At 66.6% G+C, this 53,650-nt stretch carries 62 protein-coding genes and 3 pseudogenes (1 of these 65 cut by a window edge); 31 read left to right on the forward strand and 34 right to left on the reverse strand.

Features of this window, described 5'->3' with window-relative positions; translation table 11 throughout:
* The 5 genes and pseudogenes from HBE63_RS02880 to HBE63_RS02900 all read right to left on the reverse strand — a co-directional run.
* Window positions 1–548 (reverse strand): annotated as a pseudogene (locus HBE63_RS02880) (glycoside hydrolase); the annotation flags it as partial.
* 2 nt (window positions 549–550) lie between these two features.
* Window positions 551–856 carry a hypothetical protein gene (locus HBE63_RS02885; protein ID WP_243858469.1) on the reverse strand — a complete coding sequence of 102 codons (306 nt, stop codon included), beginning with the start codon at window positions 854–856 and terminating at the stop codon, window positions 551–553.
* A gap of 103 nt (window positions 857–959) precedes the next feature.
* A complete protein-coding gene (locus HBE63_RS02890) occupies window positions 960–1,697 on the reverse strand; it encodes an SDR family NAD(P)-dependent oxidoreductase (protein WP_166903101.1) in 738 nt (245 codons plus the stop codon).
* Between the two features lie 19 nt (window positions 1,698–1,716).
* Entirely contained in the window at window positions 1,717–2,343 is a 627-nt protein-coding gene (locus HBE63_RS02895; RefSeq protein WP_166903103.1) for a sigma-70 family RNA polymerase sigma factor, read from the reverse strand.
* On the reverse strand, window positions 2,340–2,558 hold the full coding sequence (locus tag HBE63_RS02900) for an NAD-dependent epimerase/dehydratase family protein (RefSeq protein WP_166903105.1): 219 nt from the start codon (window positions 2,556–2,558) through the stop codon (window positions 2,340–2,342). Before HBE63_RS02900 ends, HBE63_RS02895 begins: the two co-directional genes overlap by 4 nt.
* Before the next feature lie 157 nt (window positions 2,559–2,715).
* On the opposite strand from HBE63_RS02900, the gene upp reads away from it, so the two are divergent.
* On the forward strand, window positions 2,716–3,339 hold the full coding sequence (gene upp / locus HBE63_RS02905) for a uracil phosphoribosyltransferase (RefSeq protein WP_166903107.1): 624 nt from the start codon (window positions 2,716–2,718) through the stop codon (window positions 3,337–3,339).
* Here the strand turns inward: upp and HBE63_RS02910 are convergent.
* Genes HBE63_RS02910 through HBE63_RS02920 form a run of 3 tightly spaced genes read right to left on the reverse strand, consistent with a single transcriptional unit; the run spans window position 3,336 to window position 6,903 of the window.
* Complete coding sequence (locus tag HBE63_RS02910; protein ID WP_166903109.1) at window positions 3,336–4,832, reverse strand: hypothetical protein; 1,497 nt, start codon at window positions 4,830–4,832, stop codon at window positions 3,336–3,338. The two genes, upp and HBE63_RS02910, sit on opposite strands and share 4 nt — an antisense overlap.
* An 11-nt stretch (window positions 4,833–4,843) precedes the next feature.
* Window positions 4,844–6,460 carry a phospho-sugar mutase gene (locus tag HBE63_RS02915; protein WP_166903111.1) on the reverse strand — a complete coding sequence of 539 codons (1,617 nt, stop codon included), beginning with the start codon at window positions 6,458–6,460 and terminating at the stop codon, window positions 4,844–4,846.
* Window positions 6,457–6,903, reverse strand: coding sequence for a MarR family winged helix-turn-helix transcriptional regulator (locus HBE63_RS02920; RefSeq protein WP_166903113.1), 447 nt, complete (start codon window positions 6,901–6,903; stop codon window positions 6,457–6,459). The genes HBE63_RS02915 and HBE63_RS02920 overlap by 4 nt, the downstream gene beginning before the upstream one ends.
* Before the next feature lie 109 nt (window positions 6,904–7,012).
* Here HBE63_RS02920 and HBE63_RS02925 point away from each other — a divergent pair, with 109 nt between their 5' ends.
* Window positions 7,013–8,113, forward strand: a complete 1,101-nt coding sequence (locus HBE63_RS02925) for an AbrB family transcriptional regulator (protein ID WP_166903115.1) — start codon at window positions 7,013–7,015, stop codon at window positions 8,111–8,113.
* On the opposite strand, the gene HBE63_RS02930 is transcribed toward HBE63_RS02925, so the two are convergent.
* Window positions 8,059–8,853 carry a purine-nucleoside phosphorylase gene (locus HBE63_RS02930; protein ID WP_371815004.1) on the reverse strand — a complete coding sequence of 265 codons (795 nt, stop codon included), beginning with the start codon at window positions 8,851–8,853 and terminating at the stop codon, window positions 8,059–8,061. The genes HBE63_RS02925 and HBE63_RS02930 overlap by 55 nt on opposite strands.
* A 78-nt stretch (window positions 8,854–8,931) precedes the next feature.
* Between HBE63_RS02930 and HBE63_RS02935 the strand changes: the two genes are divergently transcribed.
* From HBE63_RS02935 to HBE63_RS02950, 4 genes are all read left to right on the forward strand, one after another.
* Entirely contained in the window at window positions 8,932–10,116 is a 1,185-nt protein-coding gene (locus HBE63_RS02935; RefSeq protein WP_166903120.1) for a M20 family metallopeptidase, read from the forward strand.
* Complete coding sequence (locus tag HBE63_RS02940; protein ID WP_166903121.1) at window positions 10,113–11,279, forward strand: M20 family metallopeptidase; 1,167 nt, start codon at window positions 10,113–10,115, stop codon at window positions 11,277–11,279. The genes HBE63_RS02935 and HBE63_RS02940 overlap by 4 nt, the downstream gene beginning before the upstream one ends.
* A 101-nt stretch (window positions 11,280–11,380) precedes the next feature.
* On the forward strand, window positions 11,381–12,250 hold the full coding sequence (locus tag HBE63_RS02945) for a hypothetical protein (protein ID WP_166903123.1): 870 nt from the start codon (window positions 11,381–11,383) through the stop codon (window positions 12,248–12,250).
* Between the two features lie 159 nt (window positions 12,251–12,409).
* A complete protein-coding gene (locus HBE63_RS02950; RefSeq protein ID WP_166903125.1) occupies window positions 12,410–13,297 on the forward strand; it encodes a hypothetical protein in 888 nt (295 codons plus the stop codon).
* 65 nt (window positions 13,298–13,362) lie between these two features.
* Here HBE63_RS02950 and HBE63_RS02955 read toward each other — a convergent pair whose 3' ends face one another.
* Window positions 13,363–13,830, reverse strand: coding sequence for a gamma-glutamylcyclotransferase (locus HBE63_RS02955; protein ID WP_166903127.1), 468 nt, complete (start codon window positions 13,828–13,830; stop codon window positions 13,363–13,365).
* 41 nt (window positions 13,831–13,871) lie between these two features.
* On the opposite strand from HBE63_RS02955, the gene HBE63_RS02960 reads away from it, so the two are divergent.
* The 4 genes from HBE63_RS02960 to HBE63_RS02975 are packed head-to-tail and all read left to right on the forward strand — an operon-like array spanning window position 13,872 to window position 18,761.
* Window positions 13,872–15,287 (forward strand): NAD(P)H-quinone dehydrogenase, encoded by a 1,416-nt coding sequence (locus HBE63_RS02960; protein ID WP_166903129.1) that lies wholly within the window; start codon window positions 13,872–13,874, stop codon window positions 15,285–15,287.
* 42 nt (window positions 15,288–15,329) lie between these two features.
* Window positions 15,330–17,075 carry a glycerol-3-phosphate dehydrogenase/oxidase gene (locus HBE63_RS02965; RefSeq protein ID WP_166903131.1) on the forward strand — a complete coding sequence of 582 codons (1,746 nt, stop codon included), beginning with the start codon at window positions 15,330–15,332 and terminating at the stop codon, window positions 17,073–17,075.
* Between the two features lie 7 nt (window positions 17,076–17,082).
* Complete coding sequence (locus tag HBE63_RS02970) at window positions 17,083–17,949, forward strand: pseudouridine synthase (protein ID WP_166903133.1); 867 nt, start codon at window positions 17,083–17,085, stop codon at window positions 17,947–17,949.
* Between the two features lie 41 nt (window positions 17,950–17,990).
* Window positions 17,991–18,761: an SDR family NAD(P)-dependent oxidoreductase gene (locus HBE63_RS02975; RefSeq protein ID WP_166903135.1), complete on the forward strand. Its 771-nt coding sequence runs from the start codon at window positions 17,991–17,993 to the stop codon at window positions 18,759–18,761.
* 207 nt (window positions 18,762–18,968) lie between these two features.
* On the opposite strand, the gene HBE63_RS02980 is transcribed toward HBE63_RS02975, so the two are convergent.
* Window positions 18,969–19,748: an enoyl-CoA hydratase/isomerase family protein gene (locus HBE63_RS02980; protein WP_166903137.1), complete on the reverse strand. Its 780-nt coding sequence runs from the start codon at window positions 19,746–19,748 to the stop codon at window positions 18,969–18,971.
* Between the two features lie 10 nt (window positions 19,749–19,758).
* A complete protein-coding gene (locus tag HBE63_RS02985; protein WP_166903139.1) occupies window positions 19,759–20,451 on the reverse strand; it encodes a TetR family transcriptional regulator in 693 nt (230 codons plus the stop codon).
* A 71-nt stretch (window positions 20,452–20,522) separates the two neighbouring features.
* Here HBE63_RS02985 and HBE63_RS02990 point away from each other — a divergent pair, with 71 nt between their 5' ends.
* The 3 genes from HBE63_RS02990 (at window position 20,523) to HBE63_RS03000 (ending at window position 23,240) form a co-directional block, all read left to right on the forward strand.
* The gene (locus HBE63_RS02990) at window positions 20,523–21,620 is read left to right on the forward strand and encodes a ferredoxin reductase (protein WP_166903141.1); all 1,098 of its coding nucleotides are present in this window, start codon (window positions 20,523–20,525) and stop codon (window positions 21,618–21,620) included.
* A 23-nt stretch (window positions 21,621–21,643) separates the two neighbouring features.
* A complete protein-coding gene (locus tag HBE63_RS02995; protein WP_166903143.1) occupies window positions 21,644–22,804 on the forward strand; it encodes an acyl-CoA desaturase in 1,161 nt (386 codons plus the stop codon).
* Between the two features lie 211 nt (window positions 22,805–23,015).
* Window positions 23,016–23,240 carry an FAD-dependent oxidoreductase gene (locus HBE63_RS03000; protein ID WP_243858471.1) on the forward strand — a complete coding sequence of 75 codons (225 nt, stop codon included), beginning with the start codon at window positions 23,016–23,018 and terminating at the stop codon, window positions 23,238–23,240.
* 198 nt (window positions 23,241–23,438) lie between these two features.
* Here HBE63_RS03000 and nei2 read toward each other — a convergent pair whose 3' ends face one another.
* Genes nei2 through HBE63_RS03020 form a run of 4 tightly spaced genes read right to left on the reverse strand, consistent with a single transcriptional unit; the run spans window position 23,439 to window position 30,395 of the window.
* Window positions 23,439–24,191: an endonuclease VIII Nei2 gene (nei2, locus tag HBE63_RS03005; protein WP_166903145.1), complete on the reverse strand. Its 753-nt coding sequence runs from the start codon at window positions 24,189–24,191 to the stop codon at window positions 23,439–23,441.
* A gap of 3 nt (window positions 24,192–24,194) precedes the next feature.
* A complete protein-coding gene (locus HBE63_RS03010) occupies window positions 24,195–25,142 on the reverse strand; it encodes an SDR family NAD(P)-dependent oxidoreductase (protein WP_166903147.1) in 948 nt (315 codons plus the stop codon).
* A gap of 42 nt (window positions 25,143–25,184) precedes the next feature.
* The gene (locus HBE63_RS03015; RefSeq protein ID WP_166903149.1) at window positions 25,185–29,705 is read right to left on the reverse strand and encodes an ATP-dependent helicase; all 4,521 of its coding nucleotides are present in this window, start codon (window positions 29,703–29,705) and stop codon (window positions 25,185–25,187) included.
* A 36-nt stretch (window positions 29,706–29,741) separates the two neighbouring features.
* Window positions 29,742–30,395 carry a TetR/AcrR family transcriptional regulator gene (locus HBE63_RS03020; RefSeq protein ID WP_166903151.1) on the reverse strand — a complete coding sequence of 218 codons (654 nt, stop codon included), beginning with the start codon at window positions 30,393–30,395 and terminating at the stop codon, window positions 29,742–29,744.
* 64 nt (window positions 30,396–30,459) lie between these two features.
* Between HBE63_RS03020 and HBE63_RS03025 the strand changes: the two genes are divergently transcribed.
* Together HBE63_RS03025 and HBE63_RS03030 are read left to right on the forward strand one after the other, a co-directional pair.
* Window positions 30,460–31,851, forward strand: a complete 1,392-nt coding sequence (locus tag HBE63_RS03025; protein WP_166903153.1) for a cytochrome P450 — start codon at window positions 30,460–30,462, stop codon at window positions 31,849–31,851.
* Window positions 31,852–31,930: 79 nt separating this feature from the next.
* Entirely contained in the window at window positions 31,931–33,382 is a 1,452-nt protein-coding gene (locus tag HBE63_RS03030) for a lipase maturation factor family protein (RefSeq protein ID WP_166909304.1), read from the forward strand.
* Here the strand turns inward: HBE63_RS03030 and HBE63_RS03035 are convergent.
* Both HBE63_RS03035 and HBE63_RS03040 read right to left on the reverse strand, forming a co-directional pair.
* On the reverse strand, window positions 33,362–34,165 hold the full coding sequence (locus HBE63_RS03035; protein WP_166903155.1) for an SDR family NAD(P)-dependent oxidoreductase: 804 nt from the start codon (window positions 34,163–34,165) through the stop codon (window positions 33,362–33,364). The two genes, HBE63_RS03030 and HBE63_RS03035, sit on opposite strands and share 21 nt — an antisense overlap.
* Before the next feature lie 40 nt (window positions 34,166–34,205).
* Window positions 34,206–35,756: an aldehyde dehydrogenase family protein gene (locus tag HBE63_RS03040; protein ID WP_166903157.1), complete on the reverse strand. Its 1,551-nt coding sequence runs from the start codon at window positions 35,754–35,756 to the stop codon at window positions 34,206–34,208.
* A 59-nt stretch (window positions 35,757–35,815) separates the two neighbouring features.
* Here HBE63_RS03040 and HBE63_RS03045 point away from each other — a divergent pair, with 59 nt between their 5' ends.
* A complete protein-coding gene (locus HBE63_RS03045; RefSeq protein ID WP_166903159.1) occupies window positions 35,816–36,280 on the forward strand; it encodes an Lrp/AsnC family transcriptional regulator in 465 nt (154 codons plus the stop codon).
* Between the two features lie 52 nt (window positions 36,281–36,332).
* Window positions 36,333–37,664 (forward strand): L-lysine 6-transaminase, encoded by a 1,332-nt coding sequence (gene lat / locus HBE63_RS03050; RefSeq protein WP_166903161.1) that lies wholly within the window; start codon window positions 36,333–36,335, stop codon window positions 37,662–37,664.
* Here lat and HBE63_RS03055 read toward each other — a convergent pair.
* Window positions 37,661–38,248 (reverse strand): restriction endonuclease, encoded by a 588-nt coding sequence (locus HBE63_RS03055; RefSeq protein ID WP_166903163.1) that lies wholly within the window; start codon window positions 38,246–38,248, stop codon window positions 37,661–37,663. The two genes, lat and HBE63_RS03055, sit on opposite strands and share 4 nt — an antisense overlap.
* A gap of 71 nt (window positions 38,249–38,319) precedes the next feature.
* Between HBE63_RS03055 and HBE63_RS03060 the strand changes: the two genes are divergently transcribed.
* The 3 genes and pseudogenes from HBE63_RS03060 (at window position 38,320) to usfY (HBE63_RS03070) (ending at window position 39,627) form a co-directional block, all read left to right on the forward strand.
* Window positions 38,320–39,006 carry a PAS and ANTAR domain-containing protein gene (locus HBE63_RS03060; RefSeq protein WP_166903165.1) on the forward strand — a complete coding sequence of 229 codons (687 nt, stop codon included), beginning with the start codon at window positions 38,320–38,322 and terminating at the stop codon, window positions 39,004–39,006.
* 123 nt (window positions 39,007–39,129) lie between these two features.
* Window positions 39,130–39,306, forward strand: a pseudogene (locus tag HBE63_RS03065) (flavodoxin); the annotation flags it as partial.
* 12 nt (window positions 39,307–39,318) lie between these two features.
* Window positions 39,319–39,627 (forward strand): protein UsfY, encoded by a 309-nt coding sequence (gene usfY / locus HBE63_RS03070; protein WP_166903167.1) that lies wholly within the window; start codon window positions 39,319–39,321, stop codon window positions 39,625–39,627.
* A gap of 61 nt (window positions 39,628–39,688) precedes the next feature.
* Here usfY (HBE63_RS03070) and HBE63_RS03075 read toward each other — a convergent pair whose 3' ends face one another.
* Complete coding sequence (locus HBE63_RS03075; protein ID WP_166903169.1) at window positions 39,689–39,931, reverse strand: CsbD family protein; 243 nt, start codon at window positions 39,929–39,931, stop codon at window positions 39,689–39,691.
* Window positions 39,932–40,109: 178 nt separating this feature from the next.
* Here HBE63_RS03075 and HBE63_RS03080 point away from each other — a divergent pair, with 178 nt between their 5' ends.
* Together HBE63_RS03080 and HBE63_RS03085 are read left to right on the forward strand one after the other, a co-directional pair.
* A complete protein-coding gene (locus HBE63_RS03080) occupies window positions 40,110–40,799 on the forward strand; it encodes a HemK2/MTQ2 family protein methyltransferase (protein ID WP_243858472.1) in 690 nt (229 codons plus the stop codon).
* Window positions 40,796–40,999: a CDGSH iron-sulfur domain-containing protein gene (locus HBE63_RS03085; protein WP_166903171.1), complete on the forward strand. Its 204-nt coding sequence runs from the start codon at window positions 40,796–40,798 to the stop codon at window positions 40,997–40,999. Before HBE63_RS03080 ends, HBE63_RS03085 begins: the two co-directional genes overlap by 4 nt.
* On the opposite strand, the gene HBE63_RS03090 is transcribed toward HBE63_RS03085, so the two are convergent.
* The 4 genes from HBE63_RS03090 to HBE63_RS03105 form a co-directional block, all read right to left on the reverse strand.
* Entirely contained in the window at window positions 40,979–41,998 is a 1,020-nt protein-coding gene (locus HBE63_RS03090) for an iron-containing redox enzyme family protein (protein WP_166903173.1), read from the reverse strand. The two genes, HBE63_RS03085 and HBE63_RS03090, sit on opposite strands and share 21 nt — an antisense overlap.
* Window positions 41,999–42,144: 146 nt before the next feature.
* On the reverse strand, window positions 42,145–42,591 hold the full coding sequence (locus tag HBE63_RS03095; RefSeq protein ID WP_243858473.1) for a hypothetical protein: 447 nt from the start codon (window positions 42,589–42,591) through the stop codon (window positions 42,145–42,147).
* On the reverse strand, window positions 42,578–42,904 hold the full coding sequence (locus HBE63_RS31250) for a hypothetical protein (protein ID WP_243858474.1): 327 nt from the start codon (window positions 42,902–42,904) through the stop codon (window positions 42,578–42,580). Before HBE63_RS31250 ends, HBE63_RS03095 begins: the two co-directional genes overlap by 14 nt.
* A 12-nt stretch (window positions 42,905–42,916) precedes the next feature.
* Window positions 42,917–43,126 carry a hypothetical protein gene (locus HBE63_RS03105; RefSeq protein ID WP_166903174.1) on the reverse strand — a complete coding sequence of 70 codons (210 nt, stop codon included), beginning with the start codon at window positions 43,124–43,126 and terminating at the stop codon, window positions 42,917–42,919.
* 407 nt (window positions 43,127–43,533) lie between these two features.
* Between HBE63_RS03105 and HBE63_RS03110 the strand changes: the two genes are divergently transcribed.
* Window positions 43,534–43,896 carry an anti-sigma factor gene (locus HBE63_RS03110; protein ID WP_166903176.1) on the forward strand — a complete coding sequence of 121 codons (363 nt, stop codon included), beginning with the start codon at window positions 43,534–43,536 and terminating at the stop codon, window positions 43,894–43,896.
* Here HBE63_RS03110 and HBE63_RS03115 read toward each other — a convergent pair.
* The 3 genes and pseudogenes from HBE63_RS03115 to HBE63_RS03125 form a co-directional block, all read right to left on the reverse strand.
* Entirely contained in the window at window positions 43,893–44,321 is a 429-nt protein-coding gene (locus HBE63_RS03115; RefSeq protein ID WP_166903178.1) for an STAS domain-containing protein, read from the reverse strand. The two genes, HBE63_RS03110 and HBE63_RS03115, sit on opposite strands and share 4 nt — an antisense overlap.
* A 351-nt stretch (window positions 44,322–44,672) precedes the next feature.
* A pseudogene (locus HBE63_RS03120) lies at window positions 44,673–45,112 on the reverse strand (maleylpyruvate isomerase family mycothiol-dependent enzyme); the annotation flags it as partial.
* Between the two features lie 24 nt (window positions 45,113–45,136).
* Window positions 45,137–45,454, reverse strand: a complete 318-nt coding sequence (locus HBE63_RS03125; RefSeq protein WP_166903180.1) for a helix-turn-helix transcriptional regulator — start codon at window positions 45,452–45,454, stop codon at window positions 45,137–45,139.
* Between the two features lie 90 nt (window positions 45,455–45,544).
* On the opposite strand from HBE63_RS03125, the gene HBE63_RS03130 reads away from it, so the two are divergent.
* From HBE63_RS03130 to usfY (HBE63_RS03145), 4 genes are all read left to right on the forward strand, one after another.
* Complete coding sequence (locus tag HBE63_RS03130) at window positions 45,545–45,778, forward strand: hypothetical protein (protein ID WP_166903182.1); 234 nt, start codon at window positions 45,545–45,547, stop codon at window positions 45,776–45,778.
* 7 nt (window positions 45,779–45,785) lie between these two features.
* Complete coding sequence (locus HBE63_RS03135) at window positions 45,786–45,941, forward strand: DUF6131 family protein (protein ID WP_166903184.1); 156 nt, start codon at window positions 45,786–45,788, stop codon at window positions 45,939–45,941.
* A gap of 35 nt (window positions 45,942–45,976) precedes the next feature.
* Window positions 45,977–46,234: a Rho termination factor gene (locus HBE63_RS03140; RefSeq protein WP_166903186.1), complete on the forward strand. Its 258-nt coding sequence runs from the start codon at window positions 45,977–45,979 to the stop codon at window positions 46,232–46,234.
* Between the two features lie 201 nt (window positions 46,235–46,435).
* Window positions 46,436–46,744, forward strand: a complete 309-nt coding sequence (gene usfY / locus HBE63_RS03145) for a protein UsfY (RefSeq protein WP_166903187.1) — start codon at window positions 46,436–46,438, stop codon at window positions 46,742–46,744.
* Window positions 46,745–46,746: 2 nt separating this feature from the next.
* On the opposite strand, the gene HBE63_RS03150 is transcribed toward usfY (HBE63_RS03145), so the two are convergent.
* The gene (locus tag HBE63_RS03150; RefSeq protein ID WP_166903189.1) at window positions 46,747–47,091 is read right to left on the reverse strand and encodes a hypothetical protein; all 345 of its coding nucleotides are present in this window, start codon (window positions 47,089–47,091) and stop codon (window positions 46,747–46,749) included.
* 51 nt (window positions 47,092–47,142) lie between these two features.
* On the opposite strand from HBE63_RS03150, the gene HBE63_RS03155 reads away from it, so the two are divergent.
* Window positions 47,143–48,129 (forward strand): LLM class F420-dependent oxidoreductase, encoded by a 987-nt coding sequence (locus tag HBE63_RS03155; RefSeq protein ID WP_166903191.1) that lies wholly within the window; start codon window positions 47,143–47,145, stop codon window positions 48,127–48,129.
* Here HBE63_RS03155 and HBE63_RS03160 read toward each other — a convergent pair.
* The gene (locus HBE63_RS03160; RefSeq protein ID WP_166903193.1) at window positions 48,097–48,288 is read right to left on the reverse strand and encodes a hypothetical protein; all 192 of its coding nucleotides are present in this window, start codon (window positions 48,286–48,288) and stop codon (window positions 48,097–48,099) included. The genes HBE63_RS03155 and HBE63_RS03160 overlap by 33 nt on opposite strands.
* 214 nt (window positions 48,289–48,502) lie before the next feature.
* On the opposite strand from HBE63_RS03160, the gene HBE63_RS03165 reads away from it, so the two are divergent.
* Together HBE63_RS03165 and HBE63_RS03170 are read left to right on the forward strand one after the other, a co-directional pair.
* Complete coding sequence (locus tag HBE63_RS03165) at window positions 48,503–48,928, forward strand: ATP-binding protein (protein WP_166903195.1); 426 nt, start codon at window positions 48,503–48,505, stop codon at window positions 48,926–48,928.
* Between the two features lie 26 nt (window positions 48,929–48,954).
* Window positions 48,955–49,677: an RNA polymerase sigma factor SigF gene (locus tag HBE63_RS03170; protein ID WP_243858675.1), complete on the forward strand. Its 723-nt coding sequence runs from the start codon at window positions 48,955–48,957 to the stop codon at window positions 49,675–49,677.
* On the opposite strand, the gene HBE63_RS03175 is transcribed toward HBE63_RS03170, so the two are convergent.
* A complete protein-coding gene (locus HBE63_RS03175) occupies window positions 49,648–50,070 on the reverse strand; it encodes an STAS domain-containing protein (RefSeq protein WP_166903199.1) in 423 nt (140 codons plus the stop codon). The two genes, HBE63_RS03170 and HBE63_RS03175, sit on opposite strands and share 30 nt — an antisense overlap.
* 196 nt (window positions 50,071–50,266) lie before the next feature.
* On the opposite strand from HBE63_RS03175, the gene HBE63_RS03180 reads away from it, so the two are divergent.
* Window positions 50,267–50,812, forward strand: a complete 546-nt coding sequence (locus HBE63_RS03180) for an NTP transferase domain-containing protein (protein WP_166903201.1) — start codon at window positions 50,267–50,269, stop codon at window positions 50,810–50,812.
* Between the two features lie 8 nt (window positions 50,813–50,820).
* Here the strand turns inward: HBE63_RS03180 and HBE63_RS03185 are convergent, their stop codons facing one another.
* The 4 genes from HBE63_RS03185 to HBE63_RS03200 form a co-directional block, all read right to left on the reverse strand.
* Entirely contained in the window at window positions 50,821–51,570 is a 750-nt protein-coding gene (locus HBE63_RS03185) for an SDR family oxidoreductase (RefSeq protein WP_166903203.1), read from the reverse strand.
* A 108-nt stretch (window positions 51,571–51,678) separates the two neighbouring features.
* On the reverse strand, window positions 51,679–52,674 hold the full coding sequence (locus HBE63_RS03190; RefSeq protein ID WP_166903205.1) for a malate dehydrogenase: 996 nt from the start codon (window positions 52,672–52,674) through the stop codon (window positions 51,679–51,681).
* Complete coding sequence (locus tag HBE63_RS03195; protein ID WP_166903207.1) at window positions 52,671–53,003, reverse strand: hypothetical protein; 333 nt, start codon at window positions 53,001–53,003, stop codon at window positions 52,671–52,673. The genes HBE63_RS03190 and HBE63_RS03195 overlap by 4 nt, the downstream gene beginning before the upstream one ends.
* A gap of 85 nt (window positions 53,004–53,088) precedes the next feature.
* Window positions 53,089–53,650, reverse strand: partial view of an acetyl/propionyl/methylcrotonyl-CoA carboxylase subunit alpha gene (locus tag HBE63_RS03200; protein ID WP_166903209.1) — the end only. 1,238 nt of this gene lie beyond the right edge of the window; 562 of the gene's 1,800 nt are visible here — the last part of the coding sequence; the start codon falls outside the window, past its right edge; its stop codon occupies window positions 53,089–53,091.

Genomic DNA, 53,650 nt, shown 5'->3' on the forward strand with positions numbered 1-53,650 from the left:
GTCGGCACACCGGCCGGAAGCCCCGAACCGGTCGAGAACCCCGCCGGGCCCGCGGGCACCCCGGTGACAGCACCGGCCTGACGGTCCAGTTCGGCGCGTAGTTCGTCGACGACGGCCGATGCCTCAGCGATCGCGCGTCGTGCCTCGGCCTGCAGGTCCGCAGCCACGCCAGGCTCATCGAGGTGGGGGGCCAGTGCCTCGGCGCGTTCCTCGAAGCGGTCGATGATCGTCTGTAGTCGTGACCTCGCCTCGGCCACCGCTGAGCCTGCGCGCCGGGCCGCGGCGCCCAGTAGCTGCGCCTGCGTGGCCAGGCCGCTCACTTCGGCCGACGTGTCCGCGGCGAAGTCGGCTGCCGCCGTTGCGGCTGTGCCCGACCAGTCGCCGCCGGCACGCTCCCAGGATTGCCCGAGCGCCGCGGCGATATCCGACAGGGCGGTATGCGCCGCGTCCAGTGCCGTCACGGCGGAGCCGGATTCGACCCGGCCACTGCCCACGAGGTCACGCAGCGCGTAGAGCGGCGTGGCCAGCGTGGCGGCGGATGCGGGCACCGCTACACCCGCGGCAACAGTGCAGCCGCCCGCTGACCGGCGGCGTCGTAGCCGGCGGCGGTGACCCCGGCGCTGACGGCACCCGCGCCGGCTCGGGCACTGAGCGCCGCTACCGCATCGATGTGTGCGCGGACGGATGCGTTGAAGGCGGCCACGAACCGTTCGCCGATCGGGCCGAGGGCGCCTCCCGGGGACGGCAGCGACCGCAGGGTTGCGGCCACCGCGCTGAGCTCGGCGGCGTGGGCGTGGAAGGCGCCACCAAGGGCGTCGATGGCCGCCGTGTCGGCGCGCAGGGTGTCGGCGGTCATGTGGTTTGGACGTCCGCCGTCCCCGATTGGTTCCCCCTGATTCGCGTCGCGTTCGGGTGGGCGTGCTCCCGCGTCCCCGGTGCGTCCCCGGCAGACCTGGCGTTCAGATGGCGGTGCCGCCGCCGTCGGCGTGCAATGTGGAGCCCGTGATGAATGCCGCCCGCGGCGAACTCAGGAACAGCACTGCGTGGGCAATCTCCTCCGGGGTGGCCGTGCGGCCCAAGGGCAGGGCGCGGCCGAGTTCCTCGTTGGTGTCGCCCCATTGGGCCGCGACGCCTTCGGTGCGGGTCGGCCCCGGCGCCACACTGTTGACTCGCACTCCGCCGGAACCGAATTCGGCAGCCCAGGTGCGGGTCAGCGATTCGACGGCGGCCTTGGACGCACTGTAGGTCGACGCACCGGGTACCCCTTTGGACGCGACCATCGAGGTGACGTTGACGATGCTGCCGCGGCCGCGTTCGAGCATGCCGCCCACCAGCTGGGCCACCAGGAAGTACGTGCCCCGCACATTGGTGTCGAACGTCCGCTCGAAGGAGGCGACATCCTGTTCGACGGTAAGCGCACCGGGAAATGCGGCCGCATTGTTGACCAGGATGTCGAGCTGATCGCATTGTTGAGCGAGACCTCGCACCGAGTCCAAGTCGGCGAGGTCGGCGCTGACGAACCGGACGTCCCCACCGAGCGCGGCCGCGGCGTCGCGTCCCCGCTTTTCGTCTCGTCCGGTGATGGTCACCGCCGCGCCCGCGTGGGCCAGCAGGTCGGCGCAGGCCAGTCCGATGCCCGCGGTACCGCCGGTGACCAGCGCGCTGCAACCGTTGAGTTCGTTCGATCCGGATTCCATTGTGTCCTCTCGTGGTTGGTCATGCGACATCGCGGGTGCCGCCGTCCTCGTGGGTCGTCCAGTGGTTGTCGGTGGCATCGGCGAGTGCGGCCCGCAGGCGTTCGCGGCTACGCGCGATACGTGACATCACGGTTCCCAGCGGGATTTCCATGCGCGCTGCGGTCTCGGCATAGGTGAAGCCCTCGATGTCGGCGTAGTACAACACTGTTCGGAAGCCCTCCGGCAGCGTCAGTACCGCGTCACGGAGCCGGTCGTCGCAGAACAGGTCGAGCGCCCGGTCCTCGGCGGAGCGCGCTGCGTTCGTGGAATGGATTGCGCTGCTGAGCATGTCGCTGTCGGTGAACTCAGCGACCATGAACGTGTCGGGACGACGCTGCTTCATTCGGTGTGTACTGATCCACCGGTTGTGCAAGATGCGGAACAGCCAGGCCCGCAGGTTGGTGCCCGGTTCGAACCTTCGGAAACCGGTGTAGGCGTTCATCAGGGTGTCCTGCACCAGGTCTTCGGCGTCGGCCGGGCTGTGCGTCAGCCGCCGCGCGGTGCGCAGTAGGACGGGGTGAAATGGCATGGCGTCGCGGGCAAACCGGGCCGCCAGTTGCGCGTCAGACTCGGCGATGAGGTCCTCGGCGTCGATGCTACGGGTCATCGGACGGCCACTGACGCGTTGTCGGCGAGCCGGCCGGCGAAGCTCGTGGAGAACAGTGTCGCTCGTCGGCACGGCAGGAGCGAGGGTTTCTCCAGGACAGCACCGCAGTACCGGGCCCGCGGATCAGCGACGACCTGATGGCCGTGCTGTTTGAGTTTGCTGACGAGTTTCGAGCCGATGAGCCCGGAACCGCCGATGACTACGACTCTCGTCATGATCAGAACTCCAGAGTTGAGGACAAGAACGAACGCCTCCTCAGCCTGAGTCGCGAAGGCTGGTAGCGGACCCTTGAGAATTCGTGGTTCCCGTAGTCCGTGGCCTCGACACCGGATAGACCTGCAGGGCGGCGGCACTGACAGTTAAGGTCAGCGCATGGATGTGCGCGTCGTCGACCACCCCCTTGCCGCGGCGCGGCTGACCACGCTGAGGGACGAGCGGACCGACAACGCTGGGTTCCGTGCCGCGCTGCGCGATCTGACGATGATGCTGGTGTACGAGGCGACCCGTGACGCGGCCTGCGAACAGATCGCGGTGCGCACCCCGGTGACCGAGACCACCGGGTCGCGGCTGGCCAATCCGCCACTGTTGGTGCCGGTGTTGCGAGCCGGGCTCGGGATGGTGGACCAGGCGCACGCCCTGATCCCGGAGGCGCAGGTCGGGTTCGTAGGGATGGCGCGCGACGAGACGACCCACCAGCCGACGCCCTACCTGGCGTCGCTGCCCGAAGACCTCAGCACGCGGTCGGTGTTCGTGCTCGACCCGATGCTGGCGACCGGCGGGTCGATGGCCTACACCATCGACCTGCTCCGGGAGCGCAACGCCGTCGATATCACCGCGGTGTGTGTGGTGTGCGCGCCGCAGGGCATCGCGGCGATCGAGAAGGTCGCCCCGGATATGCGGCTGATCACCGCGACCATCGACGAAGGTCTCAACGAGGTCGCCTACATCGTCCCGGGACTCGGGGACGCCGGCGATCGTCAGTTCGGTCCGCGCTAGGGGCCTCTGGCCGTCAGATACGGCCGGGACAACACGAGTGCGGTCGCGGTGGTGAGCACGAGTACATACACCGGCAACAGATGGATGAAGGTGGTGTACCCGATCGCGTAGTGCACGGCCAGCGCCGGCAGCGTGCCCGTCACGAATCCGATCAACAACGTCCACCACACCCAGCGTTCGCCGCGCCGGAATCCCCACAGCGCGATCAATGCGATCGCCACCCCGGAACCGACCAAGGCCCCGCCGAAACCGGCCCGGTCATGGGCGATGAAACTGAGTAGCTGCGGGTCAGCGGCTCGCAGGATCGCGCCGTGGGTGTGCAGGTAGCCAAGGTCGGTAGTGACGAACACGTCGGTCAGCCCGACGAAGGAGATGGTCGCCCCGGCGACGGCGAGCCCGGAGCCGAGGCCGATAAACAGCAGCTGACCCCACAATGCGCGCCGGCGCAGCGACTCCGGACCGTCGGGCAGCGAACGCCATCGGGGCGGGTCGGGCTTGTTCCACACCGCAGCCAGCAGCATCGGGAACAGCGTCACCACCACCAGAGTGTGCAGCGGATCGACGAAACCTGTTCCGACGAAGTAGAACAGGGTGAGGAACGCGACGAGTCCCGAGATCAGTAACGTGGTGCGGGCCCATCCCAGCCCACGCCTGATGCCGCCCCAGGACAGTCCCGCGTAGAGCGCTCCGAGGCCGATCATGTTGCCCGCCATGCTGATCCGGTCATGCTGGATGAAATGCACCAGGTTGTCGTTGATCCGGCGCAGGTCATCCACTCCGAGGCCGAGATACGAGCGGTCATAGCTCAACAACACGGGGCCGAGCGTGATGGCTCCCGCACCGACACCTGCCACGATCAAACCGAGTCCGGCCAGCACACCCCACAACCAGCCCGGCCAGCGAAACGGGTTGAGTCCGGCATCGGCCAGGCTGGGCGGTGGCGTCGAGGTCTGCGAGGCCGCCTCGATCACGCGGTTGAACCAGCCCGGTCCGGTTGCCAGCAGTACCGCCGGCCGGGCCAGCACGACGGTGTCCGGATCCTGCAGCGCCGCAACGGCGGCGGCGACGTCAGGATCGGTCAGGTAGCGCTCCTCGCTCCCCGCTCCGATGACCACCTCGTCGACGTCATGGGCGAGCAGGTCTGCGACCTCTGCGGAATCCGCCCGGGCGACGACGCGACAGCGGCGACCGGCGGCGGCCCGGCGTACGGTTTCGACATCGGCGGCGCTCACCGGCGCGATCTCGATGATGCTGGCACCTTGAACTGGCAACACCAGCACGGCGTCGCGGGCCACCGACGGCGGGACCACCGCGCCGAAGCGTCCCTCCCACTCGGGCGGGACCGGCGGATGATCGAAAACCCTTGGGATCCAGCGGTACCCGCCTGCTGTGACGAGCGTGGCCAGAAGCCGAAGCGCCCACCGCTGCGTACGATGTTCCCCGATGACTGCGGACGCGATGGGACGAAGCGGTTGGTAGGTCCAGTCCGGCATTACGTTTCCGGTTACCAGCGCGCAGCGGCGTCGGCGAGGTCCTGGCTGAGCTTCTGGGCGTGGGCCCGGGCCGTATCCAGATCATCAGTCGGTGAACAACGAACCTCGGTGTAGGACTTGAGTTTCGGTTCGGTTCCTGACGGGCGGACCACCACCCGGACGGAGGTGCCGGCTTCGTCGCCGGTGAAGATCAGCGCATCGGTGCGTTGCTGCCCCCGCCGCTCCAGCAGATCCTCGACAGTGACGGCGATGCCGGCCAGTTCGGTCGGTGGGGCCTCGCGTAGCCGGGCCATGGCGGCGCCGGCGTCGTCGACGTGGCGGGTAACCGCTCCTGTCACATGCGTGCCGTGCACCTTCGCCAGAGCATCGAGGGCATCGAGCATGGTGCGGCCCTGATCGCGCAGCGCGGCTGTCAGGTCGGTGGCGAGGATAGCGGCGGTGATCCCGTCCTTGTCACGTACCGAGGCCGGGTCGACACAATGCCCGATCGCCTCCTCGTAGGCGTAGACCAGGGTGTTGCCGGGGGACTGGGAGCGGGCCAACCACTTGAAACCGGTGAGGGTTTCAGCGTGCTGGGCCCCGTGTGCTGCCGCGATGGCCGCCAGCATCCGCGAGGACACCACGGTGCTGGCCACCAGGGCGGCTTCGCTGACAGGGCCGGGTTCGAGCTGAGACAGGATGTAATCGCCCAGCAGCCAGCCGGTTTCGTCGCCGGTGAGCATGCGCCAACCATCCGGGCCGGGCACCCCGACTGCGCACCGGTCGGCATCGGGGTCCAAGGCGATCGCGATCTCGGCGTCGATGTCGTCGGCCAGGGCCAGTAGCGCGTCGACCGCCCCCGGCTCTTCGGGATTGGGGAAGCTGACCGTGGGGAAGTCCGGGTCGGGGTTGAACTGTTCCTCGACCACGTGCACATCGTCGAATCCGGCCAGGGCTAGGGCATCAAGGGCGTACTCGCCACCGACCCCGTGCAGCGGGGTCAGCGCCACCCGCACCGAACCGGTGCTGCGGCGGACCCGGGCGGCCCGCTCCAGGTACGCGTATACCTGGTGCCGTCCGCCGGTTTCCACTGCGGCCCTGCGGATCTCGTCTGCATGTGGCGCCCGGGCCACCGCGGCCTCGATCTCCCGGTCGGCGGGGGAGATGATCTGCATGCCACCGTCGAGAAACACTTTGTAACCGTTGTCCGTCGGCGGATTGTGTGACGCCGTGATCTGGACGCCGGCCACGGCAGGCAGGTGCCGAACGGTATAGGCGACTACCGGGGTGGGGACCGAGGCCATCATGAGAACGACCTGGAAACCTTCGGCGGCAAGGACTTCGGCGGCCGCCAGGGCGAACTCGTCGGAGCGGTGCCGCGCATCTCGGCCCACCACCACGTGGGACCTTCCCAGGCCTCTGTCCTTGAGAACCTGGGCCAGCGCCCAGGTGGTGCGGATGACGACGGCCAGATTCATCGCATCGGGCCCGCCTCGCAACGGTCCGCGTAGCCCGGCGGTGCCGAAGGTCAGCGGATTGCTGAACCGCCGGTCGAGCTCGTCGGGGCTGCAGGCGGACAGTTCGGCCGCGGTCTGCGGGTCAGGGTCATGCGCGATCCATTCGGCGGCGGCGGTCGCGATGGTGGTCATGACCCAAGTGTGCCCGCAGCGGCGTCCGAGTACGCCAGCTTGCGCAGGACGGGTGCCACCAGCATCAGCAGATCGACCTCCAAATCGGTGAGGTTCTCTCGCATCGTGGCGTGCAGCCAGGCGTCGCGTTCGGCCCGGTCGGCCTGCAGCAACGCCGTACCTTCTGCGGTGATCTCGATGAGCTGACGGCGCCGGTCGTGGTCGTCGGGACGCCGGGCGATCAGCCCACGGCGGAGCAGTTCGTTGATGCTGTCGGTGAGCGACTGAGCCCGCACGTGCAGCCGGGCGCCCATCTCGGCCGGAGTGGTGGTTCCGCTGCGACCGGCCTCACCGAGCAGTTCCAGCTGGCTCAACGTCAGGCCGTGATCTGGACGGTGCCGACGCATCTGACGGGTCACCGCCATCATCGACTCGCGTAGTTCAGTCGCCGACGTTGCTGTCATAAGCAAGTTATACCTTGGTACCTGGTGCAGTCAGAGCATTTGGATCGAATCTGGCCGTGAATATTGTGAAGGGATGCCTTATTATCTCGATGGGAGGTGGAAGACGCGGATGACACGGACGCTGCGGTGGGGGTTGCTCGTCGTCGCGACTGTCGCCGTCACCGTCCCGCTCACCCTCATCGACGTCCCCTCGGCCGCGCTGTTCGCCGGTCTCGCGGTCGGCGTCGCGTTGGCGCTGGTCTCGCTGGCCCCGGAACGGATGCCGCGCCCGGCGGGGGTGATCGCCCAGGGCGTGCTCGGCGTCTACATCGGCACGATGGTCCATCAGGATGCCGTCAGTGCGCTCGGATCGGACTGGCTGATCGTGCTGGTGATCACCGCGGCCACGTTGCTGCTCAGCATTGTCGCCGGCGGGTTGCTCGGCCTGCACCGCGACGTCAGCCCGCTGACCGGATCGCTCGCACTGGTGGCAGGCGGCGCGTCGGGTCTGGTGGCCATCGCGCGTGAACTCGGCGGCGACGATCGCGTCGTCTCGGTCGTCCAATACCTGCGGGTCGCCCTCGTCACTGCGACCATTCCGCTCGTGGTGACCATGGTCTTCCATGCCGATCGATCGCATCCGGCGTCGGCACAGGGCAAAACTGCCTCGGCGCCTTGGTATCTCAGCCTGGCAATGCTGGCCGTGATCGTCGCTGTTGGAGTCGTCGGCGGCCGGTGGGCCAGGTTGCCGGGCGCCGGACTGCTGGGCCCGCTGGCCCTGACGGTGACACTGCAGCTCACCGGCGTGTCCTTCGGGCTGGCCGTCCCGCTGTTGCTGGTGCAGGCCGCCTACATGGTGATCGGCTGGCAGGCCGGCATCGCCTTCACCCGCGACTCGCTACGGGCGATCGGCCGGATACTCCCGCTGGCGCTGACCTTGATCGTGGTGCTCGGCGTGGCAACCGCCGGCCTCGGGGTGGTGCTGGCAAACGTCACCGGGATGACGCAACTGGAGGGCTACCTGGCGACCAGTCCGGGCGGAGTCTATGCGGTGCTGGCCACCGCGGTGGAAACCGGCTCGAATGTCACGTTCATCATCGCCGCTCAGGTGCTGAGGGTGCTGCTGATGTTGTTCGCAGCGCCGCTGATGGCCCGGGTGATGGTGCGGTGGGCCAGTCAGAGGCGTGCGATCACCGAAGCCAGCAGGGAACCCATCCGGGTTGCGGATTGACGCCCGGCCTCGAGTACCTCGACGTGGCTGAGCGGTTCACCTGTCATACCGGCAGCCAGATTGGTCACCATCGAGATGCCCAGCACCCGCAGGCCGGCGGCTCGGGCGGCGATCGTCTCGTGCACCGTCGACATGCCGACCAGGTCAGCTCCCAGGGTGCGCAGCATCCGGATCTCGGCCGGGGTTTCGTAATGGGGGCCGGGCAATCCGGCGTAAACGCCCTCGGCCAGGGTCGGTTCGATCTCTCGGGCCAGAGCTCGAAGTCCGGGGGAGTAGGCGTCGACCAGGTCGACGAACTGCGCACCGACCAGCGGCGACCGCGCTGTGAGGTTGAGGTGGTCGCTGATCAGCACCGGCTGCCCGACCTGATATTCGGCACGCAGTCCGCCGGCGGCGTTGGTCAGCACCACGGTGGACACACCCGTGGCCGCTGCCGTCCGGACCGGATGGACCACGTGCTGTAGGTCGTGGCCCTCATAGGCGTGGATGCGCCCGGCCAGCACCAGCACCCGGTGACTCCCGAGGCGCACCGAGTGCACCAGGCCGCCGTGGCCGGTCGCGGTCGGGGGGGTGAAGCCGGGAAGATCGGCCATCGGCACCGTTGCCACCGGGTCGCCCAACTCGACCACCGCGGGTGCCCAACCCGAGCCGAGCACGACCGCGACATCGTGGCGTTCGACGCCTGTCCGTTCGGCGATGGCGGCGGCTGCCTGGCTGGATGCCTGGGAATCGGTCACGATAGGCGAGCTTAACCGCCGGAAAGCGCCGTGATGAGCGCTCGCGCGAAGCGCAAATCCGCACAGTGAGATACTGCGAGGATGCCCTCCGCCACCGCCTCGCTGAGCGTCGAAGACGCGATCAACCGGCGTCGTGGCGACCTCGTCGAACTCTCCCACTCGATACACGCCGAGCCGGAGTTGGCCTTCGCCGAGCACCGCAGCTGCGCCAAGACCCAGGCGCTGGTGGCCGAGTACGGATTCGAGATCACCGCGTCGGCCGGAGGACTGGACACCGCGTTCCGGGCCTCCTACGGCAGCGGCCCGCTGGTGGTCGGCATCTGCGCGGAGTACGACGCGCTGCCCGAGATCGGGCATGCCTGCGGACACAACATCATCGCGGCCTCGGCGGTCGGTACCGCGCTGGCCCTGGCCGGGGTCGCCGACGAACTCGGGCTGACCGTGGTACTCGTCGGAACCCCGGCCGAGGAACTCGGTGGCGGAAAAGTCTTGCTGCTCAACGCCGGTGTGTTCGACGACATCGCCGCGACGGTGATGCTGCATCCCGGCCCCGTGGACATCGCCGCCGCCCGCTCGCTGGCGCTTTCCGAGGTGACGGTGAACTACACCGGCCGGGAATCGCACGCAGCCGTGGCCCCCTACCTGGGCCTCAACGCCGGCGACGCGGTCACCGTCGCGCAGGTCGCGATCGGTCTGCTGCGCCAGCAGCTCATGCCGGGACAGATGGTGCACGGCATCGTCACCCACGGCGGTCAGGCCACCAACGTCATCCCCGGCCGGGCCGAGATGCGCTACACCATGCGGGCCACCGACATGTCGTCGTTGCGTGCGCTGGAAGACCGGATGGCCGGCTGTTTCTCGGCCGGAGCGCTCGCGACGGGGTGCGAGCATCGGGTCACCGAGATCGGCCCGCCGTACGCCGAGCTGGTGCCCGATCCGTGGCTCTCGGAGACCATCCGCGCCGAGATGCTGCGCCTGGGCCGTAACCCGTTGCCGGAGAACGTGGAGGCAAGTGTGCCACTGGGCAGTACCGATATGGGCAACATCAGTCAGGTGATGCCCGGCATTCACCCGGTGATCGGCATCGACTCCGGTGGCGCCGCGATCCACCAGCCGGCTTTCACTGCCGCAGCGGTGGGTCCGAGCGCCGACAAGGCCGTGTTGGAAGGTGCAATCATGTTGGCCCGCAGCGTTGTTCAGCTGGCTGAGACGCCTGCGCAGCGGGACCGTGTGTTGGATGCGCTGCAGAGGAGGCGGGCTTCATGAGTGTGCTGCAGCACGCTGCTGCCCGCTGGCTGTCGGCCAACTACGACGAGATGGTGTCGTGGCGCCGTCACCTCCACGCCCATCCGGAACTGGGCCGTCAGGAGTTCGCCACCACCGAATTCGTGGCCCGCCACCTGGCCGAGGCCGGGCTGAACCCCAAAGTGCTGCCCGGTGGTACCGGATTGACGTGTGACTTCGGGCCCGAGGACCGTCCGCGGATCGCGCTGCGCGCTGACATGGACGGCTTGCCGATGGCCGACCGGACCGGCGCGCCCTATGCCTCCACGGTGCCCAACGTCGCGCACGCCTGCGGACACGATGCACACACCGCCGTGCTGCTGGGCACGGCGATGGCTCTGGCGTCGGTGCCCGAGCTGCCGGTCGGGGTCCGGTTGCTGTTCCAGGCCGCCGAGGAACTGATGCCGGGCGGCGCGATCGACGCGATCAACGCGGGCGTGCTGACCGGGGTGAGCCGGATCTTCGCGCTGCACTGCGATCCGCGGCTGGTCGTGGGTCAGGTGGCGACCAAGCCGGGACCGATCACCTCCGCGGCTGATTCCATCGAGATCACCCTGCATTCGCCGGGCGGGCACACCTCCCGGCCGCATCTGACCGGTGACCTGGTTTACGGGCTCGGGACCCTGATCACCGGAGTGCCCGGCGTGCTGTCCCGTCGTATCGATCCCCGTCACGACACCGTGATGGTGTGGGGTGCGGTCAATGCCGGTGTGGCCGCCAACGCCATCCCGCAGATCGGCACCCTCGCGGGGACGATCCGCACCGCAAGTCGCGATACCTGGCTGACGCTGGAATCGATTGTGGAAGAGACGGTTACCGCGCTGCTCGCGCCGCTCAACATCACGCACAGCCTCAACTACCGGCGAGGCGTGCCCCCGGTCGTCAACGAAGAGGTGTCGACGCGCATCCTCACCCACGCCATCGAAGCCATCGGCCCCGACGTACTCGCCGACACTCATCAGTCCGGCGGCGGCGAGGACTTCTCCTGGTACCTCGAAGATGTGCCGGGCGCGATGGGCCGACTAGGCGTGTGGAGCGGACAAGGACCACAACTTGATCTGCATCAGCCCACGTTCGACATCGACGAGCGGGCATTGGGCGTCGGCGTGCGCACGATGGTCAACATCATCGAGGCCTCTGCGTAACTATTTTTCACCGCGAGCGTGCGTGTTTGCCGCCCAACACGCCGTATTTTGCCGACATTTTGGTGTCACTCGTCGCGCACGAGCGCCCATAGGCTGTCGACATGACCTCTGCGCCCGACGACCAACTGGCTTTGGCGGCCGCCGCGGTGCGGGAGGCCGAATCCCTCAAGCGCCAGCTGAACACCGCTCGATCGCACACCGAGGAGTCCACCGCGCGCGCCCGAGCGGCCGAGGGACGGCTGCAGACGGAGGCCCGTGACGTCCACAAGCTGGAATCGTTGTCGCTGACCAAGATCTGGTCGCAACTCAAGGGCTCGCACGAGGACGATGTGGCCCGCGAAACCGCCGAGCATCTGACCGGCCGACTCGCTGCGCTCGGTGATGTCGGGTTCGGCATGGAGCGCGCCCTGACCGCAAAAGAACGCTGGGTGCAGGACAACGATGGCCCCGGAGTTGCCCGACTTCTCGAAATCGCCGAATTGCGTGGGCAATTGACGGCTGAGATCAACGAGCTGGTGGAGGCGAGCTCCGCCGGGCAGCGGGCGCTGAAGGAGCTGCGCACCGCCGCTGCGCAGCTCGACAGCGCCCGGTCGTGGTCGGCCTACGACACCTGGTTCGACGGCGGATTAATCGCCAGCGTGGTCAAACAGGACAGGCTCGACGCTGTGGCCATGTCGCTGCGTTCGGCCGACGCCGATCTCAAGCGGTTCAGCACCGAACTCGCCGATGTCCACATGGAGGGCGCCAGGCTCGTCGAACTCGACTCTTTCACAAGGGTTTTCGATGTGTGGTTCGACAACTTCTTCACCGATTTCGCGGTGCGTGAACGGATCATCGGCGCACAGGAGAAGGCCGACCAGGCCATCGCGGGCGTCAAGCGCACCCTGACTGACCTCGACCAGCGCACCAAGGGCTGTACCCGCGAGTTCAATCGGCTGACCGCCGAGCGCGCGGACCTTCTCGTGCCCTGACTCCTCACCGCGAGCGTGCGTGTCTGCCGCCCAACACTCCGCACGTCACCAGCATTGTGCGAACACTCGCCACCCGCCGGTTGTGCACAGCGCGCTGTTCATCCACAGATGTGGATTACGGCCTTCCGAAGCCGTTGCGCACCAACGAAGCTCGTCAGCATGGACCAGCAACTGATGCGAGTGTTCGACGAGCAGAATGGTGTGGCCACCAGTGGTCAGATCCTCACCTACATGACGCGGCACGCGTTCGAATGTGCAGTCGATTGCGGTGAGATGGAGAGGGTGTGGCATGGCATCTACACCCGAGGTGAGCCTACGGATCAGTTGCTCTTGCACGGTCTGGATCTCTCTTGTGGCAAGAAGGTGCCGCTGTGTCTGACGAGTGCTGCCGCTGTGCACGGGTTCGACACCGAGGGATCGCCTGACCTGCACGTCCTCAATCCTCCGGGTGGCCAGTTGCGGTCTGTCGACGGATTGGTGGTGCATCGGCGGGACGGCGCGCCGCTCACCGTCGTGGATGGCAGATACGTCACCGCGCCGGCATGGACGGCCGTCGAGGTGGCTCGTGCATTACGCCGCCCGCGCGCCCTGGCCACGCTGGACTCCGCGCTACGAAGCGGTACCTGTAACCGCACCGAACTCTGGTGCGCAGCTATTGAGCAGGCCGGCCGTCGCGGCATTGTCGCCGTCCGTGACCTCATTGCGCTAGCCGATGAGCGCGCCGAGTCTCCGATGGAGAGTGAAGCGCGGCTCGTGATGCTCGACGGAGGCTTGCCCGCGCCCGAACTCCAGTACGAGGTCATCGACGGCAACGGCCAGGTCAGGCGGCTGGACTTCGCCTGGCCCGGGCAACAGGTCGCTGTCGAGTACGACAGCCTGGATTGGCACGGCAGTCCTGATGCGCTGCGCGACGACCGCAGGCGAACCGCCGCGCTGATGGACGTCGGGTGGATCGTCATCGCGATCGTGTTCGAGGACGTGCGGTACCGCGGCGGGGAGATGGTGGCCAGGATCAGCGCGCAGTTGAGCCACGCTCGGGCGGCGTGAGGGTGCGCAAGATGTTGATGAAATGCGGCGTGGCGGACGGCAGACACGCACGCTCGCGGAGAAAACTACGGTCCGATGTTGCGTGCAGGGCGGGTGCGCAGATCGTGCACATAGGAATCGGGTGCTCCGGCGATCTCCGCGGCGTCGGCCATCACCCCGAGATAGCGGGCCGAGGGCAGGCCGCCCTCCCAGGCGTCGACCACATACAGCCAGGCCAGCACCGGGTCGATGTTGGTGTCCGACGACAACCGGTCCACCCGGCAGCGGATCTTCTTGTGGAACCCGAGCTCAGAACCCTCCCAGTGGTCCAGGCTCTGTTCATCGGCTGACGTCATGTCGTAGAGCACGACGAAAACCTTCGCCAGCGGGTCTTCGACGACGGTGGCCAGCGCGCCTTCCCAGCCGATGTCCTCACCGCCGAACGTCAACCGCCAGCCATGCAGCCACCCGGTACCCGCCATCGGGGAGTGCGGAGCCCGCTCGAGCATTTGCTCCGGATGCATATTGGACCCGTAGGCGGCGTACAGCGGCACGGTAAGACAGCTTAGTGCGCAAAGTTGGTTAGGTTGGTGCGGTGGCTACCCGCATCGTGATCATCGGCGGCGGACCCGCCGGCTATGAGGCGGCCCTTGTCGCCGCTGCCCGCGGCCCAGAGGTCGCTCATGTCACCATCGTCGACTGCGACGGCATCGGCGGTGCCTGCGTGCTGTGGGACTGTGTGCCGTCCAAGACGTTCATCGCCTCCACGGGTGTGCGCACCGAACTGCGGCGCGCTCCCAACCTGGGGTATTCGCTGGATTTCGAGCAGTCCAAGATCTCACTGCCCCAGATCAACGAGCGGGTGAAGAACCTGGCGGCGGCGCAGTCCGGCGACATCACGGAGCGGTTGCGCAACGAAGGCATCGAGTTGATCGCAGGCCGCGGGGAGCTGATCGACGACGTCCCCGGCATGGCCCAGCACCGCGTCAAGGTCACCGGCCCCGACGGCGCGGTCAGTCAGCTGACCGCCGATGTGGTGCTGATCGCCACCGGTGCCAGCCCGCGGGTCCTGCCCAACGCCGCACCCGACGGGGAACGCATCCTCAACTGGCGCCAGCTCTACGACCTCGAAGCACTGCCCGAACATCTTGTGGTGGTGGGGTCAGGTGTCACCGGCGCCGAGTTCGTCAACGCCTACACCGAACTCGGGGTGACCGTGACGGTCGTGGCCAGCCGCGACCAGATCCTGCCGCACGAGGACTCCGACGCCGCCGCCGTGCTGGAGGAGGTGTTCTCCGAACGCGGTGTCACCCTCGTCAAGAACGCCCGCGCTGAGTCGGTCACCCGCACCGAGCACGGGGTCCGCGTCAGCATGGCCGATGGCCGCGTCGTCGACGGCAGTCATGCCCTGATGACGGTCGGATCGGTTCCCAACACGAGCGGTCTCGGTCTGGATCGTGTCGGCATCGCGCTCGGGCACGGCAACTACCTCAAGGTCGACCGGGTGTCGCGGACCTCGGTACCGGGCATCTATGCGGCAGGTGACTGCACCGGCCTGCTGCCGCTGGCCTCGGTGGCAGCCATGCAGGGACGCATCGCGATGTATCACGCCCTGGGCGAGGCGGTGGCCCCGATCCGGCTGCGAACCGTCGCCGCCGCAGTGTTCACCCGCCCTGAGATCGCCGCGGTCGGCGTTCCGCAGGCCGCCATCGATGACGGGTCCGTGCCTGCGCGCACTCTGACCCTGCCGCTCAACACGAATGCCCGGGCCAAGATGTCCAGCCTGCGCCGCGGCTTCGTGAAGATCTTCTGCCGCCCGGCCACCGGGGTGGTGATCGGCGGGGTGGTGGTGGCGCCGATCGCCTCCGAGCTGATCCTGCCGATCGCCCTGGCCGTGCAGAACGGCATTCCGGTCGATGAGCTGGCCCAGACGTTTTCGGTGTACCCGTCGCTGTCCGGATCGATCACCGAGGCGGCGCGGCAATTGATGAAACACGACGACCTGGACTAGAGAATCGGGCGGATCCCATGCCACCCACGTAGCCTGGGGATCGTGACTGACCCGATCTCAGCACCGGGCGACGGGCAAACCTTCCTCGGACCGCAGCACAGGGCGCAAGCCTGGCAACGACTCGCCCACGAACAATTCGACGTAGTGGTCATCGGCGGTGGTGTAGTGGGAGCCGGCGCGGCGTTGGACGCCGCGACTCGTGGACTCACAGTCGCCCTCGTCGAGGCGCGCGATTTTGCTTCCGGCACATCCAGTCGCAGCTCCAAGATGTTCCACGGCGGGCTGCGGTATCTGGAACAGCTGGAATTCGGCTTGGTACGCGAAGCCCTCCACGAGCGGGAACTGAGCCTCACCACGCTGGCACCGCATCTGGTCAAACCGTTGCCGTTCCTGTTCCCGTTGACCAACCGTTGGTGGGAGCGGCCGTACATGGCGGCTGGGATCTTCCTCTACGACCAACTCGGCGGAGCGAAATCCGTTCCCGCACAAAAGCATCTGACGAAAGCCGGTGCGTTGCGGTTGGCCCCTGGGCTCAAGCGCAGCTCGCTGATCGGTGGAATCCGCTACTACGACACCGTGGTTGACGACGCCCGTCACACGATGACCGTGGCCCGCACCGCGGCCCACTACGGCGCGGTCGTGCGCTCGTCGAGCCAGGTGGTGTCGATGTTGCGCGAGGGCGACCGCGTCGTGGGGGTGACCCTGCGGGATTCCGAGGACGGGGCCACCACCGAGGTGCGGGGCCATGTCGTGGTCAACGCCACCGGGGTGTGGACCGACGAGATCCAGGCACTGTCCAAGGAACGCGGCCGGTTCCGGGTGCGCGCGTCCAAGGGTGTGCACATCGTGGTGCCGCGCGACCGGATAGTCAGTGAGGTGGCGATCATTCTGCGCACCGAGAAGTCGGTGCTGTTCGTGATTCCGTGGGGTACGCACTGGATCATCGGGACCACCGACACGGACTGGAATCTCGACCTCGCGCATCCCGCCGCCACCAAGGCCGACATCGATTACATCCTCGGGCACGTCAACACCGTGCTGGCGACCCCGTTGACCCACGACGATATCGACGGTGTCTACGCCGGGCTGCGTCCGCTGCTGGCCGGCGAGAGCGAAGAGACCTCCAAGCTGTCGCGGGAGCATGCCGTCGCGGTGCCTTCGCCGGGACTTGTGGCGATCGCCGGCGGAAAGTACACCACCTACCGGGTGATGGCGGCCGACGCGATCGATGCTGCCGCAGAGTTCATCCCGGCCCGGGTGGCGCCGTCGATCACCGAGAAGGTCCCGCTGATGGGTGCCGATGGATACTTCGCCCTGATCAATCAGACCGAATACGTCGGCAAGCAATACGGGCTGCATCCCTACCGCGTTCGGCACCTGCTGGACCGCTACGGCTCGCTGATCGGTGAGGTGCTCAAGATGGCCGAGGGACGGCCAGAACTGCTGGCCCCCATCACTGATGCGCCGGTGTATCTGAAGGTCGAGGCGTATTACGCCGCGGCGGCTGAAGGCGCTCTGCACCTGGAAGACATCCTGGCCCGCCGGATGCGGGTCGCCATCGAGTACCCGCACCGTGGTGTCGATTGCGCCCTCGAGGTCGCTGAAGTAGTTGCGCCCGTGCTGGGGTGGAGCGCCGAGGACGTCGACCGTGAGGTCGCCACGTACATCGCGAGGGTGGAGGCGGAGGTGCTGTCGCAGACCCAGCCCGACGACGAGTCCGCCGATGCGTTGCGCCAAGCGGCGCCGGAGGCCCGAGCCGAGATCCTCGAACCCGTGCCCCTGAATTGACGGGGCATTGAGACGGCCCGCGCCGCTGCCGGTGCGTGACGGTATCGGCCCGGCGCGGCTGCGGTTGTTGGGCGGCAATGTGTACGGCGAGCTTCAGGAACGGTTCGGCATCGGCGCGAAAGTGCTTGCCGGAGAAGTGGTTCTGCCCGACGGCACGTCTGTTGATGCGACAACCGTGCTGCCCACGGGTGCGTACGTCTACTTCTACCGCGACCTCGCCGACGAGGTGGCCGTCCCGTTCGACATCCCGGTGCTGTACCGCGACGACGACATCGTCGTCGTCGACAAGCCGCACTTCCTGGCCACGATGCCCCGGGGCGGGCACGTGGCGCAGACGGCACTGGTGCGGCTGCGCCGTGAGCTGGACCTACCGGAACTGAGCCCGGCGCATCGATTGGACCGGCTGACCGCGGGCGTGCTGCTGTTCACCGTGCGTCGCGAGGTTCGCGGCCGTTATCAGCGACTGTTCGCCGAGGGCGGGGCGCGCAAGACGTACCTCGCGCGCGCTGCCGGCACCGCCACGGTGTCGTTACCCGCCACCCTGCGCAGCCGGATCATCAAGCACCGCGGGCAGTTGCAGGCCTTCGAGGAGCCCGGTGAGCCCAACGCCGAGACGTATGTCGAGCCGGTGCACGACGGCCCAGGGGACGGCCTGTACCGGCTGACGCCTCGCACCGGGCGGACCCATCAGCTGCGCGTGCACATGGCCTCCATCGGGCTGCCGATCATCGGCGATTCCCTGTACCCCAACGTGATCGACGTCGCGCCGGATGATTTCGACCATCCGCTACAACTGCTGGCGCAGCGGCTGGAGTTCACCGACCCGATCACCGGCGAGGACCGCGAATTCGTGAGTACCCGACTATGGGGCTGAAGCCTTGCGTGAGCAGACTGCGGTGATGTTCTACTGACGGGGTGAACCGTGAGACTTTTGACCATCTCTTCGACATGACCGACCGGACCGTGATCGTCACCGGCGGCACCCGCGGCATCGGATTGGCTCTCGCCGAGGGGTTTACGCTGGCCGGGGCCCGAGTGGTGGTCGCCAGCCGTAAGCCCGAGGCCTGCGAGCAGGCGGCCGAGCACCTGCGCGAGCTCGGGGGACAGGCAATCGGGGTTCCCACCCACAGCGGCAACATCGACGACCTCGGCGCGTTGGTGGAGCGCACGGTTGCGGAGTTCGGCGGGATCGATGTGGTGGTCAACAACGCGGCGAATGCGCTGGCCCAGCCATTGGGGCAGATGACGCCGGAGGCCTGGGCCAAGTCCTACGAGGTGAACCTGCGCGGGCCGGTGTTCCTGGTGCAGCACGCCTTGCCGCATCTGAAGGCCAGCGCGAAGGCGGCGGTGCTGAACATGGTGTCGGTCGGGGCGTTCAATTTCGCACCGGCGCTGTCGATCTATGCCTCGGGCAAGGCCGCGCTGATGTCAGTCACCCGGTCGATGGCGGCCGAGTTCGCGCCGCTGGGCATCCGGGTGAACGCCATGGCGCCGGGACCGGTCGATACCGACATGATGCGCAACAACCCGCAGGAGGCCATCGATCTCATGAAGGGAGGGACCTTGATGAAGCGGCTGGCCACGCCGGATGAGATGGTCGGCGCGGCCCTACTGATGTGTTCGGACGCCGGCAGCTACATGACCGGGCAGGTGGTCATCGTCGACGGTGGGGGAACGCCGCGGTGACTGCGCCGGTGTACGACGACTTCACCGTGCCGGTCGTGCTCGAAGGCGCGGACAGTACCCGCGTGTGGCGCAGTCGGGCACGCGAGACGTTGACGCTGTCGACGCTTTCGGATCGCAGGGTGCATCTTCGTCACCGTCATGCTGGCGTGGCTGCTCGTGATGGGATTCCTGTGGCTCGTGCCGATCAACGGGAATAAGTTGTGACGTTTACTTGCGCTTCGTGAACTGAGCCGACCCGCTCAGACTGCCGGTGCCGACAGACAGGATCTGGCTGCGGTTCTCCACATGCAGCGCGGTCTCCAGACAGCCGGCGTCGAGGTTGGCCCAGAGCACCTGTTTGGTGGATTCCAGCCCGAATTTGCCATAGCCGCAAAGGGTTTCGGCAATTTCGAGGGCGGCGTCGACGAGGTTCGCGGTGTCGTCGACGATACGGGTGACCAGGCCGAGTCGCAGCGCCTCGGCCGCCTCGACTGCCCGCGCAGTGAGGATCAGGTCGAATGCCGGACCCGCGCCGATGATCCGGGGCAGGGTGTAGCTCACGCCGATGTCACAGCCGCCGATGCCCAGCTTGATGAACTGTGTGCAGAACTTCGCCGCCGGGCCGGCGATGCGGATGTCGCTGGCCGCGGCCAGGGCAAAGCCGCCGCCGTAGGCCGCGCCGTTGACCGCGGCGATGACGGGTTGGCGCAAGCGGTGCAGTTTGACCGTCAGATTGGCGATGCGCTCCTGCCAGCGCATGCCCGAGCGGGGAAACTCGGCGCCGCCGCCTGCCTCGGGCGGGTTGGGATCGCTCAGGTCCAGCCCCGAGCAGAAGCCGCGGCCGGCGCCGGTGAGCACGACGACGCGGCACTCGTTGTTGCCCGCGATCTCGTCGAGGGTCGCGTGCAGGGCCTCGACCAATTCGTACGACAACGCGTTCAGTTTCTCGGGCCGATTGAGGGTGATGACGGCGATGTCGGGTCGGGGGTAGGCCAGCTCAAGGGTCATGCGCCGGACCCTAGCCGGTGCTGTGCCACCCGTTGACGCCAACGGCGATCATTCGTAGTTGTTTGACCGCGGTGCGGTGGATGGCCTCGACAGACTGTGCGTCAGTTGCGTCTTCGAGAGCCTCGGCCGTCGAGATCATCGCATTGACGAACAGGTTCGTCAGGATGTTGAGGTCCTCACTGCTCCAGTCCTTGAGACCCGGGAAACGGGCGAGGTCGATCGCGAGTTCCGAGGTGATCAGCCGGATCTCGGTGCGGATCGCGTAGCGCAGTACCGAGACCCCGCTGGAGCGTTCGCGGGCGATGAACCGCCAGTGTTCGCGACGTTCGTTGACGCTGCCGATCAGGATCTCGGCCGAGGACTCGATGACGTGGTGTGGGTCGAGCTTGCCGGCACGGGCGCCACGCAGCATGTCGCGCAGGGATCGGAACGACTCGTCGATGAGCACGAGACCGAGCGCATCCATCGAGTCGAAGTGCCGGTAGAACGCGGCGGGCACGATGCCCGCCTCCCGGGTGACCTCCCGCAGGGACAGCGCGCTGAAGCTGCGGTCTTCCAGCAGGGTCAGCGCGGCGGCGATGATCGCGCGCCGGGTGGCCTCTTTGCGTTCTTCCCTGGACAGCGTCTCCCGCGACCGCGACGCCGAGTCCGGCCGTCGTGTTCGTGACGTGGGTGTTCGTGAATTGGGCGTACGTTTGTTCACCGGTGTGAACCCTACCACTTACTGCATTTTTACCGTTGACAGAGTCATGTGTGCACGCGCACTGTGTACACATGTTCACTCAAACATTGACTGAAGGTGTCGGCCGGCGACTGCTGGCCGGCCCCCGGCTGAGTGCGCTCGCGAACCTGCTTACCGGTCCCCATGGAGTTGACCGCTACACCGAGCTGGTCGAACCGACCTGGACCCGCGGCGACGCCCGCGCCAAGGTGATCGCAGTGCGGCGGCAAACGCCGCGCAGCGTCACGCTGACCCTCGAACCCAATGCCGCCTTCGCCGGCTTTCGGGCGGGCCAGCACATCAACCTCTCCGTAGAAATCAACGGCCGGCGCCGCACCCGGTGCTACTCGCCGGCCAGCGCCGAAGGTGCAGCTCGTGTCGAGCTGACCATCGGCCGCCACGACGGCGGCCTGGTTTCGACGTACCTGTGCGACCACGCATACCCGGGCATGGTGCTGGGGCTCGACTCCGTCGGCGGAGATTTCGTCCTCCCGGCGGTACTGCCGAAGCGCATCTTGTTCGTCTCCGGCGGCAGCGGCGTCACTCCCGTGATGTCCATGTTGCGGACCTTGCGTGGACAGGCGTTCACCGGCGAGGTCGCGTTCGTGCACTACGCACGCGGCGTTGAGGAGGCCTGCTACCTCTCGGAGCTCGCGGCGATGGGCGGAGCCGGTGTGCGGGTGCTGCACGGATACACCCGCGACGGCGACGGGCCGATCGGCGATCTCGACGGATACTTCGACCCGGCGCACCTGGCCGCGGCCTTTCCCGATGCCGAGCCCGACGCGGTGTTCGTCTGCGGTCCGCCGGCGCTCGTCGACGCCGTCCGCACGCACTGCCCCGATGCGCGCTCGGAAAGTTTCGTCCCGCCCGTATTCAGTGCGTCCGGCGAATCCACCGGTGGCACAGTCACATTCACCAACAGTTCCGTTACCGTGACCGACGACGGTCAGACCCTGCTGGCGCAGGCCGAAGCGGCGGGGCTGACCCCGGAAAACGGATGCCGCATGGGCATCTGCCACAGCTGCACGCGGTCCAAGAGCCGCGGAGCAGTGCGCAACCTGATTACCGGCGCGGTTTCCAGCGCCGACAGCGAAGACATCCAGATCTGCGTCACCGCCCCAATCGGTGACGTCGACATCGACCTCTGACTCTCACTCCGAAAGGCACTGTCATGCCCGAGTTGAAGAAGTACACCCTGACCCCCGACCAGTTCGAGGAATTCGGCCGCGAACTCGACGTCATCCGTGAACGCGCCATTGCCGATCTCGGTGAGCGCGACGCCACATACATCCGCGACATCATCAAGCTGCAGCGCAAGCTCGAGGTCGGCGGCCGTGCGTTGCTGTTCCTGCCGCCCGCCTGGCCGGTCGGAACCGTGATGCTCGGACTGTCGAAGATCCTCGACAACATGGAGATCGGCCACAACGTCATGCACGGCCAGTACGACTGGATGGGCGATCCGGCGTTGCGCGGCCAGAACTTCGAATGGGATTCCGCGTGCCCGTCCAATCAGTGGCGGCACTCGCACAACTACATGCACCACACGTACACCAATGTGGTCGACATGGACCGCGACATCGGTTACGGCGTCCTGCGGATGAGCGAGGACCAGAAGTGGAGCCCGTACTACCTGGGCAATCCGTTGTACGCATTCCTGTTGATGGTGTTCTTCCAGTACGGCGTCGCCCTGCACGAGCTGGAGACCGAGCGCATCCGCACCGGTGAGATCAAGCTGCGGGACAAGAAGGACATGCTGCGCGAGATGTGGGCCAAGGTGCGCAAGCAGACGGTCAAGGATTACGTGGCCTTCCCGCTGCTGGCCGGCCCGTTCGCGCCATTCGTGTTCGCGGGCAACATGACCGCCAACCTGATGCGCAACGTGTGGTCCTACACCATCATCTTCTGCGGGCATTTCCCGGAGGGCACCCATGAGTTCACCATCGAGGAGACCGAGAACGAGTCCCGAGGGCAGTGGTACTTCCGGCAGTTGCTCGGCTCGGCGAACCTCAGTGGTGGCAAGTGGTTCCACATCTTCAGCGGTAACCTGTCCTTCCAGATCGAACACCATCTGTTCCCCGACATTCCGGCGCATCGCTATGCCGAGATCTCCGGTGAGGTGAAGGAGATCTGCCAGCGTTACGGCCTGCCCTACAACTCGGGGCCGATCCACAAGCAGTTCGCCTCCGTGGTGCGCAAGATCGTGCGGCTGGCGTTCCCCTGGGGCGGCACGCCCAAGGATCCTGAGCCGGCCGTCAAGGAGCCCACGATCGAAGAAACTGCACCGGAAACGGATTCGCAGCCGATCTGCGAACCCGAACTCGTCAACTGCTGATCGGCAGGCTGCACTGCAGCAGTACTAGTGTGCCGATTGGCCGGGCGCAGCTTCCACGGCGAGCGATAGGCATAGCCCCCGGGCTACAAGGCCATCGCGGTGTACGACATGCCATTCTGGAGGCAGCGCAACGGCGGCGTGTTCGTTACCAGCCCGCCGAACGGTCCGGGCCACCTGTGTGTGCTCATCGGGGGACCTGCGGCGACGGGCTGTGCTGGACCCGTTGATCGGCCAGATCTGGCCGGAGGTTCTCACGCCTGTCAGATGGCATGAGAAGTCATGGCACACCGATGAATACGTTGGTGGAGGCTTTACCGTCCTGCCCATTGTGGGAACCAGGGACGGCCCCCTGCCACTACCGTCCGCCCCTGTCGGCAACTTCCACTGGGCAGGTACCGAAACGGTGAGCGATCACGCGGGCTACGCGCAGAGGTAGTCCGGGCGCCGAACGTGGAAGCTGTTGTGCTCGGCACGTAATCAGAATGCATCGGAATCAGTGTCGAACATACGTTCGATTATGCCACCACCGGGTGACACTTTCAGCGTTATCTCTCAGGACATCGGTGACCGTCCCGGTTGTCTTGGTGGTGGCACCTCTACTCCGACGCTCGGGGGCGCTTCTGCACAACGGAGTTCACGTTTGGCAGGTCGGACACCAATAGGTCACCCGATCACCGCTGGCATCGGTTTCGATGAGTGTCCCGCACCGGCGGCACGGTTCTCCGGCGCGGCCATACACCCACAGTTGCCGTCCGGGGCGGGTATCCCCGGTGGTGGTGCGGTTCCATCGGGACCGGTTGAGCCACAGCATGTCCCGGGCACGTTGTACGACACGCAGGGGATCGGTCACTGAGCTGACCGGGGAGGTCGGCAGCCGCCCGAAGATGAAACACAGCTCATTGCAATACACATTGCCGACACCGGCCATCACCCGCTGATCGAGCAAGGCTGCCGCCAGGGCGCGCTCCGGTTCAGCGATCAGGTGGGCCGCGGCGATGCGCGGCTCCCAGTCGGGGCCGAGCAGGTCCGGTCCGAGGTGCGCCACCGTCGCCATATCGGTGTCGCGGTCAAGCACTTCGAGAACACCGAGATCGATTCCGGTGGCCCTACTGTCGGCAGTCTCCAACACGATCCGGGTCCGGTGCACCGCGCCTTTGGACCACCCGATCCGCCAACTGCCCTCCATCTTGAGATGAGAGTGGATGCTGGCCGGACCAACCCGGATGAACAGATGCTTGCCTCGGCTGAGAACTTCATCGACCACCTGCCCGGTCAGGTCGACGGTGGCATATCGGGGCACCCTGATGTCGCAGCGGGTCAACGTCTTGCCCGCCAGCGCGTCGCGTAGCGCTGTGGCGGTATGGAAGACGGTGTCGCCTTCGGGCATGCCCTATTCAACCAGCCCCAGAGAAAGCTCCCACAGTCGTTCTGCGTTGGACGGGTCCAGGGCATATGGGGCGACACCGGATATACCGAACTCATCGCGGCAGCCAACGACTTTCGCTTCGTTGCAGTCATCGAAGTAGCGTCCGCTGATGCCTTCCAGCAGAGGCGAAGCCGCGAGCAGCACCGAAGTGGCGGCACCCTGCTCCACGGTCTTGAGCCGGCTGCCCGCTTCGGCAAAACGCTGGGCCGCCTGGGCGCCGTAGGCGGGATCAAGATGGCGCTGCAGTGCTGTGAGGATGCCCCCGGGCATCAGAGCGTTCGCGGTGATGCCGTCGTCGGCCCAGCGGCGGGCAGCCTCCACGGCGAACAGCACGTTGGCGGTCTTCGACTGGCCGTATGCCCCGAACGGGTCGTAGTCGCGGAACGCATAGTCGATGTCGTCGAACACGACGGGGGAGCGCAGGTGCCCGGAGGAGCTGACGGATACCACGCGGGCGCCCCCGGCCGAGGCAAGGGCCCGGTGCAGGCCGGTGGTGAGCGCGAAATGGCCGAGATGATTGGTCGCGAACTGCAGTTCGTGACCGCCGGACGACAACGTGAGCTCCTGTACTGCCATCACCCCCGCGTTGTTGACCAGAATGTGAAGCGGGCCGGACCACGCACGTGCGAACGACCTCACGCTGTCGAGATCGGTCAGGTCGAGGGCGCCGACTCGGATTTCGTCGTTCCCGGTGGACGCGCGTAGTTGGGCGGCGACGCGATCGCCTGCAGCGGCGTCACGGACGGCCAACGTCACGGCGGCTCCAGCGGTTGCGAGCGCGCGGGCCGTTTCGGTGCCGATGCCCGAGGCCGCGCCGGTGACGATGGCTGAGCGTCCGGTCAAGTCGACTCCGGCGATCACATCCGAGGCGGTCGATTCGAAGCCGAAGGGTGTGGCGATGGGGGCAGTCATGCGGGTGAACAACAACGCGTGCCCATGCTCTGTTCCCTGCGGCTACCGAAGCCGCAAACCGCGCGGGGTGCGGGCAAACCCAGCCCCCGTCAGCGCCTCCTGCACGCTGGCGCGGTCTTCGTCGACCCCGGGGTCGAGGACGGCGACCCCGTTGATCCGCTCGACGAGTAGCGACGGTATGCGTCCGCCGCTCACGAGTTCGGCCAGTGCGGCAGCGGCGGCCCGTTGCGTCTCGGTATCGGAGGTGAAGCTGAGCAGGGTCTTGCCGCCGCGTTCCAGGAACCACACCAACTTTCCGTCGACGAGTGCCACCAGGGCACCGGCCTTGCGGCCCGGCCGGTGCATGTCGGTGTCGCCCGTCCGTTCCGGCCAGGCCAGGGCGGCCCCGTACGGGTTGGCCGGGTCGGTCGCGGCGAGCATGACGGCGTGGTATTCGGGACGCTGCGGGTCGACGCCGTCGAGATAGGACCGCAGCCGGTCGACGGTCGAGGCCGCCGCGAACTGTGCCCCGCCCAGTGACTCGACGAAGTAGCCCCGCTGGCAGCGGCCGGCATCCTCGAAGGCGCTCAGCACCTTGTACAACGTGGCGAACCCGCCGGGCACACCCTCGGCCGCCGCTGCCCCCTTGGTCAGCACCCCGTGTCGGTTGAGCAGCAGCTCCGCCTGAAAGTGGGCCCGCACCGTCGAATCCGGTTCTGCACCAGGCAATGACGACCACCGGCCGGACACCATCGGATCGGCCGCTCGGCTGTGCGGGCGTGCCACGCTGTAGCGACTGAGACGGGGCGGGCGTTGCCGCTGCCGGTGTGCCGGTGCCCCCGACCGCCGGGGACCAGACAGCATCGCCCGCATCGGTGCAAACGTGTCACCGGTGATCCAGCCGGCCCAGATCAGTTCCCACAGAGCAGTTTTCAGCTCGGATTCGGAAGCCTGATCGGTGAGTTGGCGGAAGAAGTACGCGCCGCCGTGACCGAGTGTCTCCATGATGGCCCGGTGCGTGTCGGTGAACTCGATCTCGGCGGGGGTGGGCAGCGTCAGCGGGGCCGCCTCGGCCAGATGGAACACCACCCAGCCGTCGCTGCTGCCGATCTGCCCGGCTCCCGACCACATCACTTCGCCGGAGGCCAGCAGCTCATCGAGCATGGCCGGCTGGTAATCACGCACCCGCTGGCCGAAGACCAGCGACTCCACAGCCGACGCGGGAAGGAGGACACCGGCCAGCTGCTCGATCACCGTCGCCAGCCCGTCGATACCCGAGCTCTGGCTGGACCCGACGTGCTGCCAGGACGGCAGGAAGCGACCATAGGCTGCGGTGCTGACCGGCTCGACCTGAGCGCGCAACGCGGCCAGGGAGCGACGGCGCAGGATGCGCAGCACCTCCGCGTCGCACCACTGGTCGCCCGGAAGATCATCAACGAATTCGCCGCGCACCAGCCGGCCGTCGACAGCCATGCGGCCCAACACGTCTGCGGTCACCCGCAGGCCCAGGCCGAAGCGGGTGGCCACCTCAACGGTGGTGAACGGCCCGTGGGTGCGGGCGTAGCGGCCGATCAGGTCCCCGAGCGGGTCGTCGACGGATTCGGTGAAGGCCATGGGCACCCCGACCGGAACCGGAGCACCGACCCCGTCGCGCAGCAGGCCGATGTCTTCCACTGCCGCCCACCAGGTCTGGCCGGCGTAGGCGACCGGGAGCGCGCGCTTGGCGGCGTGCAACCCGTCGAGCCAACCTCCGATGGTGTCGGTGGTGGCGCGCTCGACGATCTCGGTCTCGGTGAGCGGGCCCAGCATCCGCAACAGGTCGGCGACCGCCTCGGCGTCGCGGACGGCCCGTTCCTCCGTCAGGTGCTGTAGTTGGGCCGACGTCGAGGCGACCACCGCGGGGTCGAGCAGTTCGCGAAGCTCGACGCGTCCCAGCAGTTCGGACAACAGCACGGTGTCCAGCGCCAGCGCGGCGGCGCGCCGCTCGGCCAATGGGCTGTCGCCCTCGTACATGAACGCACCCACGTAGCCGAACAACAGCGAGGCCGCGAACGGCGAGGGGGTGGCGGTTTCCACCTCCACTACCCGCAGCCGGCGCTGGGCCACCCGGCGCATCAGCTCGGTCAGGGCCGGCACGTCATAGACGTCCTGCAGGCATTCGCGCACCGTTTCCAGCACGATCGGGAAGTCCGGGTACTTGCGGGCGATGTCGAGCAGTTGCGCGGCACGTTGCCGTTGATGCCACAACGGGGACCGCTTGCCGGGGTGCCGGCGGGGCAGCAACAGGGCACGCGCGGCGCACTCGCGGAACCGGGACGCGAACAACGCCGACCCGCCCACTTCGGCGGTGACGATGGGTTCGATCTCGTCGGCGTCGAACACGAACAGGTCTGCGCCGGGCGGGGTTTCGCCACTGTCGGGGAGCCGCACGATGATGCCGTCGTCGGACGCGGTCGGCTTCTCATCGATGCCGTACCGTTCCCGCAGCCGGCGGCCCACCGCCAGGGCCAGTGGTCCGTGAACCCGCAGGCCGTACGGGGAATGCAGGATCACCCGCCAGTCGCCGAGCTCGTCCCGGAAGCGTTCCACCACGAACGTGCTGTCACTGGGGACCACACCGGTGGCCTCCCGCTGATCGTGCAAGAGCTGATGCAGGTTGTCGGTGGCGAAGCCGGCGAAACCCATTGCCTGGCAGCGCTCATCGAACTCCGCTCGGCCGAGCGCGGCGAGTTCTCCGGTGAACGCTCCGACCGCCGCGCCCAGCTCGGCGGGCCGGCCCACGCTGTCGCCACGCCAGAACGGCAACCGGGCGGGCTGGCCCGGCGCGGGGATGACCAGCACCCGGTCATGGGTGATCTCGGTGATCCGCCAGCTGGTCGCCCCCAGGGAGATGACGTCGCCGGGACGGGATTCGTAGACCATCTCCTCGTCGAGTTCGCCGACCCGCGAGGGCTTTTCGGAATCAGTGGCCAGGTAGACGGTGAACAGACCGCGGTCGGGGATCGCGCCGCCGGAGGTGACCGCCAGGCGCTGGGCGCCCGGGCGGGCGGTCAGGGTTCCGTGGTCACGGTCATAGACGAGACGTGGCCGCAGCTCGGCGAACTCGGTGGACGGATACTTTCCGGACAACAGGTCCAGGGTGGCTTCGAAGGCGCTGCGCGGGAGCGTGGCGAAAGGTGCGCTGCGCCGTACCGCATCGAACCACGCGTCGGCGTCCACCGGTTCCAGGGCGGCTGCCGCCACGGTGTGCTGCGCCAGCACGTCGAGCGGATTGGCCGGGACATGCATGGTCTCGATGTCACCGGAGCGCATGCGCTGTACCGTCACCGCGCAGCCGATCAGGTCGGTGCGGTGTTTGGGGAACAGCACGCCCTGGGAGATCTCGCCGACCTGGTGCCCGGCGCGCCCGATCCGCTGCAGCCCACTGGCCACCGACGGCGGCGATTCGACCTGGATCACCAGATCGACGGCACCCATGTCGATGCCGAGCTCCAGGCTGGAGGTGGCGACGACGGCGCGCAACCGGCCGCTCTTGAGGTCGTCTTCGACCTGGGCCCGCTGCTCCTTGCTGACCGAGCCATGGTGCGCCCGGGCCAGCAGTGTCGGTGCGCCGTTGGCCTGGCCGCTGGCCATGAGTTGAGCCGGTGCACCCCCGCCCACCTGCGGGTTGTGCTCGCCCGAGAGCTCGATGCCGGCCCGTTCGGCGTGAATCTCGTTGAGACGTGAGGTCAGGCGCTCGGCCAGCCGTCGGGAGTTGGCGAACACGATCGAGGACTTGTGTGACTCGATCAGATCGACGATGCGCTCCTCGACATCTGGCCAGATGCTGTTGTTGGCGAGATTGGCCATGTCCGGCACCGGGACCTGCACCGAGAGGTCGAAGGTCTTGCCGGACGGTGGGGCGACGATCGTGGTGGGGGCCTGGCCGGAAAGGAACCGGGCCACCTCTTCGGGAGGACGCACTGTTGCCGACAACCCGATCCGCTGGGCAGGTTTGTCGAGCAGCTGGTCGAGCCGTTCGAGTGAAAGGGCCAGGTGCGCACCACGTTTGGTGGCAGCGACGGCATGGACCTCGTCGACGATCACCGTCCGCACCGAGGCCAGGGTCTCGCGGGCCGCCGAGGTCAGCATCAGGAACAGGGATTCCGGCGTGGTGATCAGGATGTCGGGCGGCTTGGTCAGCATCGCGCGGCGCGCACTGGGCGGGGTGTCCCCGGAGCGGACGCCGACGCTGATGGAAGGTGCCGGCACCCCGTGACGTTCGGCCACCCGGGTGATCCCGGTCAGCGGGGTGCGCAGGTTGCGTTCGACGTCGACGGCCAGGGCCTTGAGTGGTGACACGTAGAGCACCGTGGTGCCCGAACGGGGATCGGGCGGCAACTGGGCCAGCTCATCGATGGCCCACAGGAACGCGGCGAGCGTCTTGCCCGACCCGGTGGGCGCGACGACCAGGGTGTTGTGGCCCTCGGCAATCGCGGACCAGGCCTGGGCCTGGGCGGCCGTCGGCGCGGGGAAGGCAGCCGCGAACCACTCCCGGGTCAGCGAACTGAACCGGGCCAGCGAATCAGCCGGCGTGGTGGTCATCTAGCCATACTGCCGCGCAGCACCGACAAGTGGGATTCAGCGATACTCCGGGGATGCCGCGCAGACCAGTTCAGCCGGGAGTCCCGGGACCCGGCCGATGGTGTCGAGCAGGGCATGCGCGCAACTGTCGGCGACGAAACCCGCGTCGATCGACGGGTCCTTGAGCCGTTGCCGGCACATCTCGAAGGTCAGGGCCAGCCATCCGTAGACGGTGGCTCGGAGATCACGCTCGATCTTGGCGTCCAGCGGCTCGGATAGCGCGTCGCTGATCCGGCCCATGATCCGGTCGGCCTGGCGATCGTTGTCGATGTCGTCGACGCCGCGCAGTACCGGATCGGTGCGGCCCAGCCCCATATATGCCGCCCAGGCGCCGTGCGGATGCTCCTCGTCGTAGCGCAGATAGGCCAGCACCCCGGCGCGCAGCAGGCCGAACAGACTCTGACCAGGCTCGGGAGCAGTACTCGTGGCCTCGAACAACCGCTCGCCCTCGGCCCGTACCACGGCGGCGAAGAAGGCCCGCTTGTCGGGGAAGTAGTGGTACATCAGGGCTCGCGACACCCCGGCCCGCTCGGCGATCTCATCGATGCGGACCTCGTCGTACGGCCGCTGGCCGAACACCTCGGCGCCCAGCGCCAGCAGCTCATTGCGTCTGTCGGCGGGGGACAGCCGGCGTCTCGACTCGGCACCCACGAACTGCAGCCTAACGCTAGAGCCCTTACTTGACACATGTACAACAAGGCGGAATCTTGGTGTCATGACCGTCGTGGGTGCGCGGACTTCACCCGAAGGTGCCAAATATCCGAAACTGCCCCACCCGCCGCGGCGGGTGCCGTTGCTCGGCGACGTCTTCGGTCTGCAACCCGACTCGTCGATGCAGAACGCGATGGGAATGGCCGGGCTGGGGCCGATCTGCGAATTCCGCTTCCTGGGTGCCCGCTACGTGGTGGCCACCGGCGCGGACGCGGTCAGCGATCTCAACGACGAGACCCGGTTCTGCAAGCACGTGGGCCCTGACATCGAGGTCCTGCGGATCGTGGCCGGCGATGGGCTGTTTACCGCCTACAACGACGAGCCGAACTGGCTCAAGGCACATCAGCTGCTGATGCCGGCATTCAGCCAGGCTGCGATGCGTCGCTACCACGCGGTGATGTTCGACGTCGCCGATGAGCTGACCGGCCATTGGGATGCGCAGGCCGATCGGGGTGAAACCGTCGATGTCTCGGCCGACACCACCAGAGTCACTCTGGAGACCATCGGGCGGTGCACGGCCGGGTACTCGTTCGGGTGCTTCCAGAGCGACACTGTGCACCCGTTCGTCGCCCACATGGTGTCGGCGCTACTGGGTGCCGACCGCCTCGGGGTACTGCGCGAAACCTTCCTGCCCGCTTTCGTCTTCCGGCGCTACGAGCGCCGGCTCCGCCGCGACGCGCACTATCTGCACGGGCTGGCCGACGACATCGTCTCGGCGCGGCGGGGGCAGCGATCGGGCACCCATGACGACCTGCTGCAGATCATGCTGGAGTCCGATCTAGACCCCGCCAATATCCGCTATCAGCTGATCAACTTTCTGATCGCCGGGCATGAAACCACGTCCGGTGCATTGTCATTCGCGCTGTACTTCCTGTCGAAACACCCGGAGGTGCTTGCCCGCGCCCGCGACGAGGTGGACGAGGTGTGGGGTGACGAGCCGCGGCCCGAGTTCGAGAAGATCGCCAAACTGCGGTATGTCCGGCGGGTTCTCGACGAGTCGCTGCGGTTGCAGCCAACGGTGCCGGCCTACTACCGCGCTGCTCGCCAGGACACCGTGCTCGCCGGAATCCACCCGATGCGCAAGGGGGACTGGGCGCTGGCGCTGACCTCAACCCTGCATCGTGACCCGCGGTGGGGGTGCGACCCGGAGTTGTTCGACCCCGAACGGTTCACGCCGGAGCAGATGCGGACGCGCCCCGGTGGCCTGTACAAGCCGTTCGGTACGGGCGAAAGATCTTGCATCGGAAGACAGTTCGCACTCCACGAAGCCGTGTTGATGTTGGCGGTGCTGATCCGCCGCTACGATCTGATCGCCGATCCGGACTACACGCTGCAGGTGCAGGAGCGCCTGACCATGATGCCGTCCGGCTTCCGGCTCGGCTTGCGGCGACGATAGCCGCTCGTACCGCGTATGAAATACCCCGATTCGGGGTACCGTTTTCGTGGACACACCCGCAACGTCGGCAGGTCCGCGCATGGAATGGTTCAACGCAGACGAATACTGGTTGGCCCGACAGGTATTGCAGCGGGGGACCGCCGCGATCTACCTGATCGCGTTCATCGTGGCGGCCCGGCAGTTCCGTGGGCTCCTCGGTGAGCGCGGCCTGCTGCCGATACCCCGATTTCTGGCTGCCAACTCGTTCCGGCGTGCCCCGAGCCTATTTCAACTCCACTACTCGGACCGCTTCTTCGCCGCAGTATGCGTCGCCGGGGCTGTGCTCTCCGCGGCCCTGCTCGCCGGCTTCGGAGACGTGGTGCCGCTCTGGGCTGCGATGCTGACCTGGCTGCTCGTGTGGGCGCTGTATCTGTCGATCGTCAACGTGGGCCAGACGTGGTACTCGTTCGGGTGGGAATCCCTGCTGCTGGAAGCCGGGTTCCTGGTGACCTTCCTGGGCAACGACGACGTCGGCCCGCCGCTGCTGGTGCTGTGGCTGGCCCGCTGGCTGCTGTTCCGGGTCGAGTTCGGCGCCGGGCTGATCAAGCTGCGCGGTGACCCGTGCTGGCGCAACCTGACCTGCCTGTACTACCACCACGAGACCCAGCCCATGCCCGGCCCGTTGAGCTGGTTCTTCCATCACCTGCCCAGGCCGCTGCACCGAGTCGAAGTGGCGGGTAACCACTTTGCCCAACTCGTGGTGCCGTTCGCGCTGTTCGCCCCACAGCCCGTGGCCAGCGGGGCGGCAATCGTCGTCATGGTTACCCAGCTGTGGTTGGTGGCGTCGGGCAACTTCGCCTGGCTCAACTGGGTCACCATCGTGCTGGCGTTCAGCGCGCTCTCGGATTCCACCGCGGCGGCACTGACCCCGGTTCCGCAACACCGATTCGGCCAGGCTCCAACATGGTTCGTCGTCGCGGTGATCGGGTTCGCGGTAGCAGTGGCGGCGCTCAGCTACCGGCCGGCGCGCAACCTCTTCTCCAAACGGCAGCGGATGAATGCCTCCTACAACAGGTATCACCTGGTGAACTCCTACGGCGCGTTCGGCACCGTCGGTCGCACCCGTGACGAGGTAGTGCTCGAGGGCACCTCGGATGCCAGCCTGGGAGAGCACACCGTGTGGAAGGAGTACGAGTTCAAGGGCAAGCCCGGCGATGTCCGACGGCGGCCGCGGCAGTTCGCGCCCTATCATCTGCGACTGGACTGGCTGATGTGGTTCGCCGCCATCTCACCGGCATACGCTCACGGTTGGCTGCGTATGCTGCTGACCCGCCTGCTGGAGAACGACCGCCACACGTTGAAGCTGCTGCGGTGCAACCCATTCCCCGATGATCCGCCACGTTACGTGCGGGCCCAGCTGTACCGGTACGAGTTCAGCAGCTGGACCGAACTGCGGCGTGATCACGTCTGGTGGCACCGCATCTCGCTGGGCGTGTATGTCCCGCCGCAATCGCTGACCGCGGCCGGTCGATCATCGGCCGGCGCGCAGTGACCGCTGGTAGCGGCGCATCCCGGCGATCCACCGGTCGTAATCGGAGCCCTTGTGCCGGTACATGTCGAGGACCTGTGAGTGCGGTAGGACGAGAAAGCTGTCCGACTGCACGGCCGCCACGGTAGCCGCCGCTACATCCTGGGCACTGATCACCTCGCCCGATTGCACGATCGACGCCGCACCGGCGGCGGAATCCGGATCCGCCGAAGCACGCACCGCATCAAGCAGCGGGGTGTCCACCCCCAACGGGCACACGCAGCTGACCCCGACGTTGTCATCGCCGTACGTGATGGCCAGCCATTCGGCGAAGCCGACCGCGGCGTGCTTGCTGACGGAATACCCGGCCGCCCCGATCTGGGATAAGAGACCGGCCGCCGAGGCGACCGACACGAAGTAACCGCCGCCGCGCGACAGCCATTGCGGAACAAGCACTTGTGCCGCCCGGACATGGGAGCGCAGATTGACGTCGAGGATCGAATCCCAATCCTCGTCGGTGCCGAGACCCGGTGCGCCGATGATTCCTGCGTTGGCGACGTAGATGTCGACGGGGCCGAACTCGGTCGTTGTCAGCGCCTCGATGTCTGCCGTGACACCGGCGTCGGCCCGCATCCCCAGCGCCTGCCCGCCCCCGGAACGGATCTGCGCGGCGGTCTGTTCGACCGACTCCACGTTGAGGTCGGCGGCCACCACCCGGGCGCCCGCCGCCGCGAACGACCCTGCCAGTGCACGGCCGATTCCCGATCCGGCGCCGGTGATGACCGCCACCGAGTTCTCAATCTGCATGCCTCCTGCTTACCCTGTGCTCCGCGCACCAGCGGGTCAGTTAACCGAAATGCACGCCCTGGGCCAGTGGTAGCTCCGAGGAGTAATTGACGGTGTTGGTCGCGCGACGCATGTACGCCTTCCAGGCGTCCGACCCGGACTCACGGCCACCGCCGGTGTGCTTCTCACCGCCGAACGCGCCGCCGATCTCGGCGCCCGAGGTTCCGATGTTGACATTGGCGATACCGCAGTCGGAGCCGTCGGCGGCCATGAACCGCTCGGCCTCCCGCACATCGGTGGTGAAGATGGCCGACGAAAGTCCCTGTGGCACTGCATTGTTCAGGTCGATCGCGTCGTCGATACCGTCGTAGGTGAGCACGTAGAGGATCGGCGCGAACGTCTCGGTGTGCACGACGGCGGTCTGCGCCGGCATCCGGACCACCGCGGGCGAGACGTAAAACGCACCCTCGTCACCCAAGTCGTGGCGCTCACCGCCGAACACCTCTCCGCCGTCGGCGCGAGCGTGTTCCAGCGCCCCGACCATGTCCCGGTAGGCCCTGGTGTGAATGAGCGGGCCGACCAGGGTCCCGTCGACGCTCGGATCACCCACGGGCAGGCTCCGGTAGGCCGAGACGATCCGGGACACCAGGTCATCGGCGACCGACGAGTGCACGATCAACCGGCGCAGGGTCGTGCAGCGTTGTCCCGCGGTACCCGCGGCGGAGAACACGATGGCCCGCACCGCGAGATCCAGATCGGCAGAAGGCGTCACGATCGCGGCGTTGTTGCCACCCAGCTCGAGCAGCGCCTTGCCGAACCGCGCCGCGACACGTGGTCCGACCTGCTGGCCCATCCGCACCGATCCGGTCGCGCTGACCAGCGCCACCCGTTCATCGTCGACCAGTTGTTCACCCAACTCGCGCCCGCCGAGGATGAGCCGGCAGACGGAGCCCACAACTCCAACGTCGGATGCGGCACGCTCGATCAGGGCCTGGCACGCGATCGCGGTGAGTGGAGTCAACTCGGAGGGTTTCCACACCACGGTGTCGCCGCAGACCAGGGCGATCGCGGTGTTCCACGACCATACCGCGACCGGAAAGTTGAACGCGGTGATCACGCCGACGACGCCCAACGGGTGCCACGTCTCCATCAGTCGGTGCCCGGGGCGTTCGGAAGCGATGGTGCGGCCATACAACTGGCGTGACAGGCCCACCGCGAACTGGCAGATGTCGATCATCTCCTGCACCTCGCCCAGTGCCTCGGAGGTGATCTTGCCTGCCTCGACCGTCACCAGCGTCGCCAGATCGGCCTTGTGCTCGGTGAGCAACTCGCCGAGGCGTGCGACCAGTGCGCCGCGCACCGGGGCCGGGGTGGTACGCCAGCTGGAGAAAGCTTGTGCGGCACTGGCGATCGCAGCGTCAACGCGTTCAGGGCTGTCTTCGGGCAGAGTGAACAGCACATCGCCGCTGATCGGGGTGCTCGCGTGCAGGCCGCTGCCCGGGGCGGTCGGCTCGCCCAGTTCGGTTCGTGCACCGATGGCCTCGAGGGCGAGCCGCACCCGCCGGCGCAGCTCGTCGCTGGTGGGGAGGTCGGTCCGTTCGGTGGTGGTCATCGTGTGCCTTTCTGGTTGGCTGCGGTGCCGGATCGGCCGGGGGAGTTACAGTGCGGGCCATGGGTGAAGCCGACGAATACGTGCTGGACGACACGGACCGGATCCTGGTCCGCGCGCTCGCCGCCGACGGCAGGGCCACGCTGGCGCATCTTGCATCGGCGGCCGGGCTGTCGGTCTCGGCGGTGCAGGCGCGGGTGCGCCGTCTGGAGTCGCGGGGAGTGGTGACCGGATATGCGGCGCGGCTCAATCCCGAGGCGCTGGGCAACATGCTCTCGGCGTTCGTCGCCATCACTCCTCTCGATCCGTCTCAACCCGATGATGCACCTGCCCGGTTGCAGGGCATCCCCGAAATCGAATCGTGCCACTCGGTGGCCGGCGAGGAGAGCTACGTCCTGCTGGTCCGGGTCGCCTCGGCACGGGCCTTGGAGGACCTGCTCCAGCGGATCAGGACGGCAGCCAACGTCCGCACCCGGAGCACCATCATTTTGCAGACATTTTACAGTGGGCGTGACTACCTTCCGTAACTATTACGATGAGATGCGGAGTGCACCGTAAAAATTCCGCTAAGATGGCGTCATGACTGCCGTGCTGACACCTACGCCGCAGGTAACGCCTGACGGGGTACGAGCCGTCCTGTCCCGCAGCATCCTTACCGACGGCTTCGATTTCGTCCTCGACCTCGACCGCTCCCGGGGCTCCTATCTGGTGGATGCACGCACCGGTGATCGCTTCCTGGACATGTTCACCTTCTTCGCCTCATCCGCACTCGGGATGAACCATCCGGCGCTGGCCGACGAACGCTTCCGGGCCGAGCTGGCCCAGGCCGCGGTGAACAAGCCGAGCAATTCCGACATCTACAGCGTGCCGCTGGCCCGCTTCGTGGCCACCTTCCGCCGGGTGCTCGGGGACCCGGACCTGCCGCACCTGTTCTTCGTCGACGGCGGTGCACTGGCGGTCGAGAATGCCCTCAAGGTGGCGTTCGACTGGAAGAGCCGCCACAACGAGGCCCGCGGGATCGACCCCGCCCTCGGTACCAAGGTGCTGCATCTACGCGGAGCCTTCCACGGCCGCAGCGGATACACGATGTCGCTGACCAACACCGACCCGGTCAAGGTGGCCCGCTTCCCGAAGTTCGACTGGCCACGCATCGATGCGCCGTACCTGCATCCAGGGGTGGATATCGCTGTGCTCGAAGCCGATTCGCTACGTCAGGCACGGGCCGCATTCGAGGCCAACCCGCACGACATCGCCTGCTTCATCGCTGAGCCGATCCAGGGTGAGGGTGGTGACCGGCACATGCGGCCGCAGTTCTTCGCCGCGATGCGGGAGCTGTGCGACGAGTTCGACGCCCTGCTGATCTTCGACGAGGTGCAGACCGGGTGCGGCATCACCGGAACTGCTTGGGCCTACCAGCAATTGGGGGCCGCCCCGGATGTGGTCGCATTTGGGAAGAAGACTCAGGTGTGTGGGTTGATGGCCGGCCGGCGGGTCGACGAGGTCGCCGACAACGTCTTCACCGTGAGCTCGCGGATCAACTCGACCTGGGGTGGGAACCTGGTGGACATGGTGCGTTCACGGCGAATCCTCGAGGTCATCGAAACCGACGATCTGTTGCGCAACGCCGCGGTGACCGGCGACTACCTTCGCGGTCAGTTACACAGGCTGGCAGCAGATTTCGTCGATACCGTGCTCGATCCCCGCGGCCGTGGCCTGATGTGTGCGTTCAGCCTGCCTACGCCCGCCGCGCGTGACGAACTGATTCGCCGGTTGTGGCACAGCCACGTCATCATGCTGCCGAGCGGCACCGACTCGGTGCGGTTCCGCCCGGCGCTGACCGTGACCCACCGGGAGATCGATAGCTGCCTCGATGCTGTCCGGGCCGCGCTGAGATCGCCACTGACCGGTTAGGGCCCACGGTCGGCGGCCGGGTTCGCGGCCGGCTCGGGCGCCGCAGCGCGGCGCAGGATCGATTTCAGCCTGGGCAGCTCGGCTCCGCCCACCAACTCGCAGCCGTGAAGTTCGGCGAGTTTGCGTGCGGCCGGCGTGAATTCGTTGTTGGTGACCACCATGGTCCTGGTGCAATCCTGCATCGGCGCGCCCGCGACGACCTCCTGCACGGCACCCGCGCCGACTGGCCGTGACAGACGTTTGCATTGCACGGCAATACGGTTCGGCCGGTGTCCGACGATCAGGTCCACACCCCAGTCTCCGGTGAGCGGAGTCATGATCACCGGTAATCCACAGTTGCGGGCCACATGCGCCACGCGGTCCTCGAACTCCAACCCGGTCATCTCGGTAGCCGTTTGCTCGCGGGTGCCGGGGGTGCGTGCGCCGTGAAATGCACCCAACAGGAACCGCGGAGTGCCCGCCAGCGTCATCGGCACTGCACAGCCGATTGCCAGGCTCCACACCGTGCCGACCCCGGCCAGGTGACTGGCGAAACCCGCAGCTGCGCCTGCTGCGATGAAGAGCTTGATCCTGAGCCGTCTCACGGCGCCGAATGTAGACGCCACCTGTGACAATCGGTTGCGTCGCCGCCAGCTCGGCGCGATATTCTCGTTCCGTGACGACTGATCCGGCTGCGGGGAACCCCGAGTCACCGATCGAGCATGCGTTTGCCGGCGGCGAGGCGCAGCGTGTCGGTTGGTTCCGCTTCTACTTCGCCGACGAGCGCTGGGAGTGGTCGCCACAGGTGGAGCGGATGCACGGGTATGAACCGGGCACCGTCCATCCGACGACCGAGCTGGTGCTCTCCCACAAGCACCCTGAGGACTACGGGCAGGTGGCCGCCACCCTGCTCGAGATCCGGCGTACCTCAGGTGCGTTCAGCACCCGCCATCGGATCATCGATGCGGCCGGTGACGTCCACCACGTCGTCGTGGTGGGGGATCAGCTCTTCGATGACGCCGGCACGATCATCGGAACACACGGTTTCTACGTCGACGTCTCGCCGTCGGTCACGCAGGCACGGGAGGATGCCCTCAGCGAGGTGGTGGCCGAGATCGCCGAGGCCCGTGGTGCCATCGAGCAGGCCAAGGGCATGCTGATGCTGATCTACCGGATCAATGCGGATGCGGCGTTCGAACTGCTGAAGTGGCGGTCGCAGGAGACCAACACCAAGTTGCGCCTGTTAGCCGAGCAGTTGGCGGAAGATTTCCTGGCTCTCGATTACAGCGAGACGCTTCCCAACCGCGCGATCTTGGACCGGTTGCTGCTCACCGCCCACCAACGGGTCAGCCCAGAGGTTTAGCCAGACCCCGTCCAGGGAAGACTCCCGGCGCCGATCCGAAGCGAACCGGGAGATGGATTGATGACTGCCCCGACCCTGACCGCGATGGCCTTGGGCGGCAACGACCAGTGGCCGGAGATCCGCAACTCCATCCCGGCCCAGGGCTGCACGTACTGGAACGGCGAGGCCTTGCACGGCACTGACTACCTGGATCTCGACGAGGTGCCCGGCCCCGTCGCCGATGCCACCGCCGCGGCTGCACGCAACGCGGCACACCTGGCCGGGCTGCTCAAAGAGGGCGGGTACCCGCGTTATGAGTGAGAGGGAAAAATGATGAAAGGTCCCGACGATCCTGTCGACCACACCAGGACGACCCGGCCGCATGCCGGCGAGTCGATGAAAGACAACCGCAACATGCCCGCGCTGGTCCTGGTCGGCCTGGGCGTGGTGATGTTCGTCGGCTGTCTGGTGGGCTTCGCGACCGGTAACACCGGGGTAGGGGTGTTGCTCGCCGTGCTGGCCGCCATCGGCCTGTTGGGCGGTGGACTGTGGCTCGCGATCGCGCACCTACGTGTCCGTCGGATCGAAGAACGTTGGTACGCAGAGCATCCCGACGCAGTCAAGCAAGCGCCCAACAGTTGATCCGCTGAACACGAGATGGCCCAGCCAACGGTGGCTGGGCCATCTCTTCAATGAAGCCGGGCTAGGGTCGCTGGCTCGCCTGCTCACGTTTTTCCGCGGCCTTGGCGCCCGCCCGGGCCGAATCCGCTTCGGCCTCCTTCTTGGCGGCATCCTGCTGGGCGTCGGCCTTGTCCTGCTGGGCTTTGCCCTCGCGCACGAGGTCTTCGCGGCCGGTCACGGTACCGACGGCTTCCTTCGCCTTGCCCTTGACGTCCTCGACGACGCCCTTGATGCCTTCTTCAGGTCCTGAGTTCTTCTCGGTCATGCTTTACCTTTCCGCTGCTGGAGTGGATTGGTCATTCCACGCGGCTTGTCCGCGCACCTCAGGAATTCCCGGATGCCGCGGTGCTAAACGTGACGTGACGAATCGAGTGGCACACGTCACGAAGTTTGCGGACCGCCCGGATGGGTACCGAATAGAGGTGCTTTCCGGGAAGAGCGATATGGCCAGCGAGATGGCCGCAGAGACCATTGCCGTTGGCGCCGAGAGCGTTTACCGGCCGCAGCACGACTCGTGGCTGCTGATCGATGCACTGGAGCGCAGCAATGCGGTGGAGGGCCGCCGGGTGGTGGACCTGTGCGCCGGAAGCGGAGTCGTCGCCATCACCGCCGCCGAGCTGGGCGCCAGTGAGGTGATGGCGCTGGATATTTCGCCGAGCGCGGTGCGGTGTACGCAGGCCAACGCTCTTGCCGCGCAGGTGGATGTCGATGCCAGGCTGGGCTCGTGGATTCAGGCACTCGAACACGAACCCTTCGACCTCGTGGTGTGTAACCCGCCCTACGTTCCGGTGGCGCCGGAAACGTCCGCGGGAATGGTCGTGCCGACCGGGCCGATGGCCTCCTGGAATGGCGGCCCGGACGGCCGGCTGGTGCTCGACCCGCTGTGCCGTTCGGCCGCTGCCATCCTGGCCGAAGGCGGTTCGCTGTTCCTGGTTCAGTCTGAGTTCGCCGATGTCGAGCAGTCGTTGAGGCTGTTACGCGCGGGTGGACTCGATGCGGATGTCTACGCCTCGCAGCGGATTCCATTCGGACCGGTGCTGCACTCGCAGGCCCGTTGGCTGCGCGACACCGGGCGGTTGACGGACGCCAGGACGGAAGAGGAACTGGTGGTCATCCGGGCGGACATGCGATGAGCGAGCCACGGGACGTGCGGGTGGTCCAGGGCGGACCGATCCTCGTCGAGGGGCCGGTGCGGATCGAACTGCCGGACGGGAGCACCGTGGAATCGGATCGGTTCATGGTGGCCATCTGCACCTGTCGCCGGTCCAAGACCTATCCACTGTGCGACACCAGCCACCGCAAGGTCACGCGATCAGGCAAGCGGTCGGCATAGCGAGCTCCGGTTCGCCTGCCAACTCGCCATCAGATGAGCGGCCAGCCGGTCTTCCAACGCGCCGAAGGCTCGTATCCCAAACACCACGTCGGTGTCCAATTCAGGCTCGCGGCTAACCAGATCACCCACCACGTCGTGGCGCACGACCTGTTCGTGTACTGCGTCGGCCTCGACGTGTTCGCGGTAGAACCGCGCACACGCGTCGGGCGCGCCGAGTCGCTGCAGTGCGGTCACCATGCGCTGCGAGCCGGGGGAGGAGGTGATCTCTGTGGCCGCGAAATGCCCGGTGGCGGCGCCCCGGAGCCGGCGGTGCAGTCCGAACATAGACATCAGGTTGACCACCGCAAGAGTCTCGGCCGGTACCGCGTCCAGGTACCCCAGGTAGCTGCTGTCCAGGCCGGCGGCACTCATCAGGTCACCGAACAGTCGTTGATGAACCCGGACTCCTGACCCGGCCCCGTACTCGTCGTATTCGACGGCGACAAAGGAGGCTTTGGCCTGCCCAGTCAATCGTGGGATCAGCCAGGCGTGCGGGTCGCCCTCTTTCAGGTGATACAGCGACCGGTGCACGAAGTACTCCTGCATCTGGTCCCACGTGCCCTCGTCGCGAAGGTGATATGACGGGCCGGTTCCGTGGACAGGCTCGACCGACAGGCGCGCCATCTCCCGCTCCGCGGTGTCCTCGGGAGCGATGCTGCCGACCTCGTGGCGGACCGCTGCGAGAAAGATCCGCTCGAACTGCGAACGCAAGTGCAGCAGCCCAGCATTCCATTCCCAGTTCTGATCGACGCCGGCGAAGCCCCGGTAGTGCAGTTCGTAGCAGATGTAGAGCGCCAGTTGCACATCCAGTCCGAGCGGATCGGAATCGCGCAGCGGCACCCAGACCGGCTCGAGATGATTGTGTGGGGCGCGGTAGCCCAGGCACTCGATGACTGTGCGGGAGATGGGCCCATGCGCGCACGGGAGCCGCGGTTGGGTGGTGTCAGAGAAGGTGGTCATTGCGCGTCTGGTATTCCCGTCCGCGGCGTTTGTAAACCCCGTCGCAGCGTCATCACGGTTTGTCAGCGTCCCTGTCCGGGTATCCCGGATCGGGGTGAGAATCGAGGTCAGCCATGGCCGGGGCAGCACAATCCGATCGGCGCGGATTAGGACTCCTTTTCGAGCGGATCGCCTACATCATCGAGCGCCAGCACCGGCAGGCCCTCACGGAGTACGCCCTCACCGAATTGCTGTGGCACTGCCATGGAGATGAGGTCACTGACTCCGCAGAGCCGGTGAGTTTCGGCGATAGCCAACACGCAGCGTGACGTGGCCAGACCCGACTCTGCCCACATCGTCCCAGACGCCAGGAAGGTCCCGCGATGGCGCCATGCGGCAATGGTTGCGATGAGCCAGGGCGCGTCGAGGTCGGTGCGCTCGTAACCCAGATACGACGAGCCGGTGCGGGGGCTGATCACCAGGCCGGTCAGTTCTGGGCTGCGCGGGTGATCGGAGCTGTCGCCGGTGAGCCGGAGTCGGACATCGATGACGGTCCCGACCCGGTGGTGGCCGGCGTCCAGCACCCGGAGCCCGAGGAGGCTACTCAGCTGCATGACGCCCTCCCGGGATACGGGCGACGATGTGGTCGCGCAGCCAACGCTCTACCCAATCGGCGTCCGACGGCAGCTCGGTAGCCGTCAGCCGCACGGTCACGCCGACCGAGGCGACCTGCTTCCACGGAATTTCGTGCAACATCGATCGCGGCGGTGCACCACCGAGGATGCGGGTCATCATCACCTCGGACATGCCGTCGCGGTTGGCAGGACAGCAGGTCGGCAGCAGACCCAGCGCGACCACCAGCAGGACGGCAAGCAGCGCCGCCCGTATTCGTCGCGGTTTGTCTTCGGGGTCTCCTTCGTCGGCCACGGCGCCCTACCCTCACCCGGGCAGCGTCTCGCCGTCTTCGCGGCCGGCGTCCTCCGCGACCACCTCACGTTGTTCCTGCCAATCGGGATCGGTCGCCTCCAAGGGCGGACTGTCTGGTCCGGAGACCGGTGCTTCGACATCGGGTACCGGTTCGCTCTGCTCACGTTGCTGCTCGAGCGCATCGGCAACCGGCACTTCGTCGGACATGTGGTCGCGCGTCATGCGGCCGGAATACCCCGTGGCAGCTTGATCAAACGGTTCGCGGGTCGTGTCTGCCTGCGCACCTTGCGGAACCAGCCTCTCGATCCGTTGTAGCGTCGCTGAATCCGCGACGGCGGCACCACTGTCGTTGCGGTAGCTGAATCCACGGCCGCTGCGGGACTCGGCGCAACCCGGGCCCGCCGACGACGCTGCGACGTAGCCTCATTTCTGCCGACCCTTCGGTTTGGCGACCGGACGATCGTGGGTACGCGACATGTATGTCATCGTCCGACCGGGAACCGTGGCCCCCGCTGACCGTGCTGCACGGTCGGCGAACACCCCACTGGGGACCTGGCCACACCAGCGGACCACGAGCTGTCGAAATCCGGGTGCCCGCCCGCGCTGACGCTCTGGCGTTGGTGAGGTCGATGACGTGGTCCCTGGCCAACTATGAAGAGCTGGACGGCGATACAGCTACTGACTTGGCACTGGCGGTTGACGAAGCATGCACGGTGCTGATCGCCATGGCTGAGCCCGGCACCGATCTGGTGCTCGTCGAAGACCCCCGCGCACGCGAACTCAATGTTCGGGTGTCGACGATCTGCGATGAGGTCCATGTCAACCCCGGCAGCGTCTTCTTGAGCGGGTTCAGCCGTCGGGTACTCGAGGCTTTGACCCATAAGGTCGGCAGCTTCGTCGAAGACGCCGATTTTGCGACGACGGGAAGTAATCAGCCGGTACTGGGCATTTCGCTGACGATCCGGCGGCGCTGGGCCGCGGCATCCGGTTAGCCGGGTACGTTCACCATCTGCAGCTGCCGTGGCTGACTGCGCAGCATCGACAGGGCGGCAGGTAGGCCGTTGGAGATCGGCAGGGCGCGAGCCGGATCACAAATGCCCAGCACCCGGGATACGGGAGTGCTGGGAATCAACACCCAGTCGATGTTCTCGCCGGCACAGCGCACGTTGAGGGTGTGCAGACAGGCAAAGCAGCCTGCACCGAAGAACTCAACCTCACTCAGGTCCAGGACAAGCTGTCCGCTCGGCCTGCTGTGCCGGATTCCGCATTCGGTCAGCTCAGCGGCATTGGACGCATCCAGCTCACCGTGGACACTGATCACTGCCGTGGCCGGCCACAACCATTGAGCACAGAATTCCGCGCGGGTGTGGTTGTTGGAGATTTGTGTGGCGCGTTTCGCCACGTTCATGGTGGACATTTGTGACTCCCTCAGTAGAAACACTGTGGTCACGTCACACTTCAGGCTCTGTAGGCTCAAAACCCCTGGATGCAAGGGCTATCACGACCCTGCACCCGATGACGATTCCGGGGCGGCTGTGAACTCAACCTGCATGGAACACTACGCCGTATCACGGGCTCGAACAATCCATCTGGGATCTTCATACGACCCTCGCGTCGCGTCAGCCACATGCGCCACATTACTACCGAGTGGGTAACAGATTGGTCGTACGCAGCGCTGCCCCATGACTGGAACGCTTTGGGGCACAACTGTATCAACGCCGTGCGTCAAAGGCGGCCGAGCAGGATTGCCGCACCGGTGAGATCCTCGGCGGCCGGTCATGGCCAGCAGCAATGCCTCGCCGGGGCCGGTGACCTCCGGCCCGCTGCCGTATTCCACTCGACATCGTTGGCGCGCAGTCGAAGTCCTTTGATTCGCCGGCCTGCGCCAAGTCGCGGGTTGCCCGGCACCAGGGGCAGGACTCGATGCAGTCGCTGCGCGGGCACGATCCGGGGGCGGCCGAGTGCGCGGCGGATGTCCTGATGGTGGACGGTGGCGTCGACCAGGCCGATCATGCCGCTCGTCGGCGTGCACGACCCGCCCCTTTGCGAAGCGCTTGAGCAACCCGGGAAGCTTCAGTCCTCGTAGCTGATCACGTGCGCCACAACGTCTTTCACGGTCCAACCTGTGCACCGTGACGCCGTGCGCCACTCGTCAGGAGTCACTGTGGACAGGAGTGCGGCGAGATCGGTTCGCTCGCCAGGCCAGATCCATGAGCGACGGCTCGTTGGGTGTCACGTCTGTACGCCCTGCTCGACGATGTCCTTGTACGTGTCCAGCGCCTGGCCCCAGAAGCTGTCCAGCTCGGCGCGAAGTACCGCGACGCCGTCGGGATTGACGTGATAGACACGGCGTGTCCCGGTAGCCCGATCGCCAACCAGTCCAGCGCATTTCAGCACTTTCAGGTGTTGGGAGACCGCCGGCCGGCTGATCGGGAGCTCGCGGGCCAACTCGCCCACCGCCATCGGTCCCGCTGCCAGCCGCTTGACGATGGCCCGCCGGCTGCCATCGGCCAGGGCGGTCCATGGATCGCCCACTGGGTAGGTCGTCATGAACAGTAAGTCTACGCTTACCATTAGCTGGGGTCGAGCCTTCGTGGGCGCCAAGTTTGACCCGCCCGTCAGCGGGGTATTTCGCATGTCATGAGACTTGGTGGATTGTTTGGAACGCTCGTGCTCATCTGGCTGATCATCGGCGTGGTGGCGGCCTGGCAGCGCGACTATTTCCATGGTGGATCAACGAACTGCGCGACTGCGGGCGCCATAGCGCTCACGGTCATCGCCGGTCCGCTCAACTATGCGGGCGTCAACCCGAAGGTGGACGAATGCCGTTTGCCGCAACCCAGCGCGATGGGTTCCATCGCGGCTGTGAATTGAGGTCGCAATGATTGTGCTCGGGGCAATTCTGCTCATCCTCGGCTTGATCTTCAATGTGTACCTGCTCTGGGTGGTGGGCGTGATCCTGCTGGTCATCGGCGGCGTGTTCTGGCTGCTCGGGGCGATCGGACGGCCGGTCGCCGGGCGGCGAAGCTGGTACTGACCAAAGAAGCTGGTACTGACCAAAGGAGGTGCATGATGCCGAATCCGTCTATCAAGGACGAGAAGCTCTACGAGGAGTTGCGAGACGAGGGCAATTCCAAGGAGAAATCAGCGCGGATCTCCAACGCCGCTGCCGCCAGAGGCCGTTCGAGTGTCGGCCGCTCGGGCGGCGAGTCCGGTTCCTATGACGACTGGACGGTCGATCACCTGCGGAAGCGGGCGAAAGAGCTTGGCATCAAAGGGTATTCCGACAAGAACAAGCGCGAGCTGATCGGGATGCTCCGAAACCATTGATTGTCTGCCCCGATCCGAGGGGGCCCGGCCACGGCGCATCTATCGGCGGGCGTATGCCCTGATCACGGCGCTTTGGTCGGGCTGTACTCGCAGCGGGTGCAGACGATCATGGTGTTTTTCTCGCCAGAGCCGCCCAGGAGATCTAACGTGGAGGCAGCCCATGTACGGCAGGTTGGGTGAGAAGTGGCGGAAGGAGCAGCCATGCACGGCCCAAAAGATCCAGTTGACCACTCAAGGACAACCCGGCCGCATGCGGGCGAGTCGATGAAGGACAACGTCATCATGCCCGCGCTGGTACTGATCCTCGTGGGGTTGGTGCTGTTCGTCGGCACTCTGGCGGCGTTCGCCACCGGCCATTCCGATGTCGGCCTGATGGTGGGCACGTTGTCTGCCGCCGGGTTTGTCATCGGATCGATGTGGCTGGCACTCGAGCACATGCGGGTGCGTCGCATCGAGGAACGCTGGTACACCGACCATCCCGGCGTGATGAGGCAGCGGCCCAGCAGCTGAGCTCAGAAGGTGAGTGCCAGCACCGCGAAATCGATTGCCAGCAGTGCTAGTCCGGCCAGAGGGACCAGCACGCCGTACCGCAGCCGCGAGGTGAATATCGATACGGCGATCGTGACCACGGGCACCACCGGCGCGCCGTAGAACAGAATCCCGAACCAGAATTCGCCTGGGCCCTTGCTTGCGCAGACGTCGCCGGTGCACCCGGCCATGCTCATCACCGCACCCATGCCGTACAGGAACACCGCGACAGCCGCCGGCACCGTCAACACGGCCAGCACCCAGGTCATCGAGATCCGGAGTCGGCGATTTCCTTGGCCCTGTGTCTGCACAGTCTGTGATTCGGTCATTGGCTCCGCATACCCAGTTTCACGAACTTCTGCACGGGTATTCCCTGCGGCATGGCCAGATTCGGATACACCTTGATGACCGAGCAGAGCGGCCCGCGACAGCTTGTCGGCTATGCCGTGTCGGCCGAGCAGGCCGGATTCGATTTCGAAGTGATCAGCGATCACTACAGCCCATGGCTGGCCAGCCAGGGCCACGCTCCCAACGCGTGGCCGGTGCTGGGGGCGGTGGCCCACTCCACGGACGTCGTGCAACTGTATTCGTATGTGACCTGTCCGACGATCCGATATCACCCGGCGATCATCGCCCAGCAGGCCGCCACCGTGCAGATCCTGGCTGACGGCCGGTTCACCCTCGGCGTCGGCAGCGGGGAGAACCTCAACGAACACGTGGTGGGTCAGGGATGGCCCACCGTCGAGCGTCGCCTCGACATGCTCGCCGAGGCGATCAAGCTGATCCGAGAACTGCTCACCGGGGACCTGATCGATTTCCGGGGCGAGTTCTACGAGGTGGACTCCGCGCGTATCTGGGATGTGCCCGAAGTTCCGGTGACCATCGGCGTATCCATGACCGGTGAGAAAGCCGTCGCGAAGCTCGCCGTGGCGGCCGATCACCTGATCAACGTCGCGCCCGACCGCGCGATCGTGAGGGACTGGCACGAGCGTCGCCACGCAACCGGCGCGCTGCCCGAGGGACGGGTGATCGGACAGGTCCCGGTGTGCTGGGATCCCGACCGGGTGACGGCGGTGGAGCGGGCCCATGACCAGTTCCGCTGGTTCGGCGGCGGCTGGGCGGTCAACGCGGACCTGCCGACCCCGGCGGGGTTCGCCGCCGCAACCCAGTACGTGCGTCCCGAGGATGTGGCCGCGGCGATCCCGTGTGGCCCGGACCTGGACGCGATCGTCGCCGCGGTGGCCCCCTATCTCGATGCGGGATTCACCGATGTCGCGTTGGTCCAGATCGGTGACCAGGGCCAGCAGAGATTCCTCGACGAGGCGGCAAAACCCCTACTGGCCGCGCTGCGTGCCGAGTTCGACTGAGGGTCCGGCAGACATCGGATGACCCAGCCGCATCGCAATCGGCAGCAACAGCCAGATTCCGACGAACGTCAGCAGGGCTACGGTCCCGGCGATCTCCCCGGCCTCGCGCCCGGCCACCGTTGCTCCAGTTGCGGTCCAGCCGTTCGGGTTCCGTTTCATGGCGGGCGGTCTGGTCCCAGGTCTGAACCAGCTCGGGGCGGCCCGGATCCATATTGTCGATAATCCCACGAGCTCATAGGTTTCGGGTTGTGCTGCGATGGGCATCCCTGGCCGGAGGTCCCACGTGGGGTCGTTTCAGGGCGCAGGAAAGGAACGGCAGTGAGGTGAGGGTCCAAACCTGGGATACTGTCGATCCGAGATGCCGGGAGGTGAGATGGCCGACGAACCCAAGCCGCTGAATCGCGCGGAGCGGTCAGTGGAGATTCGGGTCGCTGCCAGGCTGGAGAACCTGGCCGTAGTGCGCACACTGGTCGCTGCGGTAGCAGCATTCGAAGACCTTGATTTCGACGTCGTCGCCGACTTGCGGCTGGCTGTTGACGAGGCCTGTACCGCTTTGATACGGGGCGCAGTCCCTGATTCGAGCCTGCATCTGATCGTCGATCCGGGTGAGGAGGCGGTGGTGATCACCGCCTCCACTGCCTGTACGGGTGCCGCGGTGGTCGAGCCGGGCAGCTTCAGCTGGCACGTGTTGAGTTCCCTGACCGACGAGGTCAAGACCTTCACCGACGGTGACGGGCCCGACGTTGGCCAGGTGTTCGGAATCACCCTGACGACGAGACGAGCGAGCCTGCTGCGGTGACGTCGGAATATGCGGACGTTCGCGACATGTTCCGCAAGCTCAGCGGGCTGTCCGAGAACTCGTCGGCCTACGAACGCCAACGTGAGCGGATTGTCGAGCGGTGTCTGCCGCTCGCCGATCACATCGCCCGGCGGTTCGACGGCCGTGGTGAAGCGCGTGACGACCTGACCCAGGTGGCGAGGGTCGGCCTGGTCAACGCCGTCAACCGATTCGATGTCGAGGCCGGATCAGACTTTGTGTCGTTCGCAGTGCCCACGATCATGGGCGAGGTCCGGCGCCACTTCCGGGACAACAGCTGGTCGGTCAAGGTGCCGCGGCGGCTCAAGGAACTGCACCTGCGGCTCGGCGCGGCGACTGGGGAGCTGTCTCAAAGGTTGGGCCGTGCGCCGACAGCCTCTGAGCTTGCCGTGGAACTCGACATGGACCGCGAAGAGGTGGTCGAAGGACTGGTCGCGGGCAGTTCGTACAACACGCTGTCGATCGACAGCGGGGGCGGCGGCGACGAGGACGCGCCGGCGATAGTCGACACACTCGGCGATATGGACACCGGTCTGGATCAGATCGACAATCGCGAAACGTTGCGGCCGTTGCTTGCTCAATTACCTGAGCGGGAACGAATGGTGCTGTTGCTGCGATTCTTCGAATCCATGACGCAGACGCAGATCGCCGAACGTGTCGGCGTCTCGCAGATGCATGTGTCGAGACTGCTGGCGAAATCGCTAGCGCGACTTCGTGACCAGCTGCAGTAGCGGGGTTTTGCCGTTCAGCGTGGATAGTGCCGCAGCCACGCTGTAGCACGTGTGCAACGCCGAATCCGGGTCGCAGATGCGCAGCAGCCGGTTCACTGCCTTGCTGGGTACCAGTACCCAGTCGATATCGGCTGCCGAGCAACGCAATTGGATCGCCATGAGGGCGGAATATCCTGCGGTACCGAAAAATTGGACATCCGTGAGGTCGACCGCGACGCGCTGTGCCTTGGCAGTGTGCCGCAATGCGTAGTCGGTGAAATCGCCTGCGTTGACGGCGTCGATCTCGCCGTTGACGCTGATCACCGCTGTTGACGGCGGTAGCCAGCGAGTCGCAAACGTCGCAGGAGATTCGTCGGCCCGGTCGGTCATTGCATACGTCGAGAAGACGGTCATGAATAGCTCCATCAGTCGTAATACGCGTATTCGTACTGTTGGTGCGGCGCCAATCGACAGCAATGCGAGTTCCCGCGCGTATGTCGATGACGCTCGCTGCGGCTGTGAACTCAACCTGTAATGGACCCTACCGCGATCAAGGTCATCGAACAATTTGTCTGAGTGGATTCTTAGAGTGTCAAGTCAGAATATTCGCATGTCGAACGCCGACGCAGTCGCCGGGGTGGTGCTGGCCGCCGGTGCGGGCAGCCGCTTCGGAATGCCGAAAGTTCTTGCTGAAGACGGTGTTTGGCTCCGACGGGCAGTGACCGCACTTGCCGGCGGTGGCTGCGACGAGGTGATCGTGGTGCTGGGGGCCGCCGTGGTCGACGTGCCTGCCCCGGCTCGCGCCGTGGTGGCCGCCCGCTGGGCCGACGGTATGAGTGCGTCGGTACGCGAAGGGCTGGCAGCCACCGGCAACGCCGAATGGGTCGTCCTGCACACCGTCGACACCCCGGACGTCGGGGCCGATGTCGTGGCCCGGGTCGTGGGCGCGGCGCGTGGCTCCGGTTCCGGTCTGGCCCGCGCCCGCTATGACGGCCGTCCCGGACATCCCGTCGTCGTGGCCCGCAGGCACCTCGGGGCGCTGGCCGCGGCCCTGGACGGCGACCAGGGCGCCCGAGCGTTTCTTGCCGGCCGCGACGACGTCGTCGCGGTGGAGTGCGGTGACCTCGCCACCGGTCTCGATATCGACGAGGGCTGACCGCCCCGTCAACGGAAGGCGTACCCGCCGTCTGGGAAGAGGGTGGAACCGGTAGTGATCCGGCTGTTGAGCAGGTATCCCACCGACTGCGCGATCTCATCCTCGTCGGCCAACCGTCCGATCGTGGAGGCGTCGCGATAGGCCGCAAACGCCTGTTCCCGGATGGCGGGATCGCGTTGGCTCCACAGATTGCCCTCGACTGTGCCAGGGGCAATCGCGTTGACGGTCACCGGCGACAATTCCACAGCCAACCCACGGGCCAGGCCTTCGATCGCCGCGTTGGCCGCGCTGTACGCAGGGGCGACCGCAGCCGGGCGGGCACTGGCGGCGCCCGACATCAACACGATGGCGGCGTCAGGGCTCAGCACCGGAATCGCCGACTTGACCACGCGGTACTGACCCCAGAACTTGGAGTCGAACGCCGTGGCCGCCTGATCGACGCTGAGCCGGGCCAGCGGACCGGTCAGGTAGTCAGCGGCGGTGGTGAACAGGCCGTGGACGGAGCCGAACCTGGTACCGACGAAATCGAAGAACGCGTCGATCGAATCCTGATCAGCTGTGTCAACCCGATGCCAACCGGCTTGTGGTCCGAGGGTTGCCGCGGCGGCGGCCAACCTCTCCGGCGTGCGGCCGCCCAAGACGACCGTGCCCTTCCCGGCAGTGACGAGGCGGGCGGTCGCCAGACCGATGCCTGAACCGCCGCCGATGAGGACGATGTTGCGGCCTGCAAACGGGTGTGTCGAAGGATGAGTTGGCATGCGCCGAGGCTAGAAGCTCGAAGTGCGGCCGAGCCGCCTGCACAAGGCAGTTCGGGTTGCCGCCTGCTTATTCCGCACGATTCATGGTGAGTGAAAGCCGCCGAAGGGCTACAGCAGGCCCAGTCGTTCGACTGCGTGGCGCTCGTCGAGAAGTTCGACCACTGACGCATCGATCCGGGCCCGGGAGAACTCGTTGATCTCCAGACCTTCGACGATTTCCCACGTGCCGTCGACCGCGCGCACCGGCAGTGAGGCGACTACGCCCTCGGGGACCCCGTAGACGCCGGGAGACGGCAGTGCCACCGATGTCCAGTCATCGGGGTCGGTGCCGTCCACCCAATCCCGGACGTGGTCGATAGCGGCGTTGGCGGCCGACGCCGCCGACGAGGTGCCACGGGCCTCGATGATCGCGGTACCGCGGGCGGCGACGGTCGGGATGAAGTCGTTGCTCAGCCAGTCGTTGTCCGATGCGTAATCGGAGCCCGGGCGCCCGTCGACCACCGCGTGGAAGATGTCGGGATACATGGTCGGGGAGTGGTTGCCCCACACCGTCACCCGGGACACGTCGGTGACGTGCACGCCCGCGTGGGTGGCCAGGGCGGCCACCGCCCGGTTGTGGTCGAGCCGGGTCAGCGCGGTGAATCGCTCAGCCGGGATGTCGGGGGCGTGGGCCGCAGCCACCAGCGCGTTGGTGTTCGCCGGATTGCCGACCACGACGATGCGTACATCATTGGCCGCGCCGGCATTCAGGGCCTTGCCGGACTCGGCGAAGATCGCGGCGTTGGCCGCCAACAGGTCTGCGCGTTCCATGCCTTTACTGCGTGGCCTGGCCCCGACCAGCAGCGCGACATCGACACCGTCGAACGCCCGCACCGGGTCGTCGTGAATCTCGACGTCGACCAGCCCGTCGAAGGCGCTGTCGACCAACTCCATGACCACGCCTTCGGCCGCGCGGATCGCCGAGGGCAGCTCCAGCAGGCGCAGCTTCACCGGCACATCGCGCCCCAGCAGGGCACCGGCGCCGATGCGGAACAGCGCGGCATAGCCGATCTGGCCGGCCGCACCGGTGACCGTGACCACCTTGGGGCTTGCGGGTGTGCTCACGTGTGCACCTCCAACCCGAGGATTTCCGTGGCGTAGCGCCGCACGGTGTCCTCCGAGATGGCGGCGGCGTCCTCGAAGCCGGGACGGCCCCGACTGCTCAGGAACCCGGTGACGGGATCCAGGACCACTTCGGCAAGCAGTTCGCCGGTGGTCGGCTCGCATACAGCCCAGGTGTACCGCGTGTCATCGGCCCAGCCGTCCTCGGCGTCGTGCACGTAGTCCAGGTCCGACTCGCCCAGATCGGCGAGTGCGTGCCGGTCGTCGACGCGATCATCGGCGCGCAGGCCGCGCAGATACCACTGGCCGTTGTTGATCTCTACGGGTTCCACCGGACCTCCAAAATGCCGAATGGCCACTTACGACACAAGATTCAACAGAATCCGTGCCACAAGTGGCCACTCGGTGTGAAAAGAATTACTTGATCTCGGCGATCACGGTGCCCTGGGTGATGGCGGCACCGGCCTCGACAGCCAACCCGGTGATGACGCCGTCCTTGTGGGCGGTCACCGGGTTCTCCATCTTCATGGCCTCCAGAACCACCACGAGGTCGCCTGCGGCCACCTCCTGGCCCTCCTCGACGGCCACCTTGACCACGGTGCCCTGCATCGGCGCGGTCACCGAGTCACCCGATGCGGCTGCGCCGCCGCTGGCGCCGCGCTTGCGGGCCTTGGGCTTCTTCCTGAGGGCGCCGGTCGCGCCACCGCCCGCACCGCCACCGCCGAGTGCCAGGTCTCCCGGCAGTGACACCTCGAGGCGACGCCCACCGACCTCGACAACCACGGTCTGGCGAGGAACGGTGTCCTCTTCCTCGATCGGGTCGCCACCGGTGAACGGCTCGACAGTGTTGTCCCACTCGGTTTCGATCCAGCGGGTGTGCACGGTGAAACCGTCCTCGTCGCCGATGAAGGCGGGGTCGGACACCACGGCACGGTGGAACGGGATGACGGTGGCCAGTCCCTCGACGTTGAACTCGGCC

Origin of the sequence: Mycobacterium sp. DL440 (genome assembly GCF_011745145.1) — a bacterium.
In the GTDB taxonomy this organism is placed as follows: Bacteria; Actinomycetota; Actinomycetes; order Mycobacteriales; family Mycobacteriaceae; genus Mycobacterium.

Bases quoted from the DNA above. Each gene is read 5' to 3' on its own strand.
- HBE63_RS03040 (WP_166903157.1), bottom strand. From the start codon at position 35,756: ATGACCACCACCGAACGGACCGACCTCCCCACCAGCGACGAGCTGCGC.
- usfY (WP_166903167.1), top strand. From the start codon at position 39,319: ATGAAAGGTCCCGACGATCCTGTCGACCACACCAGGACGACCCGGCCG.
- HBE63_RS03115 (WP_166903178.1), bottom strand. From the start codon at position 44,321: ATGTCCACCATGAACGTGGCGAAACGCGCCACACAAATCTCCAACAAC.
- HBE63_RS03140 (WP_166903186.1), top strand. From the start codon at position 45,977: ATGCCGAATCCGTCTATCAAGGACGAGAAGCTCTACGAGGAGTTGCGA.
- HBE63_RS02940 (WP_166903121.1), top strand. From the start codon at position 10,113: ATGAGTGTGCTGCAGCACGCTGCTGCCCGCTGGCTGTCGGCCAACTAC.
- HBE63_RS03185 (WP_166903203.1), bottom strand. From the start codon at position 51,570: ATGCCAACTCATCCTTCGACACACCCGTTTGCAGGCCGCAACATCGTC.
- HBE63_RS03180 (WP_166903201.1), top strand. From the start codon at position 50,267: ATGTCGAACGCCGACGCAGTCGCCGGGGTGGTGCTGGCCGCCGGTGCG.
- HBE63_RS02925 (WP_166903115.1), top strand. From the start codon at position 7,013: ATGACACGGACGCTGCGGTGGGGGTTGCTCGTCGTCGCGACTGTCGCC.
- HBE63_RS02890 (WP_166903101.1), bottom strand. From the start codon at position 1,697: ATGGAATCCGGATCGAACGAACTCAACGGTTGCAGCGCGCTGGTCACC.
- usfY (WP_166903187.1), top strand. From the start codon at position 46,436: ATGCACGGCCCAAAAGATCCAGTTGACCACTCAAGGACAACCCGGCCG.
- HBE63_RS03150 (WP_166903189.1), bottom strand. From the start codon at position 47,091: ATGACCGAATCACAGACTGTGCAGACACAGGGCCAAGGAAATCGCCGA.
- HBE63_RS03030 (WP_166909304.1), top strand. From the start codon at position 31,931: ATGGAATGGTTCAACGCAGACGAATACTGGTTGGCCCGACAGGTATTG.
- HBE63_RS03010 (WP_166903147.1), bottom strand. From the start codon at position 25,142: ATGACTGCCCCCATCGCCACACCCTTCGGCTTCGAATCGACCGCCTCG.
- HBE63_RS03015 (WP_166903149.1), bottom strand. From the start codon at position 29,705: ATGACCACCACGCCGGCTGATTCGCTGGCCCGGTTCAGTTCGCTGACC.
- HBE63_RS03110 (WP_166903176.1), top strand. From the start codon at position 43,534: ATGACGTGGTCCCTGGCCAACTATGAAGAGCTGGACGGCGATACAGCT.
- HBE63_RS03170 (WP_243858675.1), top strand. From the start codon at position 48,955: ATGTTCCGCAAGCTCAGCGGGCTGTCCGAGAACTCGTCGGCCTACGAA.
- HBE63_RS02900 (WP_166903105.1), bottom strand. From the start codon at position 2,558: ATGACGAGAGTCGTAGTCATCGGCGGTTCCGGGCTCATCGGCTCGAAA.
- HBE63_RS02945 (WP_166903123.1), top strand. From the start codon at position 11,381: ATGACCTCTGCGCCCGACGACCAACTGGCTTTGGCGGCCGCCGCGGTG.
- HBE63_RS02995 (WP_166903143.1), top strand. From the start codon at position 21,644: ATGCCCGAGTTGAAGAAGTACACCCTGACCCCCGACCAGTTCGAGGAA.
- HBE63_RS03155 (WP_166903191.1), top strand. From the start codon at position 47,143: ATGGCCAGATTCGGATACACCTTGATGACCGAGCAGAGCGGCCCGCGA.
- lat (WP_166903161.1), top strand. From the start codon at position 36,333: ATGACTGCCGTGCTGACACCTACGCCGCAGGTAACGCCTGACGGGGTA.
- HBE63_RS03095 (WP_243858473.1), bottom strand. From the start codon at position 42,591: ATGCAGCTGAGTAGCCTCCTCGGGCTCCGGGTGCTGGACGCCGGCCAC.
- HBE63_RS03125 (WP_166903180.1), bottom strand. From the start codon at position 45,454: ATGACGACCTACCCAGTGGGCGATCCATGGACCGCCCTGGCCGATGGC.
- HBE63_RS02910 (WP_166903109.1), bottom strand. From the start codon at position 4,832: ATGCCGGACTGGACCTACCAACCGCTTCGTCCCATCGCGTCCGCAGTC.
- HBE63_RS02950 (WP_166903125.1), top strand. From the start codon at position 12,410: ATGGACCAGCAACTGATGCGAGTGTTCGACGAGCAGAATGGTGTGGCC.
- HBE63_RS02935 (WP_166903120.1), top strand. From the start codon at position 8,932: ATGCCCTCCGCCACCGCCTCGCTGAGCGTCGAAGACGCGATCAACCGG.
- HBE63_RS02920 (WP_166903113.1), bottom strand. From the start codon at position 6,903: ATGACAGCAACGTCGGCGACTGAACTACGCGAGTCGATGATGGCGGTG.
- HBE63_RS03085 (WP_166903171.1), top strand. From the start codon at position 40,796: ATGAGCGAGCCACGGGACGTGCGGGTGGTCCAGGGCGGACCGATCCTC.
- HBE63_RS03080 (WP_243858472.1), top strand. From the start codon at position 40,110: ATGGCCAGCGAGATGGCCGCAGAGACCATTGCCGTTGGCGCCGAGAGC.
- HBE63_RS03135 (WP_166903184.1), top strand. From the start codon at position 45,786: ATGATTGTGCTCGGGGCAATTCTGCTCATCCTCGGCTTGATCTTCAAT.
- HBE63_RS03035 (WP_166903155.1), bottom strand. From the start codon at position 34,165: ATGCAGATTGAGAACTCGGTGGCGGTCATCACCGGCGCCGGATCGGGA.
- HBE63_RS03075 (WP_166903169.1), bottom strand. From the start codon at position 39,931: ATGACCGAGAAGAACTCAGGACCTGAAGAAGGCATCAAGGGCGTCGTC.
- HBE63_RS02990 (WP_166903141.1), top strand. From the start codon at position 20,523: ATGTTCACTCAAACATTGACTGAAGGTGTCGGCCGGCGACTGCTGGCC.
- HBE63_RS02915 (WP_166903111.1), bottom strand. From the start codon at position 6,460: ATGACCACCATCGCGACCGCCGCCGCCGAATGGATCGCGCATGACCCT.
- HBE63_RS03090 (WP_166903173.1), bottom strand. From the start codon at position 41,998: ATGACCACCTTCTCTGACACCACCCAACCGCGGCTCCCGTGCGCGCAT.
- nei2 (WP_166903145.1), bottom strand. From the start codon at position 24,191: ATGCCCGAAGGCGACACCGTCTTCCATACCGCCACAGCGCTACGCGAC.
- HBE63_RS03025 (WP_166903153.1), top strand. From the start codon at position 30,460: ATGACCGTCGTGGGTGCGCGGACTTCACCCGAAGGTGCCAAATATCCG.
- HBE63_RS03175 (WP_166903199.1), bottom strand. From the start codon at position 50,070: ATGACCGTCTTCTCGACGTATGCAATGACCGACCGGGCCGACGAATCT.
- HBE63_RS03160 (WP_166903193.1), bottom strand. From the start codon at position 48,288: ATGAAACGGAACCCGAACGGCTGGACCGCAACTGGAGCAACGGTGGCC.
- HBE63_RS03130 (WP_166903182.1), top strand. From the start codon at position 45,545: ATGAGACTTGGTGGATTGTTTGGAACGCTCGTGCTCATCTGGCTGATC.
- HBE63_RS03105 (WP_166903174.1), bottom strand. From the start codon at position 43,126: ATGACGCGCGACCACATGTCCGACGAAGTGCCGGTTGCCGATGCGCTC.
- HBE63_RS02980 (WP_166903137.1), bottom strand. From the start codon at position 19,748: ATGACCCTTGAGCTGGCCTACCCCCGACCCGACATCGCCGTCATCACC.
- HBE63_RS03045 (WP_166903159.1), top strand. From the start codon at position 35,816: ATGGGTGAAGCCGACGAATACGTGCTGGACGACACGGACCGGATCCTG.
- HBE63_RS02885 (WP_243858469.1), bottom strand. From the start codon at position 856: ATGACCGCCGACACCCTGCGCGCCGACACGGCGGCCATCGACGCCCTT.
- HBE63_RS02895 (WP_166903103.1), bottom strand. From the start codon at position 2,343: ATGACCCGTAGCATCGACGCCGAGGACCTCATCGCCGAGTCTGACGCG.
- HBE63_RS03165 (WP_166903195.1), top strand. From the start codon at position 48,503: ATGGCCGACGAACCCAAGCCGCTGAATCGCGCGGAGCGGTCAGTGGAG.
- upp (WP_166903107.1), top strand. From the start codon at position 2,716: ATGGATGTGCGCGTCGTCGACCACCCCCTTGCCGCGGCGCGGCTGACC.